The organism is Burkholderia sp. BCC1977, assembly GCF_905339595.1.
In the GTDB taxonomy this organism is placed as follows: Bacteria; Pseudomonadota; Gammaproteobacteria; order Burkholderiales; family Burkholderiaceae; genus Burkholderia.
Genome location: NZ_CAJPGQ010000007.1, coordinates 57,268 through 114,938 on the forward strand (window position 1 = coordinate 57,268; position 57,671 = coordinate 114,938).

Annotated in this window: 40 protein-coding genes and 1 pseudogene (2 of these 41 only partly in view); 31 read left to right on the top strand and 10 right to left on the bottom strand. The window is 63.1% G+C overall.

Annotation, left to right across the window (positions count from 1 at the left end; translation table 11 throughout):
* The 3 genes in view from lpxB to U5771_RS08470 are tightly spaced (each overlapping or abutting the next) and all read left to right on the top strand, a layout consistent with a single transcriptional unit that may run on beyond the window.
* Positions 1-103: the end of a lipid-A-disaccharide synthase gene (gene lpxB / locus U5771_RS08460; RefSeq protein WP_322023542.1), read on the top strand. Its footprint begins 1,067 nt before the window's first position; 103 of the gene's 1,170 nt are visible here — the last part of the coding sequence; the start codon falls outside the window, past its left edge; it ends in the stop codon at positions 101-103.
* On the top strand, positions 100-744 hold the full coding sequence (gene rnhB / locus U5771_RS08465) for a ribonuclease HII (protein ID WP_322023543.1): 645 nt from the start codon (positions 100-102) through the stop codon (positions 742-744). The genes lpxB and rnhB overlap by 4 nt, the downstream gene beginning before the upstream one ends.
* Positions 741-1,523, top strand: a complete 783-nt coding sequence (locus U5771_RS08470) for an RNA methyltransferase (protein WP_322023544.1) — start codon at positions 741-743, stop codon at positions 1,521-1,523. The genes rnhB and U5771_RS08470 overlap by 4 nt, the downstream gene beginning before the upstream one ends.
* 118 nt (positions 1,524-1,641) lie before the next feature.
* Here U5771_RS08470 and U5771_RS08475 read toward each other — a convergent pair whose 3' ends face one another.
* Positions 1,642-2,457 (bottom strand): pyruvate, water dikinase regulatory protein, encoded by an 816-nt coding sequence (locus U5771_RS08475; protein WP_322023545.1) that lies wholly within the window; start codon positions 2,455-2,457, stop codon positions 1,642-1,644.
* A 376-nt stretch (positions 2,458-2,833) separates the two neighbouring features.
* On the opposite strand from U5771_RS08475, the gene ppsA reads away from it, so the two are divergent.
* The 3 genes from ppsA (at position 2,834) to U5771_RS08490 (ending at position 6,840) form a co-directional block, all read left to right on the top strand.
* Positions 2,834-5,233, top strand: a complete 2,400-nt coding sequence (gene ppsA / locus U5771_RS08480) for a phosphoenolpyruvate synthase (protein ID WP_322023546.1) — start codon at positions 2,834-2,836, stop codon at positions 5,231-5,233.
* A 203-nt stretch (positions 5,234-5,436) separates the two neighbouring features.
* Positions 5,437-5,871 (top strand): NfeD family protein, encoded by a 435-nt coding sequence (locus U5771_RS08485; RefSeq protein ID WP_322023547.1) that lies wholly within the window; start codon positions 5,437-5,439, stop codon positions 5,869-5,871.
* Positions 5,872-5,904: 33 nt separating this feature from the next.
* On the top strand, positions 5,905-6,840 hold the full coding sequence (locus U5771_RS08490) for an SPFH domain-containing protein (RefSeq protein WP_322023548.1): 936 nt from the start codon (positions 5,905-5,907) through the stop codon (positions 6,838-6,840).
* Positions 6,841-7,064: 224 nt separating this feature from the next.
* Here U5771_RS08490 and smpB read toward each other — a convergent pair whose 3' ends face one another.
* Complete coding sequence (gene smpB, locus U5771_RS08495) at positions 7,065-7,511, bottom strand: SsrA-binding protein SmpB (protein WP_322023549.1); 447 nt, start codon at positions 7,509-7,511, stop codon at positions 7,065-7,067.
* Positions 7,512-7,609: 98 nt separating this feature from the next.
* Here smpB and U5771_RS08500 point away from each other — a divergent pair, with 98 nt between their 5' ends.
* Positions 7,610-8,047: a type II toxin-antitoxin system RatA family toxin gene (locus tag U5771_RS08500; protein WP_014896752.1), complete on the top strand. Its 438-nt coding sequence runs from the start codon at positions 7,610-7,612 to the stop codon at positions 8,045-8,047.
* A gap of 4 nt (positions 8,048-8,051) precedes the next feature.
* Positions 8,052-8,375, top strand: coding sequence for an RnfH family protein (locus U5771_RS08505; RefSeq protein ID WP_322023550.1), 324 nt, complete (start codon positions 8,052-8,054; stop codon positions 8,373-8,375).
* A gap of 63 nt (positions 8,376-8,438) precedes the next feature.
* On the opposite strand, the gene U5771_RS08510 is transcribed toward U5771_RS08505, so the two are convergent.
* The 3 genes from U5771_RS08510 to U5771_RS08520 all read right to left on the bottom strand — a co-directional run bounded on the left by U5771_RS08510 (position 8,439) and on the right by U5771_RS08520 (position 11,537).
* Positions 8,439-9,422: a DMT family transporter gene (locus U5771_RS08510; protein ID WP_322023551.1), complete on the bottom strand. Its 984-nt coding sequence runs from the start codon at positions 9,420-9,422 to the stop codon at positions 8,439-8,441.
* Between the two features lie 180 nt (positions 9,423-9,602).
* Positions 9,603-10,286, bottom strand: a complete 684-nt coding sequence (locus U5771_RS08515) for a glutaminyl-peptide cyclotransferase (RefSeq protein WP_322023552.1) — start codon at positions 10,284-10,286, stop codon at positions 9,603-9,605.
* Positions 10,287-10,316: 30 nt separating this feature from the next.
* The gene (locus tag U5771_RS08520) at positions 10,317-11,537 is read right to left on the bottom strand and encodes a helix-turn-helix domain-containing protein (RefSeq protein WP_322023553.1); all 1,221 of its coding nucleotides are present in this window, start codon (positions 11,535-11,537) and stop codon (positions 10,317-10,319) included.
* Positions 11,538-11,650: 113 nt separating this feature from the next.
* Here U5771_RS08520 and U5771_RS08525 point away from each other — a divergent pair, with 113 nt between their 5' ends.
* The 6 genes from U5771_RS08525 (at position 11,651) to U5771_RS08550 (ending at position 18,838) form a co-directional block, all read left to right on the top strand.
* Positions 11,651-12,415, top strand: coding sequence for a DUF899 domain-containing protein (locus U5771_RS08525; RefSeq protein WP_322023554.1), 765 nt, complete (start codon positions 11,651-11,653; stop codon positions 12,413-12,415).
* Positions 12,416-12,445: 30 nt separating this feature from the next.
* Positions 12,446-13,273, top strand: coding sequence for a DUF2182 domain-containing protein (locus tag U5771_RS08530; RefSeq protein WP_322023555.1), 828 nt, complete (start codon positions 12,446-12,448; stop codon positions 13,271-13,273).
* Between the two features lie 277 nt (positions 13,274-13,550).
* Positions 13,551-15,011 (top strand): IMP dehydrogenase, encoded by a 1,461-nt coding sequence (guaB, locus tag U5771_RS08535; RefSeq protein WP_322023556.1) that lies wholly within the window; start codon positions 13,551-13,553, stop codon positions 15,009-15,011.
* A gap of 6 nt (positions 15,012-15,017) precedes the next feature.
* Entirely contained in the window at positions 15,018-15,626 is a 609-nt protein-coding gene (locus tag U5771_RS08540) for a hypothetical protein (RefSeq protein ID WP_322023557.1), read from the top strand.
* A gap of 107 nt (positions 15,627-15,733) precedes the next feature.
* A complete protein-coding gene (guaA, locus tag U5771_RS08545) occupies positions 15,734-17,353 on the top strand; it encodes a glutamine-hydrolyzing GMP synthase (protein ID WP_322023558.1) in 1,620 nt (539 codons plus the stop codon).
* Positions 17,354-17,575: 222 nt separating this feature from the next.
* Complete coding sequence (locus tag U5771_RS08550) at positions 17,576-18,838, top strand: tyrosine-type recombinase/integrase (RefSeq protein WP_322023559.1); 1,263 nt, start codon at positions 17,576-17,578, stop codon at positions 18,836-18,838.
* A 143-nt stretch (positions 18,839-18,981) separates the two neighbouring features.
* Here U5771_RS08550 and U5771_RS08555 read toward each other — a convergent pair whose 3' ends face one another.
* A complete protein-coding gene (locus U5771_RS08555; protein WP_322023560.1) occupies positions 18,982-19,308 on the bottom strand; it encodes an H-NS histone family protein in 327 nt (108 codons plus the stop codon).
* Between the two features lie 1,172 nt (positions 19,309-20,480).
* Here U5771_RS08555 and U5771_RS08560 point away from each other — a divergent pair.
* From U5771_RS08560 to U5771_RS08590, 7 genes are all read left to right on the top strand, one after another.
* Positions 20,481-29,072 (top strand): filamentous hemagglutinin N-terminal domain-containing protein, encoded by an 8,592-nt coding sequence (locus U5771_RS08560; RefSeq protein ID WP_322023561.1) that lies wholly within the window; start codon positions 20,481-20,483, stop codon positions 29,070-29,072.
* Positions 29,069-29,437: a hypothetical protein gene (locus U5771_RS08565; protein WP_322023562.1), complete on the top strand. Its 369-nt coding sequence runs from the start codon at positions 29,069-29,071 to the stop codon at positions 29,435-29,437. Before U5771_RS08560 ends, U5771_RS08565 begins: the two co-directional genes overlap by 4 nt.
* 126 nt (positions 29,438-29,563) lie before the next feature.
* Complete coding sequence (locus U5771_RS08570; RefSeq protein ID WP_322023563.1) at positions 29,564-30,409, top strand: hypothetical protein; 846 nt, start codon at positions 29,564-29,566, stop codon at positions 30,407-30,409.
* Between the two features lie 77 nt (positions 30,410-30,486).
* Positions 30,487-32,493 carry a filamentous hemagglutinin N-terminal domain-containing protein gene (locus U5771_RS08575; protein ID WP_322023647.1) on the top strand — a complete coding sequence of 669 codons (2,007 nt, stop codon included), beginning with the start codon at positions 30,487-30,489 and terminating at the stop codon, positions 32,491-32,493.
* Positions 32,493-32,630, top strand: coding sequence for a hypothetical protein (locus U5771_RS08580; RefSeq protein ID WP_322023564.1), 138 nt, complete (start codon positions 32,493-32,495; stop codon positions 32,628-32,630). The genes U5771_RS08575 and U5771_RS08580 overlap by 1 nt, the downstream gene beginning before the upstream one ends.
* Positions 32,631-32,671: 41 nt before the next feature.
* Positions 32,672-34,435 carry a ShlB/FhaC/HecB family hemolysin secretion/activation protein gene (locus tag U5771_RS08585; protein ID WP_415859394.1) on the top strand — a complete coding sequence of 588 codons (1,764 nt, stop codon included), beginning with the start codon at positions 32,672-32,674 and terminating at the stop codon, positions 34,433-34,435.
* Positions 34,436-34,490: 55 nt separating this feature from the next.
* Positions 34,491-35,336, top strand: a complete 846-nt coding sequence (locus U5771_RS08590) for a peptidyl-prolyl cis-trans isomerase (protein ID WP_322023566.1) — start codon at positions 34,491-34,493, stop codon at positions 35,334-35,336.
* A 57-nt stretch (positions 35,337-35,393) separates the two neighbouring features.
* On the opposite strand, the gene U5771_RS08595 is transcribed toward U5771_RS08590, so the two are convergent.
* Positions 35,394-35,867 carry a hypothetical protein gene (locus U5771_RS08595; protein WP_322023567.1) on the bottom strand — a complete coding sequence of 158 codons (474 nt, stop codon included), beginning with the start codon at positions 35,865-35,867 and terminating at the stop codon, positions 35,394-35,396.
* 68 nt (positions 35,868-35,935) lie between these two features.
* The gene (locus U5771_RS08600) at positions 35,936-36,331 is read right to left on the bottom strand and encodes a hypothetical protein (protein ID WP_322023568.1); all 396 of its coding nucleotides are present in this window, start codon (positions 36,329-36,331) and stop codon (positions 35,936-35,938) included.
* Positions 36,332-36,471: 140 nt separating this feature from the next.
* Here U5771_RS08600 and U5771_RS08605 point away from each other — a divergent pair, with 140 nt between their 5' ends.
* The 4 genes from U5771_RS08605 to U5771_RS08620 all read left to right on the top strand — a co-directional run bounded on the left by U5771_RS08605 (position 36,472) and on the right by U5771_RS08620 (position 39,744).
* Positions 36,472-36,792 (top strand): helix-turn-helix transcriptional regulator, encoded by a 321-nt coding sequence (locus tag U5771_RS08605; RefSeq protein ID WP_322023569.1) that lies wholly within the window; start codon positions 36,472-36,474, stop codon positions 36,790-36,792.
* Between the two features lie 1,121 nt (positions 36,793-37,913).
* Positions 37,914-38,375, top strand: a complete 462-nt coding sequence (locus U5771_RS08610) for a hypothetical protein (protein WP_322023570.1) — start codon at positions 37,914-37,916, stop codon at positions 38,373-38,375.
* A 9-nt stretch (positions 38,376-38,384) separates the two neighbouring features.
* A complete protein-coding gene (locus U5771_RS08615; protein WP_322023571.1) occupies positions 38,385-39,077 on the top strand; it encodes a protein mobD in 693 nt (230 codons plus the stop codon).
* Positions 39,070-39,744 carry a hypothetical protein gene (locus U5771_RS08620; protein ID WP_322023572.1) on the top strand — a complete coding sequence of 225 codons (675 nt, stop codon included), beginning with the start codon at positions 39,070-39,072 and terminating at the stop codon, positions 39,742-39,744. Before U5771_RS08615 ends, U5771_RS08620 begins: the two co-directional genes overlap by 8 nt.
* Before the next feature lie 45 nt (positions 39,745-39,789).
* Here U5771_RS08620 and U5771_RS35575 read toward each other — a convergent pair.
* Both U5771_RS35575 and U5771_RS08635 read right to left on the bottom strand, forming a co-directional pair.
* A pseudogene (locus tag U5771_RS35575) lies at positions 39,790-41,981 on the bottom strand (ParB/RepB/Spo0J family partition protein).
* 130 nt (positions 41,982-42,111) lie between these two features.
* The gene (locus tag U5771_RS08635) at positions 42,112-42,945 is read right to left on the bottom strand and encodes a DUF932 domain-containing protein (RefSeq protein WP_322023575.1); all 834 of its coding nucleotides are present in this window, start codon (positions 42,943-42,945) and stop codon (positions 42,112-42,114) included.
* A gap of 868 nt (positions 42,946-43,813) precedes the next feature.
* Here U5771_RS08635 and U5771_RS08640 point away from each other — a divergent pair.
* The 6 genes from U5771_RS08640 to ldcA form a co-directional block, all read left to right on the top strand.
* Positions 43,814-46,810, top strand: a complete 2,997-nt coding sequence (locus U5771_RS08640) for a TrlF family AAA-like ATPase (protein WP_322023648.1) — start codon at positions 43,814-43,816, stop codon at positions 46,808-46,810.
* A 180-nt stretch (positions 46,811-46,990) separates the two neighbouring features.
* The gene (locus U5771_RS08645; protein WP_322023576.1) at positions 46,991-48,088 is read left to right on the top strand and encodes a hypothetical protein; all 1,098 of its coding nucleotides are present in this window, start codon (positions 46,991-46,993) and stop codon (positions 48,086-48,088) included.
* A gap of 92 nt (positions 48,089-48,180) precedes the next feature.
* A complete protein-coding gene (locus tag U5771_RS08650) occupies positions 48,181-54,759 on the top strand; it encodes a hypothetical protein (protein ID WP_322023577.1) in 6,579 nt (2,192 codons plus the stop codon).
* 1,027 nt (positions 54,760-55,786) lie between these two features.
* Positions 55,787-56,188, top strand: coding sequence for a DnaJ family domain-containing protein (locus U5771_RS08655; RefSeq protein WP_014896765.1), 402 nt, complete (start codon positions 55,787-55,789; stop codon positions 56,186-56,188).
* On the top strand, positions 56,185-56,766 hold the full coding sequence (tadA, locus tag U5771_RS08660) for a tRNA adenosine(34) deaminase TadA (protein WP_322023578.1): 582 nt from the start codon (positions 56,185-56,187) through the stop codon (positions 56,764-56,766). Before U5771_RS08655 ends, tadA begins: the two co-directional genes overlap by 4 nt.
* 106 nt (positions 56,767-56,872) lie before the next feature.
* Positions 56,873-57,671, top strand: partial view of a muramoyltetrapeptide carboxypeptidase gene (ldcA, locus tag U5771_RS08665; protein WP_322023579.1) — the 5' portion only. It continues 140 nt past the right edge of the window; 799 of the gene's 939 nt are visible here — the first part of the coding sequence; it begins with the start codon at positions 56,873-56,875; its stop codon lies off the right edge, out of view.

Here is a 57,671-nt window from a genome sequence, read left to right on the forward strand (position 1 = left end):
CGAAGTGTTTACCGAAATGCATCTCTCGCTGCGGCAGAACACGGCCGCGAAGGCGGCCGAAGCGGTCGTGCGCGTCCTCGAGCAACGCAAGGGGCGCGCATGACGGCAGCCCGCGCACCACGCCGCCGCGCGTCGACCGACGTGCAGGGCGGCTTCGATTTCAGCCGGCCCGACGAGATCGTCTGCGGTGTCGACGAAGCGGGCCGCGGCCCGCTTGCGGGGCCGGTGGTCGCCGCCGCGGTGATCCTCGATCCCGCGCAGCCGATCGACGGGCTCGACGATTCGAAGGCGCTGTCCGCGAAAAAGCGCGACGCGCTGTACGACCTGATCGTCGCGCGCTCGCGCGCGTATTGCGTCGCGTCGGCCAGCGTCGACGAGATCGACACCCTCAACATCCTGCACGCGACGATGCTCGCGATGAAACGGGCGGTCGAAGGCCTGTCGGTGCTGCCGACGCTCGCGCAGATCGACGGCAACCGCTGCCCGACGCTGACGGTGCGTGCCGAGGCGATCGTCAGCGGCGACGCGCTCGTGCCGAGCATCTCGGCTGCATCGATCCTCGCGAAGGTCACACGCGACCGCATGCTCGTCGATCTGCACGAACGCTTCCCGGCGTACGGCTTCAACGTGCACGCCGGCTACGGCACCGCGAAACACCTTGCCGCGTTGCGCGAGCACGGCCCGTGCGAAGCGCATCGGCGCTCGTTCGCGCCGGTGCGTGCGGCACTCGACCTGATTCGATGAAGAGCATTACTTCCCGCGACAACCCGCTGTACAAGCGCCTCAAGGCGCTCGCGGGTTCGACGTCCCAGCAGCGCCGCGGCGGCCACGCGCTGCTCGAAGGTTTCCATCTCGCCGGCGCGTATCTCGATACGGGCGCGACACCCGAGCTGTGCGTCGCGACCGAAGGCGCGCTCGCGCACGACGAGGCGCAGGCGATCATCGCGCGCGTCGACGCGCAGCGCGTCGTCACGCTGCCCGACGCGCTGTTCGGGCAACTGTCGAACGTCGTCAGCGGCGTTGGTTTCCTGCTGCTCGTCGACCGGCCCGCACAGCCGCTGCCCGAGCGCGTCACGCACACGTCGGTCGTGCTCGACGGCGTGCAGGACGCCGGCAACGTCGGCTCGATCCTGCGCAGCGCGGCGGCGGCCGGCGTGCGGCACGTATTCTGCGCGCCGGGCACCGCCTATGCGTGGTCGTCGAAGGTGCTGCGCTCGGGCATGGGCGCGCATTTCCTGTTGTCGATCCACGAGGATGTCCAGCCGGAGGCGCTCGCCGAACGCCTCGACGTGCCGGTCGCGCTGACCGATTCGCACGGCGCGCAGGCAATCTACGACTGCGACCTGGCCGGCCCCGTCGCATGGGTGTTCGGCAACGAGGGCGCCGGCGTGTCGGCGTTCTGGCGCGATGCGGCCGCGCATCGCGTGACGATCCCGCAGCCGGGCGGCATGGAGTCGCTGAACGTCGCGGCAGCGGCGGCGGTGTGTCTGTTCGAGCAGGTGCGGCAGCAGCGGCGCGCATGACCTGACGACGTGACGTGCGGCGTGGTCCGCGCGTCGTATCCCGCTCCATGAAAAAAGGCCGCGACGCGGCCTTTTTGCTTCCGGCGGCGGCCTGACGGCCGCGCCGGCGGGTAAGTCGTCAGTACGACTGCCGGTCGAGACGGATTTCCTGCAGGATCGTCGTCGCGATCTCCTCGATCGACTTGTGCGTCGACGACAGCCAGTTGATCCCTTCGCGGCGCATCATCGCCTCGGCCTCGTTGATTTCGTAGCGGCAGTTCTCCGGGGCCGCGTACTTGCTGCCGGGGCGGCGCTCGTTGCGGATCTCCGACAGGCGCTGCGGGTCGATCGACAGCCCGAACAGCTTGTCGCGATGCGGCGACAACGCCGACGGCAGCTTGCCGCGCTCGAAATCTTCCGGAATCAGCGGATAGTTGGCTGCCTTCACGCCGTACTGCATCGCGAGATACAGACTCGTCGGCGTCTTGCCGCTGCGCGACACGCCGACCAGGATCACGTCGGCTTCCGACAGGTTGCGGTTCGACTGGCCGTCGTCGTGGGCGAGCGAGAAGTTGATCGCCTCGATCCGCGTCTTGTATTCCTCGGTATCGGCGTTCTGGTGGCCGCGGCCCATCGCGTGGCTCGATTTCAGCTCCAGTTCCTGCTCGAGCGGCTCGACGAAGCGCTGGAACATGTCCAGCACGAGCGCGTTCGAGCGCTTCACGATGTCGTTCGACTCGCTGTCGACGAGTGTCGTGAACACGATCGCGCGGCGGCCGTCGTGCACCGCGGCCTCGTTGATTTTCTCGACGGTCGCAAAGGCCTTGTCGAGCGAGTCCACGAACGGCAGGCGCACGAGGCGGAATTTCTGGTCGAACTGGGAGAGGATCGAGTGCGCGAAGGTTTCGGCAGTGATCCCGGTGCCGTCGGAGACGATGAAAACGGTAGGCAGCATGAATCTGGGCGTCGAACGTGAAGGGCGGTTGCGCGGGCGGCTGGAGGTTCGCCTCCAGACACAGTGACAAGGTCGCGCCACATCCGGCAGCCGGCACGGTAGAATAGCGGCAACCTGTTGGATAAGCAATTGCGGGGGCAGGGTGCGAACGGCACCCCGGGCTTGCCGCGATCGATCGAAAATTCCCGGCAAGTTCGGCGATTCGTCTGAATATATCGCCCTTCTGCCGGGATTTTTGCAAATCGGGTCGGAAGATTTCCCGCCGCTGCGATTGTTTCTCCAACAGGTTGCGCAAGACGCGCCGCGCCTTTTTGCAAGCGCCCGCGTCCGAGCCCACTTGCGCAATCGTGCATTTTTTTCACACTTAGGGGCTTGTATGACTAACGCAGCAAACGTCGCAAAGGACCAGGCGTATGTAATCCCGTTCGAGCAGTTGCGGATGACCGATGTGGAGATCGTGGGCGGCAAGAATGCGTCGCTCGGCGAGATGATCAGCCAGCTTTCCGAAGCAGGCGTTCGCGTACCCACCGGTTTCGCCACGACCGCGCTCGCATTCCGCGACTTCCTCAAGCACAACGATCTGACCGATCGCATCGCCAAGCGTCTCGAGTCCCTCGACATCGACGACGTGAAGGCGCTCGCCGAAGCCGGTGCCGAAATCCGCAAGTGGATCGTCGACGCGCCGATGCAGGCACGCCTCGAGCAGGAAATCCGCGAGCAGTTCGAAATCCTGAAGAACGGCTCGCCGGCCGAGCTGTCGTTCGCCGTGCGTTCGTCCGCGACCGCGGAAGACCTGCCCGACGCGTCGTTCGCCGGTCAGCAGGAGTCGTACCTGAACGTCGTCGGCATCGACGACGTGCTCGATCGCATGAAGCACGTGTTCGCGTCGTTGTACAACGACCGCGCGATCTCGTATCGCGTGCACAAGGGCTTCACGCACGCCGAGGTCGCGCTGTCGGCTGGCGTGCAGCGCATGGTCCGCTCGGACGTCGGCGCGGCCGGCGTGATGTTCACGATCGACACCGAATCGGGCTTCAAGGACGCCGTGTTCATCACGTCGAGCTACGGCCTGGGCGAAACCGTCGTGCAGGGCGCCGTGAACCCGGACGAGTTCTACGTGTTCAAGACCACGCTCGCGCAGGACAAGTACCCGATCATCCGCCGCTCGATCGGCTCGAAGCTGATCAAGATGGAATTCACGCAGCCGGGCGAGCCGGGCCGCGTGAAGACGGTCGACGTGCCGCACGAGCAGCGCAACCGCTACTCGATCACCGACGAAGACGTGATCGAGCTCGCGAAGTACGCGGTCATCATCGAGAAGCACTACCAGCGTCCGATGGACATCGAGTGGGGCAAGGACGGCCGCGACGGCAAGATCTTCATCCTGCAGGCGCGTCCCGAAACGGTGAAGAGCCAGGCGACCGGCAAGGCCGAGCAGCGCTTCAAGCTGAAGGGCCAGTCGCAGGTGCTGGCGACGGGCCGTGCGATCGGCCAGAAGATCGGCGCGGGTCCCGTGCGCGTGATCCAGGATCCGTCGGAAATGGAACGCGTGCAGCCGGGCGACGTGCTGGTGGCGGACATGACCGACCCGAACTGGGAGCCGGTGATGAAGCGTGCGGCGGCGATCGTCACGAACCGTGGCGGCCGGACCTGCCACGCGGCGATCATCGCGCGTGAGCTCGGCGTGCCGGCAGTCGTCGGCTGCGGCGACGCGACCGACGTGCTGAAGGACGGCGCGCTCGTCACGGTGTCGTGCGCGGAAGGCGACGAAGGCAAGATCTACGACGGGCTGCTCGAGACGGAAGTCACGGAAGTGCAGCGCGGCGAACTGCCGGAAATCCCGGTCAAGATCATGATGAACGTCGGCAACCCGCAGCTCGCGTTCGACTTCTCGCAACTGCCGAACGGTGGTGTTGGCCTCGCGCGTCTCGAGTTCATCATCAACAACAACATCGGCGTGCACCCGAAGGCGATCCTCGAGTACCCGAACATCGACCAGGACCTGAAGAAGGCGGTCGAGAGCGTCGCGCGCGGTCACGCATCGCCGCGCCAGTTCTACGTCGACAAGCTGACGGAAGGTGTCGCGACGATCGCCGCGGCGTTCTATCCGAAGCCCGTGATCGTGCGTCTGTCCGACTTCAAGTCGAACGAGTACAAGAAGCTGATCGGCGGTTCGCGCTACGAGCCGGACGAGGAAAACCCGATGCTGGGCTTCCGCGGCGCGTCGCGCTACATCGCCGAAGACTTCGCGCAGGCGTTCGAGATGGAATGCCGTGCACTGAAGCGCGTGCGCGACGAGATGGGCCTGACCAACGTCGAGATCATGGTGCCGTTCGTGCGTACCGTGAAGCAGGCGGAGCGTGTCGTCGGCCTGCTCGAGAAGTTCGGCCTGAAGCGCGGCGAGAACGGCCTGCGCCTCGTGATGATGTGTGAAGTCCCGACCAACGCGATCCTCGCCGAAGAGTTCCTGGAGCACTTCGACGGTTTCTCGATCGGTTCGAACGACCTCACGCAGCTCACGCTCGGCCTCGACCGCGACTCGGGCATGGAACTGCTGGCCGTCGACTTCGACGAACGCGACCCGGCCGTCAAGTTCCTGCTCAAGCGTGCGATCGACACCTGCCGCAAGATGGGCAAGTACGTCGGCATCTGCGGCCAGGGCCCGTCCGATCACCCGGACTTCGCGCAGTGGCTGACCGACGAAGGCATCGTGTCGATCTCGCTGAACCCGGACACGATCATTGATACGTGGCAAGCGCTCGCCAACCGGAAGTAACGGTCGGTCGTGCAACTTCGACGAAAGCGCGGCTCGCCGCGCTTTCGATGAAGGCAAAATGCAAGGTTCATGCTATAAACACCCCGGTAAGCACCGGGGTGTTTTTTTTTGCCGGTCCGGGCCGCCGCAAGCGTGCGCCCGCCTCCTCGCGGGCAGGCGCAGCGAATATAGTGAGCGTGGGGGCCGTTTTTCTGGAGACCACAATGATGTCGGGGCATCTGTTCTGGTGGGTCGGGGTTGGCGTGCTGGTCGTCGCCGAATTGCTGACCGGCACGTTCTATCTGCTGATGATCGCGCTCGGCTTTCTCGCGGGCGGGCTGCTGCAGTTCGCCGGTTTCGCGCCGCACGTGCAGATCGCGGCCGCCGCCGCGGTCGCGATCATCGCGATGATCGCGCTGCGCCGCTCGGGGCTCGGGCGCAAGCAGAAGCGCGACACGTCGACGAATCCGGACGTCAATCTCGATATCGGCGCGACCGTCACGGTCGATGCGTGGCACGACGGCCGCGCGCGCGTGCAGTATCGCGGCGCCGACTGGGACGTCGAGCTCGCGGCCGGCGAGCGCGACGATGCGCGCGTGTATCAGGTGAGTGCCGTGCGCGGCAACAATCTCGTCGTCGTCGCAAAACCCGCGGGCTGATCGTCCACTGATAAAACAAGGAGGGAACACTTCATGGATTCGCTGATCATCTGGGTCGTCCTGCTCGTCATCGCCATCGTGATCGTGTCGAAGACGGTGAAGATCGTGCCGCAACAGCACGCGTGGGTGCTCGAACGCTTCGGGCGCTATCACGCGACGTTGTCGCCCGGTCTCAATATCGTGCTGCCGTTCGTCGACCGGATCGCCTACCGGCACGTGCTGAAGGAAATTCCGCTCGACGTGCCGAGCCAGGTCTGCATCACGCGCGACAACACGCAACTGCAGGTCGACGGTGTGCTGTACTTCCAGGTGACCGATCCGATGAAGGCCTCGTACGGGTCGAGCAACTTCGTGCTCGCGATCACGCAGCTCGCGCAGACGACGCTGCGCTCGGTGGTCGGCAAGCTCGAACTCGACAAGACCTTCGAGGAACGCGACTTCATCAACCACAACATCGTGTCGGCGCTCGACCAGGCCGCCGCGAACTGGGGCGTGAAAGTGCTGCGCTACGAGATCAAGGACCTGACGCCGCCGAAGGAGATCCTGCACGCGATGCAGGCGCAGATCACCGCCGAGCGGGAAAAGCGCGCGCTGATCGCCGCCTCCGAAGGCCGCAAGCAGGAGCAGATCAACCTCGCGTCGGGCGCGCGCGAGGCGGCGATCCAGAAGTCCGAGGGCGAGCGGCAGGCCGCGATCAACCAGGCGCAGGGCGAGGCAGCCGCGATTCTCGCGGTGGCCGAGGCGAACGCGCAGGCCATCCAGAAGATCGCGAACGCGATCCAGTCGCAGGGCGGGATGGATGCCGTGAACCTGAAGGTCGCCGAGCAGTACGTCGGCGCGTTCTCGAACCTCGCGAAACAGGGCAATACGCTGATCGTGCCGGCGAACCTGTCGGATCTCGGCACGGCGATCGCGTCCGCGCTGACGATCGTCAAGAACGCGGCGCCGGCCGCGGGCGGGAAGGGCTGAGCGGCGCGCGCGGCGCCACGCGCCGGCGGTTGTGGCGGGCGTCCGGCATGCGGCGAATCGTCGCGGGATGGACGCGCAATCCCGCTCGCATGGCGACGCGTGGCGCAGGGTTTCATCCAGGACGGTGAGCGGCGGTTTGCTCGCCGCACACACGAATCACGTCACACAAAGCACACGGCCCGCTTCGAGCGGGCCGTGTCGTTGGTGAGGCGGGAACCTGAGCGTCAGGTGCCGGCGCGCATGATGCGGGCCTTTTCGCGTTCCCAGTCGCGCTTCTTCTCGGTTTCGCGCTTGTCGTGCAGCTTCTTGCCCTTCGCGAGCGCGATGTCGCATTTCACGCGACCGCCCTTGTAGTGGAAGTTCAGCGGCACGAGCGTGTAGCCACGCTGCTCGACCTTGCCGATCAGTTTCTTGATTTCGTCGCGGTGCAGCAGCAGCTTGCGCGTGCGGACCGGATCGGGCGTGATGTGCGTCGAGGCTTCGGGCAGCGGGCTGATGTGGGTGCCGATCAGGAAGATCTCCGCGTTCTTGACCACGACGTAGCCTTCCTTGATCTGGCCGCGCCCGGCGCGCAGCGCCTTGACTTCCCAGCCCTCGAGCACGAGCCCCGCCTCGTAGCGCTCCTCGATGTGATAATCGAAGTGCGCTTTCCTGTTGTCGATGATGCTCATGAAAGGATCGGGCCAACTCGTTTAAAATCACGATTTTAGCAAAGCAGGGCGGGAATCGCCCGGCTTGCGTTCTCACCTTGAGCGATGCCGCGCGATTTATGGCAGATGTCCAGAAAACAGTATTGATCCGTCATTCGGCGGAACAGATGTTCGACCTCGTCACCGACGTGGCCGACTACCCCAATTTCCTGCCCTGGTGCGGCGGCGTCGAGGTTCGCCGTCAGGACGACAGCGGGATGGAAGCGCGCATCGACATCAACTTCAAGGGCATCAAGCAGCATTTCGCGACGCGCAACACGCAGCAGCGCCCGACGCGGATCGACATGGAGTTCGCGGACGGCCCGTTCAAGAAGTTCACGGGCTCGTGGCGCTTCATCCCGCTGCGCGCCGATGCGTGCAAGATCGAATTCGCGCTGCACTACGAGTTCTCGAGCATCCTGCTCGAGAAGATCATCGGGCCGGTGTTCAGCCATATCGCGAACACGTTCGTCGATTCGTTCGTCAAGCGCGCCGACCAGCGCTACGGGAAGGGGTGACGCGATGCTGTCGATCGAAGTCTGCTATGCGCTGCCGGATCGCCAGACGCTGATTCCGGTGTCGCTGCCCGAAGGCGCGACCGTGCGCGCGGCGATCGACGCGAGCGGCGTGCTCGCGCTGCATCCGGAAATCGACCTTGCGCAGGTGAAAACCGGTGTGTTCGGCAAGCTGGCGCCGCTCGACGCGCCGCTCGCCGACCACGACCGTGTCGAGATCTACCGCCCGTTGATCGTCGATCCGAAGCTCGCGCGCCAGCGGCGCGTCGACAAGACCCGCCGCGAGGGCTCCGTCGAGGGCCGCAAGTGGATGCACAAGGACGCGCGCTGACGCGTCGCGCCAGCCCCGCGCGCGCTCCTTCGTTCCGATTCGTCAGACTACGCGCGGCCGCGCTCAGTGGGCCGTGACGTTCGCGCTCACGGCCGTGCTGCCGGGCGGATTGCCGCCCGCGTGCGTGTCGCTGTGCCGGCGCACCGACCCGTAGACGCCCGCCAGCAGCAGCGCGAGCGCCGCGATCTCCAGCACGCGCGGCATCCGGTGGTCGTAGACGAACGCGTAGAGCATCGCGAATACGGTTTCGAACACGATCAGCTGGCCGGACAGCGTGAGCGGCAGCCGCTTCGACGCCGCGTTCCATAGTCCGTTGCCGAGCCACGACGCGCCGATCGCGAGCATGAGGTTCAGCAGCCAGAACAGTTGCCAGCGCGATGCCGGGACGGCTGCCTGGACCGTGCCGGCCGGCAGCGCGAGGATCGCGAGCCAGCAGAGGCCGCCGATCAGGCCCGTCACGACACCCCACAACACCGACCACTCGTTGCCGCCGAAATGATGGTGACACTGCAGGTAGCGCGCGTTCGCGACCGCGTACCAGGTCCAGCTGGCGAGCGCGCCGGTTGCGCACGCGATGCCGGCGAGCTTCTGGCCGAGCGTCGTCGCGTGCGCGGCTTCCGAGGTGAAGAGGTCGACGTTGATGCAGACGATGCCGGCGATCACCAGCGCGAGCGGAGCGGCGAGGCGCCGCAGCGGCACCGCGCCGTGGTCGCCGAGGCCCGCGAGCGTGACGGTCACGGGCAGCACGCCGACGATCAGCGAACTGGGCGCGATGCCGATCAGGTGCACGGCGCCGGACAACAGCATGTAGTACGCGACGTTGCCGATCAGCGCGAGCTTCGCGAGCGCGACGAGATCCTCGCGGGTCAGCCGCGCGAGCAGCGAGCGGGCGGCCGGCAGTGCCGCTGCGAGCGACACGAGTCCGTACATCGCGTAGCGGCCCGCGCTCAACAGCAGCGGCGAGAAGTCGGTCATCAGCCGAGGCACGAGAAAGACCATCCCCCACAACGCGCCCGCGAGGACGCCATACACCACACCGCGCTGCATCGACTGCTCCGAACAAAAGACTGACGAGCGCGCATCTTAGCGACGGCGGCGCAACCGCGTCTTGTTCATTCCTGCACTCGGGAGCGGGCGGGGCTCGGGGTCGGCTGCGAGCGCCGTCGCGATCCGGTCCTGTTTGCCGGGGATCGCGGCGGGCCAGGTTCCGCTTCGACGATCGACCGATCAGCGCTCGACCGGCTCGGCCGCCGCCGCACTGTCGCCCGCGCCGCGCGCCCGCGCGGGGCGGCGCACGGTGCGCAGCTTGCCGCTGTTGCCGCCGCCGCAGAAGAAGAGGTCGCGACCGTCCGATTCCAGCCCCGACACGCCGACGCCGGGCGGCATGTCGACCTGTTCGAGCACCTGCCCGGTGCGCGGGTCGATCCGCCGCAGCTCGCTCTCGTCCGCTTCCCAGGTGCCGTGCCACAGCTCGCCGTCGACCCACGTCACGCCGGTGACGAAGCGGTTCGATTCGATCGTGCGCAGCACGGCGCCCGATTGCGGATCCACCTGATGAATCTTGCGTTCGCGATACTGGCCGACCCACAGCGTGCCTTCGGCCCACGCGAGCCCGGAATCGGCGCCGCCGCCGGGCGCGGGGATCGTTGCGAGCACGCGGCCCGATTCGGGATCGATCTTCTCGATGCGGTCCTCGACGATCTGGAACAGGTGGCGCCCGTCGAATGCGGTGCCTGCGTGCGCGGCGACGTCGAGCGCACGCACGGTCGTGCCGCGTTCCGGGTCGAGCGCGTTCAGCTTGTCGCCGGACGCGAACCAGACGTGCTGCCCGTCGAACGTGACGCCGTGCACGCCGTCGACGCCCGGAAACGGGCCGTATTCGCGAAGGATGTCTGCGGTGGAGCGTTTCATGTTTGTCGCCTCGTGGTGGGTATCCCCATCCTAGTCGCCCGGCAGCGGCGCGGGGAGTAACAAGGTCGTCGCGAATCCGGGCAGCGGCGGCATCATCCAGCGGCGCGCGCGACCGCGGCCGACCGCCTGCACCTTGTCCGCGTCGGCGAGCGCGTCGAGCGCGCGCTGCACGGTGCGCTGGCTCGCGCCGAGCGCGAGCGCCAGTGCGGAACTCGACCATGCCTCGCCGTCCGCGAGCAGCGCGAGCACGGCCGCGTGGCGGTCGTCGACCGGACGCGCGAGCACGACGGTCTCGCGCGGGCCGAGCGGTTCGAGCGCGAAGCCGCACGGCGTCGCGGTGACGTTCGCGAGCGGCCGCAGCACCGCGCGCAAGCGGCCGATCTCGACGCGCAGGCGGGCGCGATGCGATTCGTCCGCATGCTTCGCGCGAAACGCCGCGGCGACGAGCGTGTTTCTCGACACGTCGCCGGGCCACGCCTCGCCCAGCGCGCGCGCGAGCACGAACAGCACCGGGCGGCGCGCGAGCGAGACGGTCGTGCGCGCGTCGCGCACCGCGTGACGGCACGCATCGACGACCAGCGTGTTCGATTCGAGCAGCATCTCGACCTCGTCGAGCAGCACGAGCCGCGACGCACCGCGCGCGATGAGCCGCGCGGCCGGCGTATCGAGCATGCGTGCCGCCGTCTCGACTTCGGCCGTCAGCGCGGCGATGCCGGCGTCCCGCGCGGCCGCGCGCGCCCGGGCGAGCGCCATGCGCGCCGCGTGCGGGCGGATGCGGCGCATCGCGATGCCGGCCGCGATCAGTTCGTGAGCCGCGCGCGATGCGGCTGGCAGCGGTGCGGGATTGAGGCTCGCGAGCCGCCGTTCGGCGTCGTCGACGTGGCCGATCAGCAGCAGCCGGCGCACGCCGAGATAGCGCGCATGCGCGGCGTTCGCACGGTCGCCGTGTGCGTCGAGGGTCGCGCAGGCGGCGTCGAGGGCACGCGACGGCCAGCCGAGGTCGCGAGACGCCAGCGCGATCTCGGCTTCCGCGACGACGCAGCGTGCCCGCGCGACGGCTTCCTTCGTGCCGAACGCGCGAGCCGCGCCGCGCACGAGCGCCCGCGCGCGCTCGAAATCGCCGAGCTGCGCCATCGCGATCCCGCGCAACGCGAGCGCCGGCGCGTCGTCGCGCAAGGCGACGCGGTTCAGCGCGCCGAGCGGGTCGCCCGCCGCGAGCGCACGCGCGGCGGCCGTGATCAGCGAATCCATCCGAATCCCGACACAGTTGTCACTCCCTCCGGTCCGATGCCCCGTCCTAATCTAGCACCACGCACACGGCAGATGCGCCGTGCCCGGATACCCATCGACAGGAGGAACCCGCAATGACGAACCATCTCACCGGAACGCGCGCCGAATGGCTGGCTGCGCGCCGCGCGCTGCTCGATGCAGAAAAGGCGCTGACACGGCAGAGCGACGAACTCGCGCGGCGGCGCCAGGCACTGCCGTGGGTGCGCGTCGACAAGGCCTACCGGTTCGACACCGAGGACGGCCCGGCGACGCTCGACGACCTGTTCGGCGGCCGTTCGCAGCTGCTCGTCTATCACTTCATGTTCGGTCCCGACTACAAGGCCGGCTGCCCGTCGTGCTCGGCGCTTGCCGACGGCTTCGACGGCTTTGCGGTCCATCTCGCGAACCACGACGTGACGCTCGCGGCGGTGTCGCGCGCGCCGCTCGCGAAGCTGCTGGCGTACCGGCAGCGGATGGGCTGGCACTTTCCGTGGGCGTCGTCGGACGGCGGCGCGTTCAACTTCGACTTCAACGTGTCGTTCACCGAAGCGCAGCAGCGCACCGGCGACGTCGAGTACAACTATGCGCGGGCCGGCCACGCAATGGACATGGACCCGCCGCCCGCCGCCGTCGCCCAGTTCGCGGCGACGTGCGGCACCGACGCCGCCACGTACTCGCTCGACCGGCCGGGGATGAGTGCGTTCGTGCGCGAGGACGGGGTCGTCTATCACACGTATTCGACGTACGCCCGCGGGCTCGACGGGCTGTGGGGGATGTATCAGTGGCTCGATCGCGCGCCGCTCGGGCGCAATGAGACGGGCGTGTGGTGGCGCCGTCATGACGAGTACGCGCGCGGTTGAGCGCGGGCCGGCGAGCAGCGGGAGCGGGCGATGCGTGCCGCGATGAAGCCGGCTGCGAGCGGCGCGGCGGGCGGCGACCGGCGGGTGTTCGGCGTCGCGCTCGGCGCGGTATTTGCCGCCGCCATCTGGGCGCTGCTTGCGCAGCATGCATCGATGGACGCGATGGGCGGCATGCCGATGGCAGGGGGCTGGACGCTGTCGGCCGGGTGGCTCAGGCCGTGCGGATGGCAGGCCGGGCGCGCCTTCGCTGCGTTCGCCGGCATGTGGGGCGCGATGACGGTGACGATGGTGCTGCCGGTGCTGGCGCCGGTGCTCTGGCGATATCGGCAGAGCCTCGGCCGGTTGGGCGGGGCGCGCGCGGCAGGGTTCGTCGCGCTCGCGGGCGCCGGGTATTTCTCCGTGTGGATGGTGCTCGGTGCGCTGGTGTTTCCCGTCGGTGCCGCATTGGCGAAGGTCGCGGCGTGGCTTCCCGCGCTCGCCGCCGCGATGCCGTTCGCGGCCGGCGCGATCGTGCTCGGCGCGGGCGTGCTGCAGTTTTCCGGCTGGAAAGCGCGCCGGCTGGCTTGCTGCCGGCATGCACCGGACGACGCATGCGCGCGGCGGGCGGGAGCCCGGGCCGCGGTTGCGTGGCGGTACGGCGTGCGTACCGCGCTACGGTGCGGCGCCTGTTGCGCGAACCTGATGGCCGTCGCGCTGGCGGCCGGCGTGATGGATCTGCGCGTGATGGCCGTCGTGACCGTGGCGATCGCCGCCGAACGGCTGGCGCCGGCCGGTGAACGCGTCGCACGGATCGTCGGCGGCGTCGCGATCGGCGCCGGCGCGGTGATGATCGCGTGCGCCGCGGCCGGGCTGACCTAGCGGCGCCCGGGGGCCGCCGGTTCACGTCGAACCGGGCCTGCGGCGGCGCCGCCGGCAGCGCCGGCGTCGTACGGCAACGACGTGCGATCGGCCCGATTCCGGCCGGCTGCGCGAATGGGTCGATGCGGGGGTGAAACGAAAGACGATCGAAAACGAACCGAACGGCGATCCGAACGATTCGGCCCCCGAACGCCTGGAAACGGCTAACCCGTTGTTCGTGTTGTGAAAATTCGCAGCGCTTCGCGTATAATTCGCTTTTGCGCCCATAGGATTTGCCATGCGTCTGATCCAAAAAGCACTCACTTTCGATGATGTGCTCCTCGTTCCCGCCTTTTCCGACGTTCTCCCGCGCGACACCAGCCTGAAAACCAAGCTGACCCGCAACATCTCCCTGAACATGCCGCTCGTGTCCGCCGCGATGGACACGGTCACCGAAGGTCGCCTCGCGATCGCGATGGCGCAGCAGGGTGGTGTGGGCATCGTCCACAAGAACCTCACGCCGGCCGAGCAGGCCCGCGAGGTCGCGAAGGTCAAGCGTTTCGAATCGGGCGTCGTGCGCGACCCGATCACGGTCCCGCCGCAAATGAAGGTGCGTGACGTGATCGCGCTGTCGCGTCAGCATGGCATCTCGGGTTTCCCGGTCGTCGAGGGCCCGCAACTCGTCGGCATCGTCACGAACCGCGACCTGCGCTTCGAATCGCGCCTCGATGAGCCGGTCAAGTCGATCATGACGCCGCGCGAGCGTCTCGTCACGGTCAAGGAAGGCACGCCGCTCGCCGAAGCGAAGGCGCTGATGCACAGCCACCGCCTCGAGCGCGTGCTGGTCGTCAACGACGCGTTCGAACTGCGCGGCCTGATGACCGTCAAGGACATCACGAAGCAGACCGAACACCCGGATGCGTGCAAGGACGAGCACGGCAAGCTGCGCGCAGGCGCGGCGGTCGGCGTCGGCCCGGACAACGAAGAGCGCGTCGAGCTGCTGGTGCAGGCCGGCGTCGACGTCATCGTCGTCGATACCGCGCACGGCCACAGCAAGGGCGTGCTCGAGCGCGTGCGCTGGGTCAAGCAGAACTTCCCGCACGTCGAGGTGATCGGCGGCAACATCGCGACGGCAGCCGCCGCGAAGGCGCTCGTCGAATACGGCGCGGACGCGGTCAAGGTCGGTATCGGCCCGGGCTCGATCTGCACGACGCGGATCGTCGCGGGCGTGGGCGTGCCGCAGATCAGCGCGATCGCGAACGTCGCGGACGCGCTGAAGGGCACCGGCGTGCCGTGCATCGCCGACGGCGGCGTGCGTTTCTCGGGCGACGTGTCGAAGGCCCTCGCGGCCGGCGCGAACGCCGTGATGATGGGCAGCATGTTCGCGGGCACCGAAGAGGCGCCGGGCGACGTGTTCCTGTACCAGGGCCGCCAGTACAAGTCGTACCGCGGCATGGGTTCGGTCGGCGCGATGAAGGACGGCGCGGCAGACCGCTACTTCCAGGACAACTCGGCGAACATCGACAAGCTCGTGCCGGAAGGCATCGAAGGCCGCGTCGCGTACAAGGGCTCGGTCAACGCGATCCTGTTCCAGCTGGTCGGTGGCGTGCGCGCGAGCATGGGCTACTGCGGCTGCCGCACGATCGACGAGCTGCACGACAAGGCCGAATTCGTCCAGATCACCGCGGCGGGCATGCGCGAGTCGCACGTGCACGACGTGCAGATCACGAAGGAAGCCCCGAACTACCACGTGGACTGATCGCCGATGAAACCGCTGCTGCGAGCCGTGCTGATCGTCGATGCCGTGCTGCTGCTGGGGTTCGGCGTGCTGTTCGTGCTGACGCCCTGGCAGGCGCTGTTCAACGCGCTGCAACTGGCGAACATCCAGCCGGCGATGCTCGGCCAGGCGTTCGGCATCGCGCTGCTCGGCCTCGCGTGGCTCGCGTTCCATGCGGCGGTCAACGGTGAACTCACGGCGCCCGTCGCGCGTGCGGTCGGCCACGTGAACTGGCTGATCGGCGTGCTGGCGGTCGTGTGGTCGCTCGGCACCGGCAACGGTCCCGCGCTCGCGGCCGCCGGCCGGGTGCTGTCGGCGATGGCCGGTGTTGCGCTGATCGTGCTCGGTCTCGGCGGCGTGCGGCTCGCATCGGCCGTGCGGCGGCGCGAGAAGGCGCAGGCGCTCGAGGCCCAGGGCGCGCAGCGTCCGGCCGAACCGGCGTCGGCCGCCGCCCCTCGGCAGCGGGTCGAACCGGCCGTCGGCCGTCCGGCGGCGCCTGCGGCGCCGGCCGCGGCAGCCACGTCGGCCTCCGGTCACGCGTCAGGCGGCGCGTCAGGCAGCGTCGCATTCGACGCGCGCCCGCCGTCGCAGGATTGACCGGCGATGCGTCGCGCGAGCCGCCTGCCGCCCGACGCCGTTGTCCATGCTATTGACGCAGCGCTTCATGCGCTGCTTTTCTTATTCTCTTCATCCCGTCCGCAGCCATGCACGACAAAATCCTGATTCTCGACTTCGGTTCGCAAGTCACCCAACTGATCGCGCGCCGCGTGCGCGAAGCGCACGTCTACTGCGAAATCCATCCGAACGACGTGTCCGACGACTTCGTCCGCGAGTTCGCGCCGAAGGCGGTGATCCTGTCGGGCAGCCACGCGAGCACGTACGAAGACCACCAGCTGCGCGCGCCGCAGGCCGTGTGGGATCTCGGCGTGCCGGTGCTCGGCATCTGCTACGGCATGCAGACGATGGCCGTGCAGCTCGGCGGCAAGGTCGAGTGGAGCGATCATCGTGAATTCGGCTACGCGGAAATGCGTGCCCACGGCCATACGCGCCTGCTCGACGGCATCGAGGATTTCACGACGGCCGAAGGCCACGGGATGCTGAAGGTCTGGATGAGCCATGGCGACAAGGTTGCCGAGCTGCCGCAGGGCTTCGCGCTGATGGCGTCGACGCCGAGCTGCCCGATCGCCGGCATGGCGGACGAGGCGCGCGGCTACTACGCGGTGCAGTTCCACCCGGAAGTCACGCACACCGTGAAGGGCCGCCAGATCATCGAACGCTTCGTGCTGCAGATCGCCGGCGCGAAGCCCGACTGGATCATGAAAAACCACATCGAGGAAGCCGTCGCGAAGATCCGCGAGCAGGTCGGTGACGAGGAAGTGATCCTCGGCCTGTCGGGCGGTGTCGACTCGAGCGTCGCGGCCGCGCTGATCCATCGCGCGATCGGCGACCAGCTGACCTGCGTGTTCGTCGACCACGGCCTGCTGCGCCTGAACGAAGGCCAGATGGTGCTCGACATGTTCGAGGGCCGCCTGCATGCGAAGGTCGTGCACGTCGACGCATCCGGGCAGTTCCTCGGCCACCTGGCCGGCGTGACCGATCCGGAAGCGAAGCGCAAGATCATCGGCCGCGAATTCGTCGAGGTGTTCCAGGCCGAAGCGAAGAAGCTGTCGAAGGCGAAGTGGCTCGCACAGGGCACGATCTATCCGGACGTGGTCGAGTCGGGCGGCACGAAGACCAAGAAGGCGACGACGATCAAGAGCCACCACAACGTCGGCGGTCTGCCGGAAACGCTCGGCCTGAAGCTGCTCGAGCCGCTGCGCGACCTGTTCAAGGATGAAGTGCGCGAACTGGGCGTCGCGCTCGGCCTGCCGCCGGAGATGGTTTACCGCCATCCGTTCCCGGGCCCGGGCCTCGGCGTGCGGATTCTCGGCGAAGTGAAGCGCGAATTCGCGGACCTGCTGCGTCGCGCGGATGCGATCTTCATCGAGGAACTGCGCAACACGACCGCGACCGCGCAGGATGCGGCAGCGGGCCTGTGCGGCGAGGCGGATGTCGGCAAGAGCTGGTACGACCTGACGAGCCAGGCGTTCGCGGTGTTCCTGCCGGTGAAGTCGGTCGGCGTGATGGGCGATGGCCGCACGTACGACTACGTGACGTCGCTGCGCGCGGTGCAGACCACCGACTTCATGACCGCGCACTGGGCGCACCTGCCGTACGCGCTGCTCGGCCGTGCGTCGAACCGGATCATCAACGAGGTGCGCGGGATCAACCGCGTGGTGTACGACATCTCGGGCAAGCCGCCGGCGACGATCGAGTGGGAGTGATCTAGACTGCACCCAAGTCGTTCCGGGAGTTTTCGTTTCCCCTGTTTTTTCGTTAAAAAACAGGGGGTTATTGTCCGCCGGGATCCGCTGCGATCCGCGCAATACCATGTGTAAATGTCGGTACCGTTGGCGGTACCGATGTTTCCTCCTCGGACGGCCTTGTCCGATACCGTCACGTCGGGTTGACGGTATCGGCCGACGGTATCCGTTCGAGGAGGTTTTATGCTCACTGACACGCAACTGCGTGCCCTCAAGCCGACTGAGAAAATCTATAAGATCGCCGATCAGCGCGGACTATATGCAGCTGTGATGCCATCGGGGGCGGTAAGTCTCCGGTATGACTATCGAGTGAACGGCCGCCGTGAAACCTTGGTTATCGGCCGGTACGATCCATCACTGTCGGCGCGAAAGCCGCGGAAATCAGACGAACTCGTGTTTGGAATGGCTATCAGCCTTTCTGAGGCACGCATGCTTCGCGATCAGGCTGCAGGAGAGATCCAGCGTGGACAGAGTCCGTCACGCGCGAAGGTAGAAAAGCGAGTCGAGGCGGCGGAGGCGCTGACGTTTGGCAAATGGGCGGGGAAGTACTTCGAGCAGGCTACTCTAGCCGATTCGACGCGGTCGATGCGCAAGTCCGTGTACGAGCGAAATCTCGCTTCGGAATTTGGCCGGCTGAACCTGGACGAGATCACGCCCGCTCGACTGATGGCCCGATGCGAGAAAATCAAGGAACGTGGTGCGGCTGCGCAAGCGATTCACGCACGCGAAATCGTTCTGCAGGTCTATCGCTTCGTTGAAGCTCGGGGCATCAAGGTCGATAACCCTGCGGCCGCAATCCGGCCCAGTGCGATTGCGACGTTTAAGGCGCGCGATAGGGCACTCAGTCCAGAGGAGATTCATATCTTCTTCAATGCCTTGGAGCAGACGCCTACGATGCCGACGTTGCGCCTTGCCATCAAATTCCTGCTGTTGACGCTCGTCCGTAAGTCGGAGTTTATCGATGCGTCATGGGGCGAGGTGGATTTTGAGACGGCAACCTGGACCATTCCGAAGGAACGTATGAAGGCCCGGCGTCCTCACCACGTCTATCTCAGTGAGCAGGCGCTTGAGGTCTTGGTCGCATTCAAAACATGCTTTGGCTCAAGCGTTTACTTGCATCCTGGGCGGTATGAGACTGCTTCGCCAATCAGCTCTGCGACGTTGAACCGGGTCATAGATAGCACGGTGAAGCAGATCTGCGCCGGGGGGGGAATGTTTGAACCGTTCACTGTGCACGATCTACGGCGCACCGCCAGTACTCACTTGCACGAAGCCGGCTTCAATACCGATTGGATCGAGAAATGCCTTGCGCACGAACAGCGCGGTGTTCGCGCGATATACAACAAGGCCGAATACGCGGAGCAGAGAAGGGCGATGCTGCAGGCGTGGGCAGATATGTTGGATCGTTGGATTAAGGATGCACCGAGCTCCGTCATTGGTCGTTGACGGTGGCGTGGCACAAATCTCGATTCCGAGTTGCGGCTACGATAGGCGCCAATATGAACGTGATTCCCGAACTGCGCGGCAATGACTTGCAGGGGCCACGACTCTCCGTCGCTCGCGCCGTCAGGCTACGTGCTGGGCTTCGATCAAATCCCTTCCGGCCACCACGGTTGCGGTGCGTTGCGAATTGCGTAGTCGTCGAGGTTCTTGCCCACGAGCCACTTAGGTCGTGAGCCTTTGCCAGACCATGAGCGCCCGGTGTCTGGATCGTAGTACTTCGCAGGAGTCTTCTGTCGCTTTGCCTGAATGAAGCCAGCCGCTCGAAGCAGTTCGATTTCGGTGATGCCGTATTCCTTGACGTCTTCAGCGATCTGTTTGAGTTTGGCTTGCTTTTCCTGCTGCTTGGCTTCTGCAACAAGCAAATTTAACTGGCCGAGTTGCTTCTGTAGGTCGCGAATGGTCATACTGTTCATGTCCCGATGTTTCGAGCGAATAATGATTGGAGCGAAATCTGGCAGTCAAGTTCGCAATGTTCGTTCGATCGGTGTGGCCGGGTTTGAACTGGAGGCCAATCGATCACGAGCCGATTGCTCCAACCAGCAGTGCTTTCTGCTTGGCGTGACGCCTTTCGGGCGCCAAGGCGACTGTGCCGAGCACGCGATTGTATCGAAGTGGGTAAGCGAGACTTGGGTCGCATGCACGCGCACGAACGAATCGGTCGAAGCGGAACGATCTTAGTGATCGTAGCTGATACGGTTGAACGGCTGCTATCGGATTGCTGGCGACAAGCAAACGACAGGTTCAAGGATGTCGGGAACGGTGGCCTTGGTGAACTACCGCCGGCCGGCTCCCGTCGGCTGTAGCCGACCCGAAGCGGTCCCTCGCATTTCTCAAGATCGGTCATTGGGACGGCATGTGGTGGGATGATCGCGCTATCGCTTCTGCCACCTAGCGTACGCGTCAGTACCCATGGCATCGAAGTTCGGCATTTCTCCGACCCGCACATGCTGAAAGAAGTCCAAACAATGACTCCATGATGATGTGTCGGGATCGGATTCAATCCAGCGCAAATATCCCAAGTGCTTCCAATCTAACGACCTGTCGTCATTGCAGCGCCAAAGGACCTCTTGTGCGATTGCCTCGCACCAAATCAAAGCGTCATCTGCTGAGTCCGCCGCGATGAAAACACCGGTCGTAGATTCATAGTCTTCGACCACTCCACGCTCGAATAGCTGCCGTGGCTCAGGCTCGTGGTACTGAAAAATGACGAGGAATTCGCGTGTCATGTCGCAGAAGGTTTGTTGAACTACAGTCGCCGTCCGTTGCCGCTGATTGTCGACGAATCCGGCACATACGTCGACCATCCGCTCGTGGCCGAACGCGGCCGGCCGCCGCCCTGTGACGCGCGACCGGTGCAGATCGCCGGTTTCCGACGTCCGCGAGCGGCGGCGTCCAACCCGCTACTGCCCGTTGCACAGGTGGGCATGCAACGGTAGTTAAAAGAGTGGTCCGGTTATAGATTTATTTTTTGTTTGAATTCTGAAAGGTATATCGGCTTATTCGGCTTTGAGGCCTGACACTTGTTGACCATCTTTCAGTCTCGCTTATGCGACTATCGCGGTAAAACGCAAAGTGAGACCAGAATATGCGCCGCGTCACGCGCGAGATTGAGAGACGCCTCGTTCAACGCAACGCGGCCAAACAAGCGATTCATTTCGAGCACGGCTCGCTGAACAGCGATGCGCATTCACTGTGGGTCAAGGCGACCGCTTGGCTTATGGCGGCGGTGATGTACCTGAGTCCGACTGTGTTTCTCGCGGATGAAGTCGCGCACGCCGCGCCAATCGTCGATCCGCGCGCACCGATCACGTTCCAGCCGACCGTTACTCAGACGAGCACGGGAGTCCCCGCTATCAACATCCCCGCTGCCAACAGCAATGGGATAAGCGTTGGGCAATACCAGTCATTCGAGGTGACGGGCAAAGGTCTGGTGCTGAACAACAGTACCGTGGCGGGGACGCCGCTGCTTGGCGGCACGCTCGGTGCGAACCCGAACCTGAATGGGCATCCGGCGACGACCATCATCAACCAGGTCACGTCGAACAACATTGCCGTGTTGAATGGGCCGCTCGAGGTATTTGGCTCGCCGGCGGCCGTCATCGTTGCGGCGCCGGGCGGCATTGCCGTGAACGGGTTGGCGCTGACGAACATCCCCGGCCTGACGCTCACAACCGGCACGCCGCAGTTTCTCACCGGCGTGGGCGGTACGGCGACCGACTTTGCGCATGCAGGGGCCGTGGCCTATGACGTGCAGTCGGGCGCCATCACGATTGACGGCCCGGCTGGTGTGAACGGGCCCGGAGCCGGCATCGAAGGCACGGTCGGGAATATTGATCTGATCAGCCAGAGCGTCAGCATCAATGCACCGTTGCGAGCGGATCAGCGTGTCAATGTGATCGCGGGTAGCCAACTCGTCACGCCGACGGCTAGCGATACGACTGGCATCGCGTACGGTACTGCGACGAACGGGGCGGCGAATACCTCAGCCGCGATCGGCAAGACCGTTGCAGTGGACGCGAACCAATATGGTTCAGTCACGTCAGGGACCGTCTATATCGTGTCCACGGCAGCGGGTATGGGCGTGAACACTCAAGGGCCATTGTCCGCGACGGCGGGCAACGTACTCGTGAACGCGAACGGTGATGTGTCGGTCGGTCAAACTTTTGCCAATCAGAACGTCAATCTGACCAGCGCGGGCAACACGACGATCAACGGAACGGGCCTCGCAAACCAGAACTATACGGTGACGGCGAACGGCGACATCAACGCACCCGGCGCAGTGTCGGCCGGGCAGAACGTGTCGATGATCGCAGGCGGCAATCTGAATGCCGCGTCGGTCGCCGCGAACGGCGCGGCCAATCTCACGGCCGGCCAGTCGATGTCGATTGGTTCGCTCTCCGCGCACGACATTGCGCTCCAGACGGCCAACGGCGACCTGACGGTCGGCGGCTTGAGCGCACCGGGCACAGTATCGGCGACGGCCGGGCGAGACCTGGCGGTCAACGGTGCGGTGCAGGGCGGCAGCACGGTCGCGCTGACGGGCGCACGTAACGCGACCGTCAACGGCCAGGTGTCAGGCGTGGGCGACACCACGATTGCCGCGCAGACGGGTTCGGCGAACGTGAACGGCAACGCGCTGTCGAATGGGGCGCTGTCGGTGACGGCAGGCCAGAACGCGGCCGTAGGCGGCACGATGCAGGCGCAGGGTCCGGTGTCGATCGCGGCACAAGCCGGCTCGATTACGGGCCAAGGCAATGTCTCGTCGTCGCAGGGCGCGGTGAACCTGAATGCCGGTCAGGCGATTGCGCTCAATGGCGCGGTGCAGAGCGGCAGCACGGTCAACGCGACGGCCGGTACGAACGCGAGTTTCGGTGGCACGGTATCGGCACCGGGCGCGGTGGCGATTCAGGCGGGGCAGGACACGACGCTCGGCGGCAGCGTCACGAGCGGCGGGTTCCTGAACGTCACGTCCGGCGGCAGCACCAGCGTGCAGGGCACGGCCGCGTCGGTCGGCGACATGACGCTCGCAGCCAGCGGCGGATCGCTCTCGACCACCGGCAACGTGGTATCGCTCGGCGCATTGAATGCCAGCGGCAAGCAGGGCGTTAGCTTGGGCGGTACGGTCTACAGCGGCGGCAACGCTTCGATCGGTTCGACTGCGGGAAGCGTCTCGGTCGCGGGTGCGGTGTCAACGCCGGGCACGGTGAACATCAATGCCGGTCAGGATGCGACCGTCGCGGGTACCGTCCAGACGGGTCAGAGCACGACGATCGCCGCCGCGCGCGATGCAAACCTGAGCGGTGGTCTCGCGGTCAGCAATACCGGTAACGCCAGCGTGACGGCGGGCCGCGACATCAACGGAACGGGTGGGCTCAGCGTCGCGAACGACACGACGCTCAATGCCGGCAACAACATCGCGATCTCGGGCGCGATTCAGACCGGCAACAATCTGAGCGCGACGGCCGGTCAAAATCTGTCGGTCGGTGCGACGACGGCGGTCGGCACCAGCACGCTGACCGCGACCAACGGCAGCGCGACGCTCGTTGGAGATGCCCTTTCGGGCGGCGCGACGACGATCACGGCTGGCACGGACCTCAATGCGCAAGGCAGCGTCAAGAGCCTGGGCGATCTGAGCGCGAATGCGAAGGCGGGCAACCTGACGGTAGCCGGTCCGGTCTCGACGGCTGGCAACGCGACGCTGAACGCCGGTCAGAACTTGACGCTGAACGGCCAGACGACCGCCTCGAAGGATGCGAACCTGACGGCGACCAACATTACGACGCAGGGCGTCGCAGTTGGCGGCAATCTGACCGCAACGGCGACGAACAACCTCGACACGTCGGCGGGGCAGCTCAATCAGCCCTTCAGCGCAACGGCACCGGCGTTGTCGGTGGGCGGTAACGCGACCCTGTCGGGCGCGAACGTCACGACCGCGAACGCCGTGGTGGGTGGCACGACGCAGATCACTGGCACGCAGAGCGTGACGACGGGCGGCACCGCAGCGTTCAAGGGTGACGCGACGGTCGCTGGTGGCACGGTATCGAACGTCGGCACGCAGATGGCGGCAGGCAATCTGAATGTATCCGGCACGACCGTTACAAACACGGGCAGCCTGTCATCGCTTCAGACGGCGAACATCACCGCGACGAACCTCAATAACGCCGGGACGATCTACGGGCCGACTGCAAATTTCAACGTGTCGGGCGCGACGACCAACTCGGGCGGTTTGCTCGCGACGAACGCACTGAACTTGACGACGGGCAGCCTGAGTAACGCGAATGGTCTCATTTACTCAGGCGACGTCAACAATCCGACGGCCGCCATCGGCAACACGACCGTGACGGTGACGGGCGGCAATGGCTCGTTCGACAACACCAATGGTCGGATTCTCGGGCAAAACGTTGCGACGCTGAACCTGCCGCACCAGACGCTCGATCCGTCGGTAGCCAATTATGGGACCGTCAACGGCGGCAACGGGCTGAACCTGTCCGCCCAGTTGGTAAGCAATTCGGGTACGTGGACGCTGCCGGGAACGGCCGTCACGGTCTCGTCAGCCAACGGCATCAACAATGCCGGCACGATCAACCAAGGCACGGGTTCACTGGCGCTGAACGGCGCGGTGGGCAACACGGGTGCAATCAACGGCAACGACCTGACGATCAACGGAACGCTCGCCAACGCGGCGAGCGGTACGGTCACGGCCAATGACGCGTTCACGCTGAACGGTTCGGGCACGAACGCCGGCACGGTGCAAGCGGCCAATACGCTGACGATCAGCGGATCGAGCTATGACAATTCGGGCGGTACCACGAAGGCGGGCAATAGCAACAGCCCGGCGGGCAGCGGGAACGCGACGATCAACCTGAGTGGCGATCTCGGGAACGCAGGCGGTACGCTAACGGCGACCAACGATCTGTCGATCACGGCAGCGACCGTCAATAACGCGACCGCTTCATCCGGCTCGTTGACAACGACGACGACCAAGACGATAGACAACCCCGGCTTGCTGTGGTCGACGGTGATCGGCACCATCAATTACCAGTTCTACTTTCCGGGTGTGGGCGATCACGTTCCGGCTGAAAATATTCCGTTGACCCAGCAGGCGACGCTGGGTGACTTGTTATCGCCTGTTGGTGTCGCGATCACTCAGGCTCCCGTCGCGTCGACCGGAACATTCACGCTGGTTCAACTGCCCGGTGATGCATCGCAAGCGCAGCCCCAACTGGGGAGCCTCGGTGCGGCGTACTGGTATCTGCAGGACGGTACGCTCGCGAACAACGGCATCAGCAAGACCTTCACGCTGCCGACGGTGACGGAAACGACGACAACGGTTGGCGTGGTGTCCGGACCGTCGTCCGTGATCGCGGCAGGTCACAATCTTTCGATGACGGCCCAGACCTTGAACAACCAAGGCGGGACTGTCAGTGCGGCGAACGACGTTTCGTTGAACGTTCAAACGTTGAACAACGAGGCGCGCTCGTACACCTCGACCGTGACGGACACGGTCGATGCGACGGCGTTGAATTCGCTGTTGTCGGGTCTGCAAGCATTGAGCGGTTCGACTACGGGCGGATTCCTGGGGCAGGGCGGCATTCCGATCGCGGTCTACCAGAGCGTCGGCACGTCTCCGGGATCTTCCGGCGGCGGCATTGTCGGCACGGGGATTCACGCTTGCGATCTGAACAGCCATTGCTCGTACACCATCGGTCTGCCGACCACCTTCACAATCAATTCGCCGGGGACGGTAACGGTCCCGACGGTGTCGACGAGCACCACGGTGCAGGGCTCGGCGGGACAGGTTCTGGCAGGCCACAACCTGAACGTATCCGGCGGCAACCTGACCAACGCAGGAACGCTGACGGCCGGCAACGACGTCACGATTCAGGCAGCGAGCTTTACGAATCAAGGTTCGAATGTCGGATCGAAGACGGTCACGGCGGGTTGCGCATCGGGCGTCTCGAATTCGGGCTGTACCTCGCTGCATACGACGAATCCGAACTCGGAGACGTATAGCTATCAGCAGACCAACAGCAACGTTACTGCCGGCCACGACATCGTTATCGCGGCGAATCAGGTTAACAACACCTACGGCAATCTGGTCGCGGCACACGATGTCGTAATCAGCGGCGCAGGCACGACCGCGGGCAATCCGACGCAGGCATCGAGCGTCACAAACACCTCGGCCGCGATCGAGGCCGGCAACAATGTCCAGATCAACGCGGGCACGGTGACGAACACGATCGCCGCGCCGGTCACGGTTCATCAGAACTACGGGTCGGCGTCGCCGTACACGGGGTGCGGCCAGAACTGCGAAGCGTACATCGAGGTGCAGTCGGCCAAGCCGGCGACGATTACGGCGAACAACAACCTGTCGATCACGGCGGACGTGTTCAGCAATACGGGCAGTCTCGTCACGGCGCTGAATACTGCGACGATCAACGCCAGCTCAAGTGCGTCGAGCGACAACCAATATTTGCATGCGTACTGGACGGGTAATCCGGCCGGTATTCGCACGTGGGGCTGTCAAGGTTCAGCCGCGACCTGCCAGAATCTGTACGGCGGTGCTTTCAGCCTCGGCGATGCGCAGGCCGCGCCCGGCTTGCCGTCGAACGTCGGTATGTCGGATTTCGTGCCGGCCACGATTCAAGCGGGCAACTCGCTATCGGTGAATTCGCCGACGCTCACCAACACCGGTAACGTGATCGGTCAGACCATCGCGCTGACGGGTTCGCAGCTCGTCAACGGGATCACGAATCCGAACGTCTTTACACCGCCGCCGGTCGTGTCGGGGCAGGTGATTTCGCTGGGGCCAGTGTCGACGCCGTCTGGCGTGGCCGCGACGGTCAACGTGGCGGGCCGCGTCGTCGACGCGAATGGCCAGCTGACGTCGGTGACGGGTTCGGCCGGTTTGCCGCCGAATACGCCGATTGGTGTGCGGACCGTCGGTACGCCGGTCGCGCCGATCATCACGCAGGCGAATACACCGCTGAGCGCGACCGTCAAGACGATCTCGGGGCAGACCACGACGGTCACCTATCTGACGAACAACCCGGCCGCGCAGGTCGTTGATACGGTTTCGTCGGCGTCGCTGATCGCCAACCTGCCGGCGAATCTGCAGCCGGCCAATGTGCCGTTCTACTACGACCCGTACACGGAGAATCAGCAGATCGAGCAGGCTGCGCTGCAGGCGACCGGCAAGAGCAGTTTCTACAGCACGACGAGCGCCACGGACAGCACGAGCCAGGCGTCGATCGGCAATCAAGACAAGGCGGCGCTTTACGGCGCGTCGCTCGAGTACGCGAAGGAACACAACATCGCGCTCGGTACGCAGTTGACTGACGCGCAGTTGGCGATGATCGATCATCCGATGCTCTGGTACGTCGAGCAGACGGTGCCGGAGCCGGGTTGCAGCACGACCGGCGGCGCTACATGTCCGACGGTGCAGGCATTGATGCCGGAAGTCCTATTGCCGAAGAACTTCGCGGTGGTGAACGCCGACGGTGAGATTACGGGCACCAACGTCACGCTCAACTACGCGAACAGCATCCTGAACACCGGGACGGTCACGGCGCAGAACCTGACGGTCAACACGAACTCGCTGACCAACGAGCAACGCTCGACGAACGTCGGCACGATTTATCAGACCGGGCAGGACGGTGTGCTCCTGCAAACCACGGGCACCGTGGTGCAACAAGGCGGCTTCATGTCGGCCGCCAACTATCAGCTCAATGCGCAGTCGATCGCGCAGATCGGTGGGGCGCTGCAGCAGGTCAATGCCGACGGTAGCGTGAATCAGGCCGCAACGCAGCAGATGCTGTCGGACCTGAAGACGAAGCTCGGCGGGAATTTCACGCAGCAGACGGTCACCGATAACCTGCACACGGACGTTGTCGACGGTGACGCGTGGTACGACCAGCTGTTCATGACGGCGGTCATTACCGGCCTCTCGATCATGTCAGGGATGGCGGCATCGGCCGCGATCGGGGCGATGGCGTCTGCTGCGTCGGGGACGGCGTTTGCCGCGGCGGTGCCGGCGAGCACATCGACGATCGCGATTGGCGCGACCGAAGTGACTGTGACGACGGCGGCGGTTGGTGCGGGAACGGCCAACGTCGCGTTGTCGGCCGCTTTCGCCGGCATGATGAACAGCACGATGAGCCAGCTGAATGCCGGTGGCGCATTCAGTGTCGGGAAGATGCTTGAAACCGGGGGCGTTGCTGGGCTCACGGCCGGCCTGACGAACGGCATTACGTTTGACGGAGGCACCCTGGGCTGGTCGTGGAGTGCCTCACCGAACAGTCTCGCATCGCTGGCGGGCGTGCAGTCGGTGGGCAATACGCTCGTGCCGCAGGCCGGTGCAGCAACGGGTTCGTTGCCGACCACGATCGGTGCGCTCGCAGCCGAGTCGGTGCTGCAGGCCGGCGTGCAAACGGCGATCCAGGGCGGCAGCTTCCTGACGAACCTCCGCAACAGTGCGGTATCGAATGTAGCGGCAGCAGCGGCGTTCGCGATCGGTAACGGAACGGATCCACTGACCTTCGAGAATATTGCGGCACACGCCGTGCTCGGTTGTGCAGCAAGCGCGGCCGAAGGAAACGGATGCGCGGGCGGGGCCGTGGGCGGAGCAATCTCGGCCGGGTTGAATCCGATCATCGATGCGAACGGCAATATCCCCGCGCCGATCCTGACAGCGATAGAAACTGTCGTGAGTGGCAGCGTAGCCGGGGTGGCGGGCGTCAATATTCAGGGCGCGGTGGCGGCGGCCCAGAACGAGACGCAGAACAATTGGTTGAATCACGTCACGATACTCCCGGGGCAGAAGTCGGAGGCACAGCAGGCCGCAGAGGCGCAAGCGGGATGCGATAGCGGAAAAGCGGCTGACTGTGCTGCAGCGGCTACATTGATGCAGAAATCGACCGCTCGAGATCAGGCTCTCGCGACGGCGTGTCAATCACCCGGCTCGATAGCTTGCCTGTCCCAGAAGTTTCAGGCGTACATGGCGGGCAATACGATTCAAAACTGGGGCGGGACAACCGTTGCAGTCGAGACACCGTCACCCGTGACGACTACCCCGAGCCAGGCGGCGGCTACCCTGGACAATATGCTCGGCAGTCCGCTCGCAGGGATATACGGCGGATTGATGTATGCGACGGGCGCTTCGCCGACCGATGCGTACTACGCATCGATGATCGGTCAAGCAACAGAGGGGATCGCGGCCGGTGCTGCAGGGTTCAAGATGCCTGCGGCACCGATCAGTGGTTCGGTTGCATCTTCTTCTCGCAACACTCTAAATTTCTCGCAGACTACTGCTAGTCCATGGTTTAGTGAGGAAGGAAGCTTCGCCGGATCTACAATTTCCGATGTCGCTGCTCAGCTTCGAGCTGGAACACTGTCGCCGGCCGATTTGCCTATCCAGACGATCAATCTGGGAGGAAATACGCTCATCATAAACACTCGTTCGTCGCTTGCGCTCACACAAGCGGGTATTCCGCGGAGCCAATGGAGTATTGTTGACATGACGGGTGACGCGACGGCGGAAGCCGCAATAGCCGCACGTCTTGGAAACAATGGCTTGGCTAACAGCGGTACATCGACATTGCGTATCACCGGATCTGGTCAATCCACTAGTACATATATCGGTAGCGGAACCATTCCGCGTCCGGGAGCTAAACAATGAATGAACTTTGGCAGTTGCCGGTACCGGCGTCAGCTTTGCTTAAGAGCCCCGAGTTTGTCGTTCTTCCACGCCGTGAGTGTGAGTTGAGGCTGTCTATCGAGGACGAAGAGGGCGAAGCTACTGATTGCACGTTGAGACTCAGCGGAGTTGAAGTATATAAATGCACGTTTATGACATCCTGTACGGCGGATATGTTCAAGCTCGCATATGGGAAGCTGGTCTCGCTCGATAGCGATTGGTTAGATAAAGTTCGAATCGCTGGGAGAAAAGATTCAAAAACCATTGCGGCATTACAACACTTGATGATCACCTTCGATGATGGGCCGTGTTATGAGTTTCTTTGTACGTCATGGAGTGCAAACTGATGGATACCTCTAATCAATTCAGCCGTTCGACGCATGGGATTCTCGCGAACTAGCGGCGAACCCGGAAGCATTTGATGTGACACAACATCAAGCAAAACTAGGAATATTTTTTAACAACGAGGTAGTATGAGGGCGCTTGAAAGAATTTCGGTGGTTTGTTTCGCGGCTTTGTTGGGCGCGTGTGCATCGAAACCGCAATACGACTTCGATGCGCAAAAAATGTCGTCGGTCAAGACGATTGCGGTCGATGTGTCGAGGCCAACGGTGTATTTTGCCGTCACGGCCGGAGGGCCGGTATTCGTCCCAATTCCTGGAGTGGGCCTGTTGGCTGCGGCTGTCGGCGGCGCAATCGCCGGCGGGACAGCTGCCGTGTCGACTCGCACCAACAAGGATTTTAACGACGTCGTCAAGAGTGAGCTTGGGGATACCGGACTGAACCGTAAGTACATCGAGGCACTGGAGGCCGAGTTGCGGGCGCAAGGTTACCAGGTGAAGGAAGTCAATCTTGGTCAGGCTGGCATGCCCAAAATCGCAGGAGATTGGCTGCATCCAACATTGAAGGGTGAGGCCTATACGGGAGCGGATGCGATTTTAATTGCACCGGCCAATACCGGTTATGGCGCACAAGGACTGGGTTGGCCGTATGTCCGATCGGTTAACAGCCAAATTCGAATTTTTTCGGCATCGACGTTTGAACCTATTTTCTCTCAGAATATGTTCTTGCCGATCCCTACCCATCTAAATCCGACCTCGGGCGGTGGTGGTATTAACAAGAATACCGGCTCCAACTTCGCTTCAGATGCCAAGGAGAATGGTCCTTATGTCTATCCCTTCTATGCTGATCTGGTGAAAGACTTGCCCAATGCCATCAAGGGAATTGATGAGGCACTTATGAGCTTCGTGCCTCAGTTCCGCACTGCGCTACTGAGCGGCCGCGGAATCACTCAGTCCGCCAGCGCAAGCCAGAAGTAAGAAAACGCCGGAATGACATGATGAAAGTCAACGAAATCGAGCGATTCGTGCGCGCCAAGCATCTATCAATACTACTAATGATGTCATGTCCGGCGTGGCAGAGTGCGGTATTCGCCGGGACCATCGTTCCGGACGGTGGTACGGCGACGTCGGTTGCGGTGGGCGCTGGCGGTCGCCAAACGGTCAATATCGCTCCTTCAGTTGGCGGCGTGTCGAACAACACTTACTCGTCGTTCAACGTCTCGAAAGCAGGTGCCGACCTGAACAACGTCGGCATCAACGCACGCACGATCGTCAACCAGGTGACGAGCACGAATCCGTCGCTGATCGAGGGCAACATCAATGTGCTCGGTCCGCGTGCGAACGTGATCCTGGCGAATCCGAACGGGATCACGGTCGATGGCGGCAGCTTCACGAACACCGGTCACGTCGTACTGTCGACAGGGCAGGTGAGTTTCAACGACCTCACGCTCGCGCCCGGCGTCATACAGCGCAACGTCGTACTCACGACCGACCGCGGCGTGATCACGATCGGTTCCGGTGGGTTGTCTGGCACGCTGGTCAATCTCGACCTGATCGCAAAGCAAATCAGCATCAACGGCCCGGTGACCAACGATTTCACCAGCTCGACGAGCGGCATTCGCGCGATCGCTGGCGACAGCACAGCGACCTACGACACCAGTTTCTCGCCATCGGACAACGGCCACGACTGGTTGATCGGCACATCTTCGCCTGGGACGAAAAGCAACGCCGTCGCGGTCGACATCACGGCCGCCGGCGGACTGACGGCGGGCCGCGTCCAACTGATCGTCACAGACCAAGGCGCCGGCGTGCACAGCCTCGGCAAGGTCTATGCGAATGCGGGCGACGTTGTCGTCACGGCAAACGGGGACATCGCAATCGCGGACGGTTCCTTGAAGGCGGAGCGCGACGTCGCGCTTGCGACGACCGGCACCGTATCATTTCAGGGCGCGCAGGTGACCGCCGCGAACAACGTGAATGTCCAGGCTGGCAACATCGCGCTGTCTGACGACACGACTGGCCCGACTACCCTGAGTGCGGGTAACACGGTCAACCTGACAAGTAGCGGCTCGATCACCAACACGGGCAGCCTGATTCAGGCAGGCACTACAGCGAGCGATGGCACCACGACCGGCGGCGACGTGATCCTCACCGCCGCAGGCGACATCACGAACCGCTCCAGCGCGAACAACCTCGGCGTCATGTTCGCCGCCAATGGCCAAACGAAGCTGACGGCCGGCGGCAACATCATCAACGACAACGCCCGCATCCTGTCGAACGGCGCGGTGAGCCTCACCGCAGCCGGCGACGTGCAGAACATCATCGACCATACCGGCGGCACGAACGGCGGCCAGCCCACTGCGTATACCGACAGCCGCGGCGGCTTCCTGTTCTTCACGCATACGACGAGCGGCTTCAACGTCGACTACGGAACGGTCGGCAACCCCGACCAGCTCGCCTATATCGCCGCCGTGCACGGCCCGGTAACGATTACGGGCCGCAACTTCACGAATTCCGGCGGGATCGTTCAATCGAACGACGGCGACGTCAACATCGCCGTGCAAAACGCTTTCACCAACGCCGCTGTCTTCACGGGCCAGGCGAGCTACACGCGCAGCTGCTGGATCTTTTGCCACGCCGACGCATCGAGCAACGTCACGCCATATGGCGGCACGATCCAGGCGGGCCGCAATATCGGCATCAAGGCCGGGACGGTCGCACGCAACATCGGCGGCAACGTCTTCGCGACTGGCGACATCAAGGTCGACGCACCGATCACATACGCACAGGGCGTGACTGGCTATGCCGCAATCAACCAGCATCGCGGCTTCAAGGCGTTCTTTGGCAGCACGTGGGCGCAGATCATCGCGATGGATATCGGTGGCGGCTTCACTGCGAACGGCAACGTGACGCTGACCGGCGACGGCGTGATCGACGGCGGCTCGTTCAGCGGTGGGAAGGGCGTCACAGCGGCAGGCGGTATCACGACGGTACGCGCCCCTTCGCGAACGCCCGTCCAGATCGACCAGCATCTGGGCCTGACGACGTGGTGGTGGCGTTGATGAATCGAGCGATGCTTGGAATTTTTGGCCTGCTGATCTCAGGGCTCGTCGTGACGCTGGTGATCGTCCTGGAGACGGCGCCGACGCCGCAGGAAAAAGCGGCGATGACGGCTGCAAAGCCGGCGAAGGCGAGGTGAGGATGCGTGTCTTGTTGAAGCTGTGGGCGGGTGCGACCGTCATGGTCGTTTGTGTGACCTGGTTAGCCAATCGTTCAGCTCATGCCCAATCATTGCCCCCCGCCGGCCGGCCGGTGCAGGATCCGGCACAACTGATCATCGAGCAGCAACGCGAGCAAGCGCGCCAGCGACAGCTCGAGCAGCCGCCGGCTTCGATCACGGTCGCGCCGACGTCGGAGACGACGCTCGACATCCCGGCGGATACCCCCGTCAATGCGATTGCCGAATCCGGCCCGACCTTCGCGGTGAAGCAGATCACGCTGCAGGCGCCCGACGGCAGTCGGTTTGAACCGCCGAATGGTGTTTCCGACAAACGGCTCGAAGCAGTCGTCGCGCCGTTCGTCGGTCAGGACCTCGGTTCGCATCGCATCAACGTGCTGCTGAAGCGGATCACCGACGTATTCGTCGAACGCGGTTTCGTCACGACGCGCGCGCTGCTCGGCCCGCAGAATCTTGCGACCGGCACGCTGAAGATCACGATTCAGCTCGGCACGATCGAGGCGTTCACGGTCAACGGCAAGCCGATTCACCGGCTCAAGGCAGGCGAAGCGTCGGCAGGCGGTGGCTGGCTCACGGACGCCGGCTACGAGAACGCATTTCCGGTGACGTCCGGCGATCCGCTGCGGCTATCGGATATCGACCAGGGCGTCGCGCAGATCAACCGGCTGCGCCGCAACCAGGCGACGGTGCAGATCCTGCCCGGCCAGAATCCCGGCGAATCGATCGTCGACATCGGCAACAAATCGGGCGATCGCCTCTATTACACGTTGGGCGTCGACAACTACGGCAGCTCGGCCACGGGCGTGACCCGCTATCGTGCCGGCATCGAGGCCGACAATTTGCTCGGCCTGCAGGAATCGCTAAGCGTGAACTTCCTCGACAGCTTGGACAGCAACGCGATCGTTGGTTCGTTCGCGGTACCGTTCGGCCGCCACACATTCAGCTATACGATCTCCGACTCGGAATACCAGCAGGTGATCGGCACGACCGCGCTCGAATACGGCCGCACGCTGTCGCACATCTTCGGCTGGAATTATCTGGTGAACCGTAGCGTGAGCGATATCACCAGCGTTGACGCGACGGTGTCCTGGCGCCGTACCGACCGCGAGGTCAACGGCATCGATCTCGATCCGCAGCGGGTCGCCGTGCTTCGCGTCGGTGGCACCTGGCTGCACAAGTTCGTGATGAACGACGCGCAGGGGAATTTCACGATCAACGGCGGGCTGTCGCAGGGCCTGCCTTGGTTCGGCGCGAACCATGATCCGCACGGCATCACGCGCGACGAAGCGCACAGCCAGTTCACGAAGATGGATGCGGCCGCCGCGTTCACGCTGCCGTTGCCGAAGATCGGGCACGCGCTGCTCGCGTATCGCGGTGTGCTCGGCGGACAATATACGAACATGGCACTGTTCGGATCCGAGCAACTGTACCTCGGCGGGATGGACACCGTGCGCGGCTTTCGCTCGGGCGAGATCGCTGGCGATCGGGGCTTCTACTCGCGTAACGAACTGGCTTGGGTAAACGCGCCGGCGTGGAAAGACGGCCGAATCGAGCCGTATGTATTCGTCGATGCCGGTAAGGCGGGCCTTGTCTCGGTACCGGGTTTCCCGACGCTCGCCGGCGCGGGTGCCGGGTTGCGGGCGCAATGGCAGTGGCACAAGCAGTACTTGTCGGGCGAGGTCCTGGTCGGGCGTGCACTGACACAGCCGGCTGCACTCGGACCGAAGGCAACGTTGGTATTGGCGACGGTCAACTGGAACTACTGACCGGTCCTGGACTACCCCGAGGGCTTATGCGCTCATTTATTGAAAACGCGAAACGATGACGAAAACGAAACTCAGCTACGCGCTCTCAGCACTTGCCTTGACCGTGGCACTGACCGGCTCGGCAATTGCACAGACGTCCGCCGCACCCCAAGCGACGGGCCCCGTCGCAACGGTCAACGGCGCCGCGATCACACAGGCGGAAGTCGACGCCGTGCTGCGCGCATCGCGGCAACCGGATACGCCGCAAGTGCGTCAGGCGATCAAGAATCAACTGATTGCACGTGTGCTGATCCAGCAGGCAGCGGAGAAAGCAAACTACGGTAGCAAGCCGGAAGTACAGGCGGCGATGCAGGTAGCAAAGGCGAATGCCGAGACGCAGCTGTATCTGAAGGACAACGTGAAGCCGGAGCCGGTAACGGATGCGCAGGTCAAGTCGCGTTACGACGAGATTGTCGCGTCGCTCGGCAAGGACGAGTACAAGCCGCGTTTGATTGTCGTCAGGGATGCGGCGACAGCCGCGACCGTGCTGAGTGAACTGAAGGCCGGCAAGTCATTTGAAGGGCTTGCACGTCAATACAGTCTTGCGCCGAGCCGGGATGCGGGCGGGGAACTGCCGTGGGTGAGCTTCAAGGCGTCAGCGACGGAGGGCAAGACCTCGGGCCTGCCGGTCGTGGTCGCACAGGCGCTCGAAAAGCTGTCTGTCGGTGCGATCACGCCCGAGTCGATTCCGGTCGACGGCGCACGCGCGATCGTGAAGCTCGACGCGAAGCGGCCGACGCAGGTGCCGACGTTCAACCAGGCGCAGGCGACGATCCGTCAGCAGCTCGATGCGCTCGCGCTGGAAAAGGCGAGTGCACAGTTTGTTGGCGGCCTGTTGAAGAGCGCGACGATTCAGCAATAGAACGTCGCACGACCGACGCGAGATGCGGCGTATGAAAGCGGCGTAAAGGCGGTGACGTCAGATTGACAATCCTCTGGCCAGCTTGTCTTTGATGTCGACGGAGACGCACATAAGCGGTTTGCCGCGAGGGGGCGAGCCGGGTGGTTCGAGCCGCAGCAGGAAGTCGAAATATCGTTCAGTGAGCTTTGCAAGTTGCTCCTGAACCGCGCCAAGCCGGATCAGGCATTGGGCGTCCCAGTTCATGCCGACGACAAGTTCGCTTGTCTCGCCGTTCCACTCGCTCAGGAGAATCGCCGCGGCTCGGGCGTTTTCCTCGGCGAATCGCTCGACACGCTGCTCAATGTAGCGCACGTCGTCGCGCATTAGCATGCCGGAAATGCGAAGCGAAACGGCATGCGCAATCTCGTCGTGCCTTAGGTACACCGAGGCGATGCCGCCCAGATGGCGAGATACTCTATCGAGCTGCTCGTCTTCCAGATCGTCTAGCACGGCTAGTGCGCCGGTCAGAGTATACGAGGCCGGTTCTTCCATTTCGAACCTCCGGTAATTGGACTCGCCCAGCACGCTGGAAAGCGCCGGGATGTCGGTGCTATCGCGCTCTAGGTCGCCACCGGTCGAAATTGTTCGAGAATACGCGCTTGGCGTTGGAGAAAGGCTTCCAACTGGACGTGCTCATCGGCGAGTTCTCTGAGCAACTCTACGTGCAGGGCTAAGCCCAGTGGCACACATGACGGCTCTCCGTAGCGCACTCGTCTGAAGATACTGCCGGTCCGAGCCCATTTCTGGGAGAATTCCCCAAGTGCGTTCTCGACGATCTCCGCTTCGTCGTCGGTCAGTACGCCGCGAATGCGGATGACGAGCGAATGCGTGACGGCATCTGTCGCGAAGTAAATGTCGGCAGGGTCGGCAATCGTTTGGGCGAACTGCTGCGCATGGTAGTGCCGGAAGTTGTCCAGGACAGACAAGGCGCCGGAAATTTCATAGGTGAATGACATACAGCCTCCGCATCATGGGATCGCGGTCAGCAAGAGGACAGGAGTGTCTCCTCTGCCGAGGTGCGCTACGCTAGCAATCGGATACCTCTGAAGCCCAGTTTAGAGTCGTTTGATATATTGTCAAGGAAAAAGAATATCAAATGGATGATTTTGAGGCACGCCTAAAAAGGGAGCGATTGCGTTTGGGGCTGAATCAGACCGAGCTGGCGACGCTCGGCGGGGTCCAGAAACATGCGCAATTTCAGTACGAAAAAGGGATGAGGCGACCCAACTCTGATTACCTGAGTGCGATCGCGGCTGCTGGCGTGGATATCTGTTATGTCCTGACCGGCGAGGCAGGCGCGCGTCTGGAGAGTCCCGACGAGCAGCGGATCGTCTCTGGGTTTCGGGCGCTCGACGCGCGCAAACGTGAGGCGATTTTGACGTTGATCGAGGCGATTGCGGAGTCTCCGCCGCAATAGATGTACTACCGATTTTTCTCTGCGATCGTTGGTGCGAGGCCCGAATGTGTCGGGGAGGTATTTCGCTAGCACCAAGTTTCGCTTTGTCGATGGCTTGTATCGAGTCGATGCGATCGAAGCGGGGTGTCGTCGACAAGTCGGCAGTAGAGTAGATCGTGGCGAACCCGTGTGCGATTCCGATTCGTCGGCGAGTAAGTAGTCGGCTGACGGCGACCAAGTATTCCATCGACCGCCCGCATATAGAGCTCATCCCCAGCACTGGCTAAAGCACAGAGCGCCAGCAGTGGCTGCATGTCCTGCGTTACTCCAGTACCGCGGCATGCTCGGTCGCGGGTACGCGGTCAAGCATCGAGTTACGTCTCGCATGATTTCGCTTATGCATCGCACCCACCACGAAAATCTCCAGTATCCCTCACCAATGCGACGTGCGATTGCGGACGTGGCGCCCAAAACCGGCGCAAGCCTATCCTGCGATGCCTCGATTTTCATGTTGTTTTCGGTGTCGAGCGTGACTTCCGTGCGCTCGATGTGCAAGCCATGTGCAACAGGAATTCGCATCCGCGTAATCGCAGTGCGTTGGGCGTTTAACGACGTCGAGCAAAAAGACGCGTGGCCGGTGCTTGGCCGACTGGTCCCGAGCGCATCGGATGTAGAGACGTGGAGAGTTGGTGTCAGCGCGCGTTGAGTGGAGAGTGCGCTCGACGCATCGCACCGTGTTGTGCAGGCGATACTCGTGTACGATCCGCAGTCGCATGGCTGTCAAGGTGTGCGCAGAGCGGACGCACGTGTATGGCACCGGCGTAGCAATGGCAGGGCAAGACGGGTGAGTATCGTGTTCGCGCGTTAGTGACATCGAACGCGTTCCGGTTGTCCTTCAGTGTGAACCGACAAGGACACGATGTTCACTGCGCTTCGCGCCCGCGTGCGCGAATGAGAACGCGGGCGAAATTCCGTGTGAATCGGGGAAACATCTGGTGAGGGCAGAAAAAATATTTTTTGTTCCGCCATATTCCTCTGCATTCCGATGTATTCCGTCCTCATCGAAAACTGCATGAAACGGGTGTTGACGGCGCGTAAACGCGTGCGCAAGATGCAGTGAAGGTCGTGCGTCGGAGTGAGTCATGTCGATTGCCAGGAGTTTCACGCGAGGGCAGTGGGAAGCACTTGGACGCAGGCTGGATGCGCTGCCGGAAAAAGCGAAAGATGATCAACCAGTCAAGGTGGGAGATGGCGTTGAATCCATACGGACACAGATCGTGGCGGCGCGGGAGAAGGGATATACGTTGCATGAACTAATAGAACAGGCCGCGCAGGAAGGCATCGACGTAAATCTCAATTCCCTGAGATATGCGATGCGCCGCGCGGACGGAAAGGGAAGAATTCGACCGGGCAGACGGGACGCGGCACGAGAGCAGGTGACGGCGCCTGCTCGGGGCAGGAAGTCAGCGCGAGCCGATGCTCCACGCGATAACCCGCAACGCACTGGACTGCAGCAGAAGGGGGGCAAGGGGGTAACCAAGCTGGGGCAACAGGTACAGGGCTTCCTCGGATTTCCGATCAGCCCGGATACCGAGAACTTGTAGAGGTCTCGCATGGCAACGGAAAATCCTCCCATCTATATGGTCGGTGGCGGCAAGGGCGGTGTTGGCAAGAGCTTCGTGACGCTGGCGCTGGTCGATTACCTCGGATGGACGGATGTCAATGTCGTGCTGGTGGAGACGGACACGTCCAATCCCGATGTCATGAAAGCGGTCCACGACGAAATCGAATGCGGGTCATGTGATCTGGACGACGCCAGCGGCTGGATCGACTTCGTCAATTTTTGCGATATGCACCGGGACGCGACCGTTGTCGTCAACACAGCAGCGCGAAGCCAGACGGGTGTCGCACAGTACGGCGGGACGCTCGCCAGCACGCTCGATGAGCTGGCCCGGCGTCTCGTCGTGTTGTGGGTCATCAACCGGCAGCGCGATAGCCTCGAATTGCTTCTGAAGTTCGGTGCGACGTTCCCGAATGCGGTCACGCATGTCGTGCGCAACGGCTATTTCGGGCCACCGGAAAAATTCACCCTGTATCGGGACTCGCAATTGCGCAAGGCCGTCGAGGCACAAGGCCAGTCGCTGGATTTTCCCGATCTTGCGGATCGCGTCGCTGACGAACTGCGTAGCCAGCGCTTGTCGGTACGCAAGGCGGCGGAAACGATGCATATTGGTGAGCGGGCGGAACTGCTGCGCTGGCGTGCGGTGTGCAGCACGATGTTCGCCAAGGTGACGGCTCATGCGTAACAGGCGGGCGAGGTCGCCTGATGCGCTCGCCTGCCTGTTTCTCGAGGTCACGGGTGAGTTGCCCGACGATACCAGCCTACTGCGGATGCGGCGGGTTTCCGGTGCGTTGAGCTTGCGGGACAACGACGCGTTGTGGTCGATGATCGTCGTGCTCGAATATTACGCTCGGCTTTACGAGGCAATGCCCGACCGTATCCGCAAGGCCGGGGATGGCAGTTTCGAGGCAGTGCGTCGGGAAGCCGAGGAGGCGACCGATGCCTTGATGCGCCAGCATCGCGACGCGCTCGCGCGCTGCAAGGCGACGATCCAGTTGGCCGAGGGCATGATCCGGGAACACGAAGCGAGGTATCAGGTTGCGCTTGCGGCGCTCAATGAGGGATCGATAGCCGCGCTCGCGAATGGGATGGCCAACCGGGTCGCGAAGATTGCCGGTAACCGCCTTGTCGGTGCAGCGGCGGTGGCGGCGCGGGACCAGCGGGAGCGGATGGACGAGGCGGCGAGCCTGTTTGAGCAGGCGATAGCGGAAGCCGTGAAACGGGTGCAGACGGGTATCGAAGTGACTGAACGGCGTTTGATTCGGGCGCTGAGCCGCCTATTGGTCGTCGCGGCTGGTCTATTTGTGATGCTGGTCGCTGCTGCATTTTGGGTGGGCGAACACGCTCGATAGACGGTACTCCCCGCTTGCGTTCGAGCACAGGCGGGGAGTGGACGATCACGCGGTGTGTTGCATGGCTTCGGCATTCGCTATGCTGGCGGCGGTTGGGAAGGGCCACGCCGGGTGGTTTTCGTTCGCCGGCGCAGTGTCAGCTGCAGCGCTAGCTTCCTGCGCGTTGGCTTCGTCTGCACTGGCCACCTTCGGGTTTTCCGCTTCATCCTCGTCAGCCTCATCGTCCAAGTCGTTCATCACGCCGAGGGCACGGATTGGCGTCATTTCCCGATCGGTGAGGATTTCCGGGAGCCATGCGGCCTTTGCCAGCCGCAGTTCGGCAGCGGCGGCGGCATCGCCCTTTTTCATCTTGCTGAAGTCAAGGGCAATCTTGGGAGAAACTGCCTGCATGGCTACGTCCACGATCCGCGCCTTGCTGACGTGGTCGAAATACGAGGCGCGGGTCGGCGTCCAGTATCGAGTCATGTCGAGTTGCAGCGCGTTGCTCAGGACATTGATGGCGTGCGGGCCTTCCGTACCGGTCACACCGTCGAGCAGGGTGCCGGTGCAGAAGGCGAGCAGATCGAACAGCGTTGTGCCGGGATCCTGCTCGGTCAGCCACGGCAGCAAATCGGCCAGATTTCGGGGGAGGGCCGCGAGCCACTGTTGGCGCTGCGCGTCGATGATGCCCCATGCGGTGCTGTCGGACAGATCGTCGGCGACCTTCAGCAGCGTATCGTGGTTGCTGGTGGCATTGAGTTCCAGATAGTCACGGCTCGGCCCGACACCGTACCGCTCGGGGAAGGCGATCGGCGCCAGCCGGAACAGCAGCGCGGCGAGGGCGACGGACGGTTGCGCGATCAGTTCCGCGTGAATGGCGGCGGTGCGGTGGGCGCTCAGGCGTTGGCAGAGCTTCGCGCTATGAACCGGCTTGGGCTTCCGGTTTGCCTCCTTGGGTGTGGCGACGGCCTGCCCGATTGTCGCTGCACCCGCGCCGCGCCCGGCATCGCTGTCTCGGCGTACCAGCCCGCGCTCGATGATCAGGTTGCCTTGCGGGTCGAGGATGATGAACGCACCGGCTTCGGCCATCTGTTGTGCGTCCCATGCCTGCGTGCGTATTTCGAGCGCTTGAATCGCGGCGGTGACTGCGTTTAGTTCGCCCTCGATCCGTTCGCCTTCCTCATAGGCGTTTCCATCGTCCTCCGAAAGTGCGTCGTACTGTTCCGTGAGTTCATCTTGTCGCGCCGTCAGGGCATCCATTTCCCGCTGCTCGTCCTCGGTATACGCGCGGTCGAGCGGATCGAGCCTGTCGTAGTGATTCAGTTTGAGTACATCACGCTCGATGCGTGTTTCCGTCCAGTTCCACCCTTCGGCACGGACTTCCTCGGCCACGGCTTCGAGTTTTTCGCCCGCGAGACGCTGCAACAGTTCCGCGTCGGCAACGAATCCGGCATTTTCAGCGTCGCTGAACAGGTCTCGTCGGACATACCCGCCCGCCGCCTCGAAAGCAGCGAGGCCGACGAAGTGCACAGACGGCTGCGGCTCGCGTCGACTTCGGTTCGGGTGATCGCCTGACGGAGATATTGCGGAGAACGCTGCCAGTCGTTCGGAGCATCGAACCAGACGCGCTCCTGCGTTTCATGGTCGTCGGCCAATGCGAGCGCGGCCAACTGGTCGAGGGTAATGCCGTCCTCGCGCAGCAGTGCGAGCAGCTTGGGCGACACATTGGCGAGCTTCATGCGCCGCTTGATGGTTAGCGGAGAGGCGGAAAACAGCGCAGCGATGTAATCGACGCTGCGGCCTTCTTCGGCCAGCATTCGGTACGAGCGGAGCACGTCGAACGGGTCGAGCCCTTCACGCTCGCTGTTCTCGATCAGTGAAATCGCGAGGGCTTCGCCTTCGCTGACGATCCGCACGGGCACCGGATAGTCGGCGGCGATATGCTTCTGCTCGAAAAGCAGGTCGAGCGCGGCTTCGCGGCGCTGGCCTGCGCAGACACCATACCGGCATTGCTTGCCGCGCGCCCCTTTCATTTCGTGAACAACGAGGTTTTGCAGCAGGCCCTTCGCACGGATATTGACGGCAAGGCTGAGAATGCCAGATAGGGGTTGCGTGCGCGCGTTGAGCGGCGAGCGTCGCAGGCTCGAATACGGCACGGTCACGACTGGCTGCTCGTCGCCGAAATTCGTTTCGAGCACGGTTGCGGATTCGGCGGCTTCGGCAGCAATGCTGACGGTTTCGACATTTTGGGCTTGCATGATCGACTCCAGGGAGTTGGAAAGAGGGTGCCGGGCCAGAGCGATGCGAATGCGTCAGAACGTGACCCGACTGGCGTTCTGGCGCAAAGGCAGGGAGCCGGGGCGGCGTGGGTGCACCGCCCCTGAGTCCTTACGCCTTCATCTGGCGCATGGCATCGGCAAGCATCCACAGAGCGCGGTTGAGCTTCACGTTCTGGTCGATGCCGGTGATGGGGCGCGTGGACATGGAGCGGCCCGAGCGTGAGCGTCCGTGCAGACCACCCTTCGTAAGGTTTTCCTGCACGCGGTTGAAGACGGTCCAAAGGTCTTCTCGGCGATCCTCGAAGCGGCGCGGGGCGAGCAGTTGGCTGTCGGTGATCGGGGCGGGTGCCTCGGCGCCACTCGGGTCATAGCGCAGCGCGAGGGCAGAGCGGGCGAAAGCATGTTGTTCGTCGCGATCGAGCGTCACAGCGCGCATGCCGTCCTTCTGCTCGCGGATCAAGTCGAAGCCGTCGAGCACGTCGAACGCGCCGTTGATCACGTTCTGAACGATGTTGCCTTTGTGCTGCACGCGGATATCGGCGATGTTGTCGCCGGCGACCATGCCGTTTTGGCACACAAACCGGAATGTGCCTGCGAGCATCTGATAACTGCTCGTGCCATCGTGCGAGTTCAACAGCACGATTTCATCGGCTTCCTCGCCGGTGATCTGATCGGCATGGCGCAGCCGCAGCATGTGCTTGGTGAATTCGCGCTTACCCTCATCGCGCACGCGGGTCTGGCAGATCATGAACGGCTGAAAGCCTTCGTTGCGGAGGCCGCGCAGCACTTCGATGGTGGGAATGTAGGTGTAGCGCGCGGAGCGGCTTTCGTGCTTGCCGTCCGCGAAGATGGAGGGGGCAACGCGGCGAATCTGATCGTCCGAGAGGGGTGAGTCAGCGCGCAGCATCGGGGAGCCGTAATGGAAAGAGGAAGCGAGTTGCATGGCAATCTCCACAGTCAAGGTTGAAGACCTGAACCGGGCGAAGGGATGTGACTTGCCGTTGCGGCTGAACACCTCCCGGTGGAACTCGGGGTTGGCTTTGCTGCCGCCAGGCTCCCGGGTTCCCGCCCGTGCGACTGGAGGAGCCGATAGCGGGCAGGCGTCAAGGAAAAAGGCGAGGGAGGGGTGCGGGCAACACGGTCCCTCGCCCCTTGATGCCTGCCCGTGCCCGCTATCGGCTACGGTCGCGGGTCAAGGGCGGGAACCTGGGAGTCGGGTGCATGCCATGCCTCGGGTGACCGGGCATGAGGCGCCGCGTAGAAGCTAACGAAGTTGCCAGCTGCGCCTGGGGTTGATGCCCGATAGGGCCGAAACGCGGTACGCGGCTCGACGCGCAGCGCGAAAGCCCGGTCCCGACGCGTAAGCGTCAGGAGGCGTCTGGTTGACCTGGGAATGTTGTGCGCCGGATGTAACAGCGCAACCGGATGGTGGGGAAAGCGAACGTGATCGACGACAAGGTGCCGCGGTCTGGTCTACCAATGTCCGGACGCGTATTAAGCACTGCGTCAGCGGATCCGTCGATAAAACGCTTGGGCTGCCGAATCGGGATCGACTCCGATGGGCAAGGATTTAGTAAGCATCTTGGTCGCCAATAACGATCAATTGTGCATAATGGCTTGCGGTGCGCATGGATGCCAGCGTCACCCGCGCGGCGAAAACTCATAGTACGCTTACGCCTTTAGAGCGCATAAAGCCCGAGCCATGCCTGCGCATGATCTCCAGTAGTACCGGTCCGCTGAGCAGGGCGGCTGATTTGTCTTTTGGGGGCGGTACAAGAGCGCTGATGCCATCGGGGAGGCACTTGAACAACATGGCAGAGGAAACACTAGGAAGCGAAAATGCTGTGCAGAGTGAACGTGGCTCCGAGTGGCACCGCTGGGATCCTCACATTCACACGCCAGGTACCGTCCTGAATGACCAGTACAGGGGGGATGATCCTTGGGGCGCATTTCTTTCCAAAGTGGAGACGTGTGACCCCGCGATCCGGGCGCTGGGAATCACCGATTACTTTGGCATCGATCCTTATGAAAAGGTGCTCGAGTTCAAGCGCCAGGGGCGCCTGCCAAACGTCGGTCTACTCTTTCCGAACGTCGAACTGCGCCTCAACATTGAGACGAACCGTGGGGCGGCGCTCAACCTGCATCTCCTCTTCCCACCGGATGAGCCGGATCACTGCGATCGAATCAAGCGTTTCTTGCTCGAATTCGAGTTTCAGTATCAGGGGGAGAACTTCCGCTGTCACCGGGAAGATCTGATCCGCCTAGGGCGGAAGCACAAGCCGGAGCAAACGGATTCAGAGGCTGCCCGCTCCGTTGGCGCGAACCAGTTCAAAGTCAGCCTGGAGCAGTTAAAGGCTGCCTTGGGTAAGCACGAATGGATCAAGCGCAATGCGTTGATCGCCGTCGCTGGTGGACAGAAGGACGGTACCTCCGGCCTGCGGGACTCGACCGATTCCTGGGCCGCGCAGCGCAAAAATATCGAGCAACTGGCCCATATCATCTTCGACTCCAATCCCAGGCAGATCAACTTCTGGCTCGGCCAGGGCGCGCTTTCCGTACGGGAACTGGACGAGCAGTACAACGGCCGGAAACCATGCCTGCATGGATCCGATGCGCATACAACTGACACCGTGGGGGCGCCGGACCAGCAGCGCCGCTGCTGGATCAAGGGCGATCTCTCCTTTGAATCCCTGCGCCAGACCTGTCTGGAGCCGGAGGAGCGGGTATTTGTTGGGCCGGAGCCGCGCCGCGGGTCTTTGCAGAGCCATACTATCGAGTCTTTAATGGTAGTCGGTGCGCCCTGGCTCAAGAAGGCAACGATCCCGCTCAACGCAGGGCTGGTAGCCGTGGTCGGCGCTCGGGGCTCTGGGAAGACAGCACTGGCCGACTTGGTTGCCGCGGGGGGCTACGGCCTTTCGCCGCACCTCAACAAAGAGTCGTTTGTCTTCCGAGCCAAACAGCACCTGGATAACTGTAGGGCGGAGCTAATTTGGGAGAATGGTGAGACGACTGGCAACGAAGTGTCGCACGCAGAGGTCGATGATCTCCTGTACAACTCCCACGTGCAATACCTCTCGCAGCAGTTTGTGAACAAGCTGTGCTCGGCAGAGGACGAGAGCAACCCTCTGAATGCAGAGATCGAGCGAGTCATCTTTAGTGCCCACCCGAGGGACGAGCGTATGGGCACGTCCACGTTTCAGGAAATGCTCGAGCTGAGGCTCGAGGATACGCGTCAGAAGCGTCGGCGCTACCAGGAGACGCTACGCAAGGCCTCCAGTGACCTGACGGAGGAGCGCACCCGAAAAGCGAGCTTGGCGGGGCTGAGCAAAGATCGTGCGGAGAAGGCCAAAGCGATTGAGCAGGACAAGCGCGATCGCAAGTCTTTAATTCCTAAAGGTAACGAGGAGAGAGCTAAGCGACTGGAAGATGTTTCGCAAGCCGCCGAGCAGAAGCGGTTGCAGGTCGAGAGGGCGAAGCGGCGCCATCAGACGCTGCTGAGTCTGAAAGGAGATGTCGAAGATTTCCGCACTCGTCGCGCGCCGGAGCTCTTGGACGAAATGCAGCAAGAGCGCGCCGACACCGGCCTGTCCGAGGTGGAGTGGGGCGCGTTTAAAGTGGACTTCGTGGAGGACGTTGACACGCTGTTGGCGGAGCGGTTGCGCCAGGTGAAGGCGCTGGTGGTCAAGATGCAAGGACCGTCCGATCTCGATCCCGTGTTTGCGGAAGGCGCGGACCCCAATGTGCCTCTCATCCCTGAGGGGGCAGAGCTCCAATTGCAGACCCTCTCATTGCTCGATCGCGAAGTTGCCCGCCTGAACCTGCTCGTCGGCGCCGACAAGACGAAGGTTAAGCGCTATTCGGCTCTGACCGACAAGATTACCAAGGCGGAAAGCGCTTTGGCTAAGCTCGACGAGCAAATCAAACGTGCCCAAGAGGCGGATTCCAAGATTCGCGACCTGGTTCAACTGCGCCGGACCGCGTACGCGGGGGTGTTCGAGGCAATCGTCGAGGAAGAGCAAGAGCTCAAGAAGCTCTACGCTCCGATTCAACAGAGAATCGCGGCCGACACCGGCTCAATGGGGCGACTGGCCTTCACGGTCAAGCGCAATGTCAACATCGAAGGCTGGTGCGAGGCCGGCGAAGACTTGCTCGATCTGCGTACCGGCCCGTTCCGTGGGCGTGGCCAGGTCCTGCAGGCTGCGAAGGGGATGTTGATGTCTGCCTGGCAGACCGGGTCATCAGGCGAAGCGGCTACCGCGTTGCTCGAGTTCGTGAAGGCAAACGAAGAAAACCTGCGGGCGCATCAGCCGGATAACTTCGAGTTCCGCGAATGGGCCCGTCGCATCTCCGACTGGCTTTATAGCACTGAACACATCACCGTTGGCTACAGTCTTCAGTACGACGAGGTCGAGATCGAGCAACTCTCGCCAGGAACGCGCGGGATCGTGCTCCTGCTGTTGTACCTGTCGATCGATGCGGAAGACGACCGGCCGCTCATCATCGACCAACCGGAGGAGAACCTGGACCCTCAGTCGATATTTGAGGAACTCGTGACCCGATTTCGCGAGGCCAGGAAGCGGCGGCAAATCATCATTGTGACGCACAACGCAAACCTCGTTGTGAACACCGACGCTGATCAGGTCATTGTTGCCTCCTGCGGCCGACATAGACTCGGGCAACTGCCCGAGATCGACTACGAGTGTGGCGGTCTGGAGAACCCGCGTATCCGTCGCCGGGTCTGCGAGATTTTGGAGGGCGGAGAACGGGCGTTTAAGGAGCGGGCTCGGCGTTTGCGCGTCGCGCTCTAGTCAGTGAGCAAAGACAAGCCCAGCTAACGATTCGGAAACGCATATTCCTGTGTCCTTCTGCAAGTCACAGTTTCCGTGGTGCTGGACAGCAAAAGGATTTGCTTTGCGATGGCCGCTCTTTCGGCTGCTTTCGCCGCCGCCAAGTTCGGTCGTTGGATCTAAATTGGAAATGGGAGTGGCATGACCCGAGACCCGCGGCTCACAGCTTTGCGCGACGCGCTCTTTGAGCACGAGATTTTCACGGCAGGCGCACTTCAATGTCCGCATGTGAGCGTGCAGGCGATTGGCCTGCATGAAGCGACGTGGAATTTCACTCCGACCGAACTCGAAGACGAACTCGCTCGTATGGGGACGCTGGGGTGGGTCTCTGGTAACCCTATTGGTTATTGGTATGCGACTGAAATCGGCCAGATTGCACGCGAGCAGCGTTGGCAGGAGCTTGGGCGCAGGCATCCATCACTGAGCGATCCGTGTTCGGCCGTTGATGACCTCATTCTTGGGCTCGTGCACAGCGAAGCAGCCGAATTTCCGGAGTTTTTACCTGGCACGCAGCGACTGCCGGAGCGCGTGCTATCCGTTTATCTAGCGCACATTGACCCTCCCCGGCGCGAGCATGCTATCGACGCGCTCCTCTCTGCAGGGCTGGTTGTGCGGGGTCCCGATTATGACAACCCGGGAGAATCGGCGCTCTTCACCACTCGAGATGGGGCTATCGCATATGCGCGAACCGTCGTGCCACGCCTCGGACTCTGTCCGCCAGCGACTCTGCTCTCGCGCAGCGAAGAACGGGGCCTACCGTTTGGCGGGCTCGGACTCGAGCCACTTGCCGCCGAAAATTTGGCATTCCGTTGGGAGGAAGCGCAGCGCTGCATGCATGCGTGTGCATGGTTGGCCTCGGCTGTGCTATACGGCTCTATGCTCGAGCTAGTTCTCGTCGACTGGTTGTCGCGCGATGAACAGAAGGCGACAGCGGCAATCCGGGCGCCCAAGAATCCGAAGACCGGTGTCGTTCTTCCCCTTGAGAAATGGTCGGCGGAGAAATTGATCGACGTCGCGGCGGAACTCAATCTGCTGGGCAATGGTATCGAAAAGTACGCTCAAGGCCTGCGCGGCACGCGCAATCTAATCCATCCGGCCAAACAAATCCACGAGCGTAGCGAACTCGATACGCACGTCGCGCAAATCGCCCAGCTCACGGTGCGCGCGGTGATCGAAGCGCTCGCAAGTGCAACTCGCGACAGCGTGACCGCGCCCGCGACGGCGGGCCTGCAACATTGACCTCGATCGGCTATTTGTGCCGCGAAAATTGGTCCGGCATCAAGACGATACGAGACAACACGACAAATTGGACCACGTGAATCAAGCCGAGCATGAGTGACGACGATACTGGCGCCGCGCCGATAGAAATCGACAAAGTCCGAGCATCAAAGGCGGGCCATGCCTTTCATGAAGCTTGGGCTGCGCGCACAGCCCTTGAACTCTTGCCGCCGTCGACCGATCTTACCGCTATCACGCTTGAGGGTTTCGATGAACAAGACGAGCAGAGCTTGGGAGCCGGCGCGGTTGAAATTGCCGATCTTGTCCGGTACCACGGTGCCGCGGATCTTGCCCGGGCACATCGAGTCGCAGTGGTTCAGTTCAAGTACTCGATCGCAAGCGCCGAAACACCAGTTCGAGCTGCTGACTTAGCATCAACTCTCGCCAAGTTTGCCGCGGCCGATGCCGAGTTTCGTGCGACCCACGGCGATGACCGCATTATCGCCGTTGTGCGGTATGAGTTTGCCACCAACAGACCTATTCACGAGAACTTGGGGAAGGCGATCGCAGCGGTTGTCTCGGGAATTCAAGAAACGGGTGATGTAGGCCGCCAAGCAGGCCAGATCGTACAAGCCCTGAAAGACTATCCCCATCCCTGTGCTGACCTGCTGCGGAGATTGGAATTGGTCGGCAGTAAGGGAAGCTTGACCGAATCGGAGCGTGCGGTTTCAACAACGCTCGCCGCATGGAGCGAACCAAGCGATCCGGACGCGGAGAAACGCCTGCTCAAGTTGCGGAATCTCATCAGGATCAAGGCTGGTCCCGGTAGCGAGAGGGACAAACGAATTGATCGGGTAGCAGTCTTGGCAGAGTTGGAGGTGGAGCACGAGGATCGTTTGTATCCAACGCCCGACGCGTTCCCGGCGGTTGAGGTAGTCATTCAGCGCGATGCTCTTGAAGACATTGCAATGCTCGCCCGCGAAACTGGTTTTCCTCTCGTCGTCCATGCTGCAGGCGGGATGGGTAAGACAGTCTTGATGCAAGGCCTCGCCGATCGATTGCGAACTGATGGCCCCGTCGTGCTTTTCGATGGCTTCGGCGCCGGTCGCTGGCGAGATCCAGCTGACGGTCGGCACCTTCCGGAAAGGACGCTCGTCCACCTTGCCAACCTCATGGCCGGGCAAGGTCTGTGCGACATTTTATTGCCAGTGGCGGACGTTACGGGCTTGCTGAGGGCGTTCCGCCGACGGCTCGCCCAATCGGTCGAGACTGCGCGGCGAACGCGCAGCGATGCATGTGTTTCACTGGTGCTCGATGCGATTGACCATGCCGGGCTTGCCGCACAGGAAACTGCGACATCGTCATTCGCACACCTTCTCATTCGCAGCATCAGCGTCGATCCGATCGATGGTGTTCGCATCATCGCATCATGCCGGACTGAAAGGCTCACGCTGGCAACCGGCGATACCTCGCATCGTCTTTTCGCAGTTCCATTGTTCACTGACGCGGAAGTACGTGCCCTCGTCGGGGGGCGTGTTCCGGACGCCTCGGCCGACGAGATCGCCGCTCTGCTGACTCGATCGGGTCGCAACCCACGCTGCCTCGACAACCTGATCACGGCCGGGCGACCGTTTGATCCCGTGGCTTTTCCCGACGCCCAGGAAGAGCCGCAAGATCTGCTCGACGTGCTGCTTCGCAAGCGTCTCGACGAAGCGCGCGAAACTGCACGTGCTCGCGGTGCAAGCGATGCGGACATTGATCTCCTGCTCACAGGCATCGCCTTGCTGGTGCCCCCAGTTCCCATTGAAGAGCTTGCGGCAGCACACGGCCTGATCGCGGAGCAGGTTGAAAGCTTTGCGGCCGACCTTGCCCCCTTGCTTGAACGAACGTCACACGGCCTGATGTTCCGCGATGAACCGACCGAGATCTTGATCCGATCGAACTACGGCGCGAGCCAGGCAGGTCGAGATCGCGTTATCGCCGCTCTCCAGGAACGCCAGCTCACTTCAAGCTATGCGGCCCGGGCCTTGCCAGCGTTACTCACCTCGCTACGGGATGCCGACCAACTCATCCAACTGGCCTACGATCTGCGTGTTCCACGGGGTGCTTCACAAGTAAGCGCGCGCGACATCCGCTTATCGCGGATTACTGCTGCGATAGCGCTGGCGGGAGAGCTGAAGCGGCGCGACGACCTTTTGCGCCTGTTACTGGAAGCGTCGCTTGTTGCCGCTGGGCATGAGCGATCCGACCGATTCCTATACGAGCATCCCGATCTCGTTGCTGTGGCGCGTGACCCGGAAGCCCTACGACGGCTTTCCGCGACCAATGTCGGTTGGCCTGGGGGAAAACACGCAGCTCTTGCGCTTGCGAACGCCTTCGCAGGTGACCGAGACGAGGCCCGTCGGCACGCTCGGCGATCAATCGATTGGCACAATTGGGCAGCGCAGACCAAACACAGCTCACGTTTCAACGATTCGACTACCTCAAAGCAATGGGACGATATTGGCTTTGCCTATGTCGAGATGCTGGCGGGCAATGACGTGCGTGTTGCGGAGTTCTTCGCCCGTCGAACCGAGAGTGCGGCATTCGCCAAGTTTCAGGACTTGTTCGACCTTCTGGATCGACACCAGCATTCGCCGCATCCGCCCAAAATGCGCGTCCCAACACGGTTGTTGCGTTGCCGGCTGCAATCTCGAGCACTCTACGCCTCTGGCCTTCCATTCGTCGGTCGCGACCCATCCCATGCCAGGAGGCTTGTCCAGGCGCTTGCGGCAGTATCTTCGGAGAATGGCAAAAACGAAGGCTTGGCGATGGCCAGCGTGCTGGCGTCGGCGCTCGCGATTGAGCTTGGCTTGGAGAGAGAAGCAGCAACCATCCTCGCCGGAGCTGCACTTAAGTCGCCGAGCATCTATGACTACTCAAGTCACTATCCAGTCGACCCCTCGATTCATGTGACCGTGCTGGCCGCCGGTGTTCGTGCCGCCTTGAGTCGGAAGCGCGCCAGCTTGATCGACATATCGCCATCCGAATTTATCAGGTTGGTGCCTGCGGGTGCGCGGTCGCGGGGAGCTGCGACCTTCCTCCGGGTACTTAACCAGAAGCTGGCGGACCAAAAGTTCGATGGAACTCGACACCGCCGAAAGCGGCGCAATGGCCTCGATGAGGAAAAGCGGTCGGACTATTCACGCACGCTTAGCAACCGGATATTGCCACTGCTGAACTACGCGCAGGATGTCGCCGACATCATTCGCCCACCCCGTGGAAAGGTGCGAAGCGAGATGCTGACCGCGGCCTTTGACAGACTTGTTCGCGATGTCGAGCAGTCACCCAACTATCCGTATCGCGATGGAAAAGCGTATCTCGCACGTACCGGTTTCCGAGTGATTTTCGATCTCGCCGACGGGTTAGGTGTGCTCAATGCCACGCTTGCGAAGCGGATGGTCGAGTGGGTGGCGAGCGCTCCGGGCCTGTTCACGCCGGAACATACCAATACGGTCGCACGACTGTCGCGGATCCCCGAATGTCACGATGCTGCGCTCCTCCTCGCCGGCCATATCGAGCGCAAGATCCAGCTCGATACCGATGTCGGAACCAGGGTCTCGTCCTACGGTGCACTTGCTCGCGCAGTCTGGCGAGTCAGCACTGAAGAGGCAGCGGCCTATTTCCGCCGAGCGCTCGATCTTACGGAGGCAATTGGATCAGACGATTTCGATCGTACCAACCACTTGCTCGAGCTGACGGGGCACTATTCCGGCCCCGAACTTTCTCCGGCGGCAGCGCACACCCTGGCGCGTATCCTCGAATTGAATCAGAACGAGGACGGCAAATTCCCCTGGACTGAATATGCCCAAGCGATGGTGCCGACTGCTGGGCGGGCGACGTTGGCAATGCTCGCGCGGCTAGACGATCGTGACGCAGCCCGGCTTGGACTATCACTCGGTCCAGCATTAACTGCTCTCGTTTGTGATTCGAAGCTCTCAGTTGAAGCCGCTGTCGCTCTGTTTGGCCTGGCGGCTCCCATCGAAACTTGGACGTGGCATATCTCGGGCTTCGCGTCCGAGATTATTGGCCACCTGCCTCAAGAGAAACGAGAATGGTTTTTCGATCTGCTCCTGGTCGAGATTGATCGCGTGGATCACCTGTCTCCCACGAGGGAGACGATCGAAGGGCTACATGACCTCGCTGAGCGAACTCTTCCTGCCTTTGCCCGAGCTCGAACACGAATCGCGGGCCTGCTCGCTCGCCTTGGGCCCAAATCCGAATCGCAAACGCTCATTTCCCACTCGACCGCGACAGAGCCTCCGGCTGTCTTCCCGGTGGACCTCGCGGACCCAGATGACATCGACCGTCGGATACTCGATGAGGAGATTGACCAGTCGGGACGGCGCTGGCCCGTTCGGACGCTGATCGATTTGGCCAGGCAAGCAAACACTCTCGCCGAGCGCCTAGGGTTCGTCCGCGCGGTCGTTGAAGCAACGGCTGCCACACTCGCTGACAAAATCCGAGCGCTGGACGATTACTTGGAGGAGTGGGGTAAGTCGTCGGCGGCGATGCGCGACGTTCTGCCTGGCTTGGGGTTACGCCTGGCGACGAAACACGCTGCCGAGCTCGCCAGTTCAAGCACTGACGCATGGGGCGGCTGGCGCGGTCTGGAGCAATATTTTCATGCCGACCGCGCAACCCTTGTCGAGCACGTAGTTGCCGCGCTCCGGAGCACCGCGGATAGCCTTGGCGGGAATGCCTGGCTTGCGCTTGCGGCGAGACTGGCGCCTGATGTCAATGCCAGCGCAATTGCGGAGGGTCTCGAGCGGTTTCTGGAGAATACAGGCGAAAAGCTTCCATCTGAAGTTGGAGACGGGCCATGGGACGCTCGCTTTGCGGTTCCAGAGGATGAGGCGACATTCGTGGCGGGGCTCGTGTGGGCGAGGCTTGGTCATCCCGTTGCTGCAATGCGCTGGCGCGCTGCCCATGCGGTAAGGCGCTTGGCGGCGGCCGGGCGTTTCGATGTGGTTGAAAAACTGATCGAGCGCTTTGATTCTGTCCGGAGTTTGCCTTTCGGCGATGCAAAGCTGCCTTTCTACGTCATGCATGCGCAGCTTTGGCTATTGATAGCCCTTGCTCGCGTAGCGAAGGACGGCGCTCCCGTATTAGCTCACCATCGCGCATTCTTCGAGCGAATCGCCTTTTCCGCTGAGTTTCCGCACGTCGTCATGCGTGCGTTCGCGATAGACATACTCCGCGAGCTTGCGCGGTCGCTGGTATCCGAGGACTGCGAGGCTCTCATCGCCAAGCTTGCCTCGGCAAACCGGTCACCTTATCCAAATGCTCCCCGAAGCGACTATCGCGAACTCTGCTACGCCCCCAGGCCCGACGCCTCGCCACGACCAGACGATGGCTTTCACCTCGACTATGACTTCAACAGAAATCAGGTCGAGCGCTTGTGCCGTGTCTTCGGTTGTCCAGGCTGGGAGGTGGAAGACAGCATCGGCGCATGGGTGCGGCGGTGGGACGCAAAGGTTCGAGCGATGCATGATTGTCCACGCAGCGGGAGCTATGACGAATCTTGGTCGTCGGGATACGTTCCTGACCGAGATCCGTATGGGGGATATCTCGGCTGGCATGCACTCATGCTTGTTGCCGGTGAACTGCTGGCCACACGGGCGGTTGTTGGTGAGGACTGGGGCGGCGACGCTTGGGTCGCGTTCCTCAGGGAATACACGCTCTCACGAGACGACGGTCTCTGGCTTGCCGATCTTACCGATCCGTTTCCGCTCGACCTTACCAAGGAAGCGGCCATGCCCATGCCGGAGAGCGGTGAGAGCGGGACCGTGCGCGAAGATAGTAATCTGCTGGCACCTTTACTGGGTCTGGTGGACGGCAAGATAGTGAAGGATTGGCTTCCCGTTACGGGACGTTGGTCGATTGGGCGAGACACAGGCGTCACGCTTCAAAGCGTTCTGGCGAATGCCATCGATGCGCGAGCGGTGGTCATGACGTTGTTCTCAGAGAAAGCATTTTTTAGATGGTTGCCCGACGATGAAGATGAAATTGTCCGGAATTTTGGCAGCGACGGTCATACGGTTCAGCCATGGGTCGCAAAGACACCGAACACAGAGCGCCAGCTCGATCGCCACGATCCCTATGGTACGTCCACCGCACTCGACAGGCCTTTCCCATTGGCTTGGACACGAGACCTGTTGGGGACAGTCGCAGGTGATGATGTGATACGCCACTGGTCTGTGGACGGGGTACAAGCATATCGCGCCGAAGCCTGGGGAGCTGAGGGCGGACGGGGTGAGTACGCATGGAGTGAAACCGGCTACCGGTTGCTCGTTACGCGCAGCGCATTGTATTCGCTGCTGAAGCTGTCTGGGCGCAGTCTTGTCGTCGCGCTCAAGCTACAGAAATATCACAGGGGGAAGTCGAGCGGACGCAGTGGGGACACCAGCGCCTTTACGCATCGATCGCTGGTGGTCGTCATAAACGAACGCGGCGAGATTTGGTCACCGCGGCACCTCTCTCGACAAGCCAAAGACGCGGTTGCGACGCTCGATCCCGATCGACGGCGTGATTTTTATCCGCGGTTCCGCGCGATCGCCGGCCTGCCGGACGAATGGCTATCTCGGCACAACGCGCTACCGAATTACGGAGAGTTATATAGAATATTCATCAAACGCCTATCGCCCGAATAGGGCAGTGGCGGGCTCACTCCTCAATCGAACCCGCTTGAGCAGGGCGGGTTTCCGCAGGTGGAAATCCAGCTTCGAGATGCCGCCGCGAGGGAGCTTGTTTGCGCTGCTCGATCGACGCTTCCACCTTTTTGCGCCGGACTACAGTTGTGACGGTATCGAGGACCGCGTTCGAACAAGCCTGACGGTATCAGCGACGGTATCGCGCTAACGAATCGTCCGGAGACACCGGTGTCTGTGATTTTTGAAACAAGAGCGGGCTTGGGTTCTCCGGTGCTGTTCGACGAAAGCTGTTAAGTGCTGGGCGGGATTTTCGGTATCGCTGACGGTATCGACGCCGCATGACTGCGCGGAAACGCCGCTCCCACAAGGCTCCAGCCACTGGATTGACAATCGAGTGGGAGTGAGCTTCGGCATCGAGGTGTGCCTCGATGACTGATGGCGGCATCGGATGATGCGGACGCCCGGCAGGGATGACCTGCCGGGCGTTGTTGTTTGTGCGAGCGGCGGCTGTGATTCGCTTGTCGCCGGAGCGCGGTGCTCTCGGCGCCGTCATGCCCGAGCCGGGCGCCGAGGTGCGTGGCAGCCCGGTCGCCGCAGGCCGAGCAAGCGCGGCCTTCGATGCGGCGCGAGTCGATGCCACGTGCTTTCCCGATCCTGCTCAGTCTTTCGCGCCACCGCGATAACGAAGGTGAATGAGCGGATAGGGCGGCCCTTGTCCATCGAGCGCCGATCGCCGCAGCCGGCCGCCGCATGATCCGGCTGTCGCGAAACGGCGATTTCGGCGGGATGACGAACACCGATCGGTCCGGGCGAAAATAAAAAAACGGGGCCGGACATCGTCCGCGCAAACCGCACCAAATCCGCGTGGAGCCTGCTGCGACGCAGCACAGCGGCAAGTCGCGGCGATCAGCACGCATGCGCGCCGATTCGGCCCCTAAAAACACAATATCGAGCAACCCTTCGAAGGGCCTGTCATACGCACGTCACCCTGCTAGAATTCGGCTGCCGCATTTGTTCCGATTGACTGATGAGACTGCTTGACGCACTGGTCGAACAACGCATTGCCGCCGCCGCCGCGCGGGGCGAGTTCGACGATTTGCCGGGTACCGGCGCGCCGCAGGCGCTGGATGACGACCTGCTCGTACCCGAGGAGGTGCGGGTGGCCAACCGTATCCTGAAGAATGCGGGCTTCGTGCCGCCGGCCGTCGAGCAACTGCGCGCGCTGCGCAACCTGCAGGACGAGTTGCAGGCGGTCAGCGACCGTGCCGCGCGCTGCCGGCTGCAGGCGAAGATCCTCGCCCTCGACATGGCGCTCGAATCGCTGCGCGGCGGCCCGATGGTGATGCCGCGCGACTATTGCCGGCGCATCGCGGAACGTCTGTGCGAGCGCGGGCTCGACGACGTGTCCGCCGAAGCGGGGCCGATGTGAGCGCCGACGCGCTGCACGATGCGGCCGCCGGATCGGCTGCCGCCCCTGATTCTCCCGTTCCCGAAGCCGCGCCCGTGTCGGCGCGCGACCTGCATTTCATGCGGCTCGCGCAGGCCGCCGCCGAAGAGGCACGCGCGGCCGGCGAAGTGCCGGTCGGCGCGGTGCTCGTGCGCGGCGACGAAGTGATCGCGCGCGGCTTCAACCATCCGATCGGCGGGCACGACCCGTCGGCCCACGCGGAAATGGCCGCGCTGCGCATGGCCGCGCAGCATCTGCAGAATTACCGGATGCCCGGCTGCGAGCTGTACGTGACGCTCGAGCCGTGCCTGATGTGTGCGGGCGCGATCATGCACGCCCGCATCGCGCGGGTCGTCTACGGCGCCGCCGACCCGAAGACGGGTGCGTGCGGCAGCGTGATCGACGCGTTCGCGAATCCGCAGCTCAACCACCATACCGACGTGACGGGCGGCGTGCTCGCCGACGAGTGCGGTGCCGCGCTGAAGTCGTTCTTCGCGGAACGCCGCCGTGCGCTGCGTGAAGCACGGCTCGCCCGCGACGCCGAATCCGGCGCGCCATAAGCCCCCGCCGCGCCCGTCGCCCGGAGCGGGGCGGGCTCCATGGTTCCGTGAACCGGAGACGGTTCGGACCCTCTAAGCAGGTTTGACGACCCCGATACCTTTCGCCATGTCCTTTCAGCCCGCCGCGTCCTACACCATCCGCCTGCTGGCGCCGTCCGGTTATCCGCACGATCCCGACGCGATCAATCGCGCGCTCGAGCGCCTGAGCGGCGCGCAGCATCGCATCGAGAACCTCGAGGCGACGCAGCGCCGCTTTCAGCGATTCGGCGGCACCGACGGCGAGCGGGCGGGCGACCTGAACCGCCTGGCGGATCCCGAGCGCGCGCTGCCGGACGTCGCGCTCGCGGTGCGCGGCGGCTACGGCGCCGCGCGCATCCTGCACGGGCTCGATTATCGCGGGCTCGAACGCCGCCTGCGCGACCAGCCGATCGCGCTCGTCGGTCACAGCGATTTCACCGCGATCCAGCTCGCGCTGTACGCGAAGGCGCGTATCAAGACCTTCGGCGGGCCGATGCTGTCGGCCGACTTCGGCGCGGAAACGCCGAGCGACTTCACGATGCAGCACTTCTGGAAGACGCTGTCGCAGCCGACCACGACGATCGTCACCGAGGCGCCGCAAGTGCAGAGCGTCAACGTGACGGGCACGCTGTGGGGCGGCAACCTCGCGATCCTCACGTCGCTCGTCGGCACGCCGTACATGCCCGACATCGAGGGCGGCATCCTGTTCATCGAGGACGTCAACGAGCAGCCGTTCCGGATCGAACGAATGATCTACCAGCTGCACCTGTCGGGGGTGCTCGCGCGCCAGCAGGCGCTCGTGCTCGGGCAGTTCACGGGCGCGCGGCCGTTCGAGTACGACAACGGCTACGACATGCAGGCGATGATCGACCAGGTGCGCGCGGTGA

Bases quoted from the DNA above. Each gene is read 5' to 3' on its own strand.
- U5771_RS08560 (WP_322023561.1), top strand. From the start codon at position 20,481: ATGCGCCGCGTCACGCGCGAGATTGAGAGACGCCTCGTTCAACGCAAC.
- U5771_RS08555 (WP_322023560.1), bottom strand. From the start codon at position 19,308: ATGAACAGTATGACCATTCGCGACCTACAGAAGCAACTCGGCCAGTTA.
- U5771_RS08525 (WP_322023554.1), top strand. From the start codon at position 11,651: ATGACGAACCATCTCACCGGAACGCGCGCCGAATGGCTGGCTGCGCGC.
- U5771_RS08520 (WP_322023553.1), bottom strand. From the start codon at position 11,537: ATGGATTCGCTGATCACGGCCGCCGCGCGTGCGCTCGCGGCGGGCGAC.
- U5771_RS08580 (WP_322023564.1), top strand. From the start codon at position 32,493: ATGAATCGAGCGATGCTTGGAATTTTTGGCCTGCTGATCTCAGGGCTC.
- U5771_RS08550 (WP_322023559.1), top strand. From the start codon at position 17,576: ATGCTCACTGACACGCAACTGCGTGCCCTCAAGCCGACTGAGAAAATC.
- U5771_RS08645 (WP_322023576.1), top strand. From the start codon at position 46,991: ATGACCCGAGACCCGCGGCTCACAGCTTTGCGCGACGCGCTCTTTGAG.
- U5771_RS08640 (WP_322023648.1), top strand. From the start codon at position 43,814: ATGGCAGAGGAAACACTAGGAAGCGAAAATGCTGTGCAGAGTGAACGT.
- U5771_RS08510 (WP_322023551.1), bottom strand. From the start codon at position 9,422: ATGCAGCGCGGTGTGGTGTATGGCGTCCTCGCGGGCGCGTTGTGGGGG.
- U5771_RS08650 (WP_322023577.1), top strand. From the start codon at position 48,181: ATGAGTGACGACGATACTGGCGCCGCGCCGATAGAAATCGACAAAGTC.
- U5771_RS08600 (WP_322023568.1), bottom strand. From the start codon at position 36,331: ATGTCATTCACCTATGAAATTTCCGGCGCCTTGTCTGTCCTGGACAAC.
- U5771_RS08490 (WP_322023548.1), top strand. From the start codon at position 5,905: ATGGATTCGCTGATCATCTGGGTCGTCCTGCTCGTCATCGCCATCGTG.
- U5771_RS08475 (WP_322023545.1), bottom strand. From the start codon at position 2,457: ATGCTGCCTACCGTTTTCATCGTCTCCGACGGCACCGGGATCACTGCC.
- U5771_RS08590 (WP_322023566.1), top strand. From the start codon at position 34,491: ATGACGAAAACGAAACTCAGCTACGCGCTCTCAGCACTTGCCTTGACC.
- U5771_RS08585 (WP_415859394.1), top strand. From the start codon at position 32,672: ATGGTCGTTTGTGTGACCTGGTTAGCCAATCGTTCAGCTCATGCCCAA.
- guaA (WP_322023558.1), top strand. From the start codon at position 15,734: ATGCACGACAAAATCCTGATTCTCGACTTCGGTTCGCAAGTCACCCAA.
- U5771_RS08500 (WP_014896752.1), top strand. From the start codon at position 7,610: ATGGCAGATGTCCAGAAAACAGTATTGATCCGTCATTCGGCGGAACAG.
- U5771_RS08655 (WP_014896765.1), top strand. From the start codon at position 55,787: ATGAGACTGCTTGACGCACTGGTCGAACAACGCATTGCCGCCGCCGCC.
- U5771_RS08530 (WP_322023555.1), top strand. From the start codon at position 12,446: ATGCGTGCCGCGATGAAGCCGGCTGCGAGCGGCGCGGCGGGCGGCGAC.
- rnhB (WP_322023543.1), top strand. From the start codon at position 100: ATGACGGCAGCCCGCGCACCACGCCGCCGCGCGTCGACCGACGTGCAG.
- U5771_RS08565 (WP_322023562.1), top strand. From the start codon at position 29,069: ATGAATGAACTTTGGCAGTTGCCGGTACCGGCGTCAGCTTTGCTTAAG.
- guaB (WP_322023556.1), top strand. From the start codon at position 13,551: ATGCGTCTGATCCAAAAAGCACTCACTTTCGATGATGTGCTCCTCGTT.
- U5771_RS08610 (WP_322023570.1), top strand. From the start codon at position 37,914: ATGTCGATTGCCAGGAGTTTCACGCGAGGGCAGTGGGAAGCACTTGGA.
- smpB (WP_322023549.1), bottom strand. From the start codon at position 7,511: ATGAGCATCATCGACAACAGGAAAGCGCACTTCGATTATCACATCGAG.
- U5771_RS08635 (WP_322023575.1), bottom strand. From the start codon at position 42,945: ATGCAACTCGCTTCCTCTTTCCATTACGGCTCCCCGATGCTGCGCGCT.
- U5771_RS08540 (WP_322023557.1), top strand. From the start codon at position 15,018: ATGAAACCGCTGCTGCGAGCCGTGCTGATCGTCGATGCCGTGCTGCTG.
- U5771_RS08605 (WP_322023569.1), top strand. From the start codon at position 36,472: ATGGATGATTTTGAGGCACGCCTAAAAAGGGAGCGATTGCGTTTGGGG.
- U5771_RS08595 (WP_322023567.1), bottom strand. From the start codon at position 35,867: ATGGAAGAACCGGCCTCGTATACTCTGACCGGCGCACTAGCCGTGCTA.
- U5771_RS08615 (WP_322023571.1), top strand. From the start codon at position 38,385: ATGGCAACGGAAAATCCTCCCATCTATATGGTCGGTGGCGGCAAGGGC.
- U5771_RS08485 (WP_322023547.1), top strand. From the start codon at position 5,437: ATGATGTCGGGGCATCTGTTCTGGTGGGTCGGGGTTGGCGTGCTGGTC.
- U5771_RS08575 (WP_322023647.1), top strand. From the start codon at position 30,487: ATGATGTCATGTCCGGCGTGGCAGAGTGCGGTATTCGCCGGGACCATC.
- U5771_RS08515 (WP_322023552.1), bottom strand. From the start codon at position 10,286: ATGAAACGCTCCACCGCAGACATCCTTCGCGAATACGGCCCGTTTCCG.
- U5771_RS08505 (WP_322023550.1), top strand. From the start codon at position 8,052: ATGCTGTCGATCGAAGTCTGCTATGCGCTGCCGGATCGCCAGACGCTG.
- U5771_RS08570 (WP_322023563.1), top strand. From the start codon at position 29,564: ATGAGGGCGCTTGAAAGAATTTCGGTGGTTTGTTTCGCGGCTTTGTTG.
- ppsA (WP_322023546.1), top strand. From the start codon at position 2,834: ATGACTAACGCAGCAAACGTCGCAAAGGACCAGGCGTATGTAATCCCG.
- U5771_RS08470 (WP_322023544.1), top strand. From the start codon at position 741: ATGAAGAGCATTACTTCCCGCGACAACCCGCTGTACAAGCGCCTCAAG.
- U5771_RS08620 (WP_322023572.1), top strand. From the start codon at position 39,070: ATGCGTAACAGGCGGGCGAGGTCGCCTGATGCGCTCGCCTGCCTGTTT.